This window comes from Chelatococcus asaccharovorans (genome assembly GCF_003201475.1).
GTDB classification, from domain to species: Bacteria; Pseudomonadota; Alphaproteobacteria; order Rhizobiales; family Beijerinckiaceae; genus Chelatococcus; species Chelatococcus asaccharovorans.
Genome location: NZ_QJJK01000007.1, coordinates 393,774 through 449,826, shown reverse-complemented (window position 1 = coordinate 449,826; position 56,053 = coordinate 393,774). Strand labels below are relative to the sequence as shown.

55 protein-coding genes (1 of these 55 running past the window's edge) are annotated in these 56,053 nt (G+C 64.9%); 16 read left to right on the top strand and 39 right to left on the bottom strand.

The window, feature by feature from the left end; translation table 11 throughout:
• Positions 1 to 443: 443 nt before the first annotated feature.
• From C7450_RS18920 to C7450_RS18910, 3 genes are all read left to right on the top strand, one after another.
• On the top strand, positions 444 to 953 hold the full coding sequence (locus C7450_RS18920; protein ID WP_146227394.1) for a hypothetical protein: 510 nt from the start codon (positions 444 to 446) through the stop codon (positions 951 to 953).
• A 33-nt stretch (positions 954 to 986) separates the two neighbouring features.
• A complete protein-coding gene (locus C7450_RS18915; protein ID WP_110375972.1) occupies positions 987 to 1,640 on the top strand; it encodes a L,D-transpeptidase in 654 nt (217 codons plus the stop codon).
• A gap of 91 nt (positions 1,641 to 1,731) precedes the next feature.
• Positions 1,732 to 2,811, top strand: a complete 1,080-nt coding sequence (locus tag C7450_RS18910) for an amino acid ABC transporter substrate-binding protein (protein WP_110375971.1) — start codon at positions 1,732 to 1,734, stop codon at positions 2,809 to 2,811.
• Positions 2,812 to 3,238: 427 nt separating this feature from the next.
• On the opposite strand, the gene C7450_RS18905 is transcribed toward C7450_RS18910, so the two are convergent.
• Entirely contained in the window at positions 3,239 to 4,477 is a 1,239-nt protein-coding gene (locus tag C7450_RS18905) for a benzoate/H(+) symporter BenE family transporter (protein ID WP_110375970.1), read from the bottom strand.
• 99 nt (positions 4,478 to 4,576) lie between these two features.
• Here C7450_RS18905 and C7450_RS18900 point away from each other — a divergent pair, with 99 nt between their 5' ends.
• On the top strand, positions 4,577 to 5,311 hold the full coding sequence (locus C7450_RS18900; protein WP_110375969.1) for a GntR family transcriptional regulator: 735 nt from the start codon (positions 4,577 to 4,579) through the stop codon (positions 5,309 to 5,311).
• An 11-nt stretch (positions 5,312 to 5,322) separates the two neighbouring features.
• Here C7450_RS18900 and C7450_RS18895 read toward each other — a convergent pair whose 3' ends face one another.
• Genes C7450_RS18895 through C7450_RS18880 form a run of 4 tightly spaced genes read right to left on the bottom strand, consistent with a single transcriptional unit; the run spans position 5,323 to position 9,426 of the window.
• On the bottom strand, positions 5,323 to 6,474 hold the full coding sequence (locus C7450_RS18895) for a threonine synthase (RefSeq protein WP_110375968.1): 1,152 nt from the start codon (positions 6,472 to 6,474) through the stop codon (positions 5,323 to 5,325).
• Between the two features lie 10 nt (positions 6,475 to 6,484).
• Entirely contained in the window at positions 6,485 to 8,038 is a 1,554-nt protein-coding gene (locus C7450_RS18890; protein ID WP_110375967.1) for a tripartite tricarboxylate transporter permease, read from the bottom strand.
• Positions 8,038 to 8,460, bottom strand: a complete 423-nt coding sequence (locus C7450_RS18885; protein ID WP_110375966.1) for a tripartite tricarboxylate transporter TctB family protein — start codon at positions 8,458 to 8,460, stop codon at positions 8,038 to 8,040. Before C7450_RS18885 ends, C7450_RS18890 begins: the two co-directional genes overlap by 1 nt.
• 3 nt (positions 8,461 to 8,463) lie before the next feature.
• Positions 8,464 to 9,426 carry a Bug family tripartite tricarboxylate transporter substrate binding protein gene (locus C7450_RS18880; protein ID WP_110375965.1) on the bottom strand — a complete coding sequence of 321 codons (963 nt, stop codon included), beginning with the start codon at positions 9,424 to 9,426 and terminating at the stop codon, positions 8,464 to 8,466.
• Positions 9,427 to 9,665: 239 nt separating this feature from the next.
• Here C7450_RS18880 and C7450_RS18875 point away from each other — a divergent pair, with 239 nt between their 5' ends.
• From C7450_RS18875 to C7450_RS18865, 3 genes are all read left to right on the top strand, one after another.
• Positions 9,666 to 10,844 carry a M24 family metallopeptidase gene (locus C7450_RS18875; protein ID WP_170147317.1) on the top strand — a complete coding sequence of 393 codons (1,179 nt, stop codon included), beginning with the start codon at positions 9,666 to 9,668 and terminating at the stop codon, positions 10,842 to 10,844.
• A 74-nt stretch (positions 10,845 to 10,918) separates the two neighbouring features.
• Positions 10,919 to 11,701 carry an IclR family transcriptional regulator gene (locus tag C7450_RS18870; RefSeq protein ID WP_245449913.1) on the top strand — a complete coding sequence of 261 codons (783 nt, stop codon included), beginning with the start codon at positions 10,919 to 10,921 and terminating at the stop codon, positions 11,699 to 11,701.
• A 320-nt stretch (positions 11,702 to 12,021) separates the two neighbouring features.
• Complete coding sequence (locus C7450_RS18865; RefSeq protein ID WP_110375963.1) at positions 12,022 to 12,690, top strand: NHL repeat-containing protein; 669 nt, start codon at positions 12,022 to 12,024, stop codon at positions 12,688 to 12,690.
• Here C7450_RS18865 and C7450_RS18860 read toward each other — a convergent pair.
• The 5 genes from C7450_RS18860 to ybaK all read right to left on the bottom strand — a co-directional run bounded on the left by C7450_RS18860 (position 12,682) and on the right by ybaK (position 15,511).
• Positions 12,682 to 13,308 (bottom strand): ATP-dependent Clp protease proteolytic subunit, encoded by a 627-nt coding sequence (locus tag C7450_RS18860; RefSeq protein WP_110375962.1) that lies wholly within the window; start codon positions 13,306 to 13,308, stop codon positions 12,682 to 12,684. The genes C7450_RS18865 and C7450_RS18860 overlap by 9 nt on opposite strands.
• A gap of 46 nt (positions 13,309 to 13,354) precedes the next feature.
• A complete protein-coding gene (locus C7450_RS18855; protein ID WP_110375961.1) occupies positions 13,355 to 13,714 on the bottom strand; it encodes an SRPBCC family protein in 360 nt (119 codons plus the stop codon).
• Positions 13,711 to 14,025 carry an ArsR/SmtB family transcription factor gene (locus C7450_RS18850; protein WP_110375960.1) on the bottom strand — a complete coding sequence of 105 codons (315 nt, stop codon included), beginning with the start codon at positions 14,023 to 14,025 and terminating at the stop codon, positions 13,711 to 13,713. Before C7450_RS18850 ends, C7450_RS18855 begins: the two co-directional genes overlap by 4 nt.
• Positions 14,026 to 14,214: 189 nt before the next feature.
• Positions 14,215 to 14,823, bottom strand: coding sequence for a superoxide dismutase (locus tag C7450_RS18845; protein ID WP_110376029.1), 609 nt, complete (start codon positions 14,821 to 14,823; stop codon positions 14,215 to 14,217).
• A gap of 214 nt (positions 14,824 to 15,037) precedes the next feature.
• A complete protein-coding gene (gene ybaK, locus C7450_RS18840; RefSeq protein WP_110375959.1) occupies positions 15,038 to 15,511 on the bottom strand; it encodes a Cys-tRNA(Pro) deacylase in 474 nt (157 codons plus the stop codon).
• 107 nt (positions 15,512 to 15,618) lie between these two features.
• Between ybaK and C7450_RS18835 the strand changes: the two genes are divergently transcribed.
• Positions 15,619 to 16,281, top strand: a complete 663-nt coding sequence (locus C7450_RS18835) for a helix-turn-helix transcriptional regulator (RefSeq protein WP_110376028.1) — start codon at positions 15,619 to 15,621, stop codon at positions 16,279 to 16,281.
• A 293-nt stretch (positions 16,282 to 16,574) separates the two neighbouring features.
• On the opposite strand, the gene C7450_RS18830 is transcribed toward C7450_RS18835, so the two are convergent.
• The 7 genes from C7450_RS18830 to C7450_RS18800 form a co-directional block, all read right to left on the bottom strand.
• A complete protein-coding gene (locus C7450_RS18830) occupies positions 16,575 to 17,054 on the bottom strand; it encodes a MaoC family dehydratase (protein WP_425351230.1) in 480 nt (159 codons plus the stop codon).
• Entirely contained in the window at positions 17,051 to 18,223 is a 1,173-nt protein-coding gene (locus tag C7450_RS18825) for an acetyl-CoA C-acyltransferase (protein ID WP_110376027.1), read from the bottom strand. Before C7450_RS18825 ends, C7450_RS18830 begins: the two co-directional genes overlap by 4 nt.
• 1 nt (position 18,224) lies before the next feature.
• Positions 18,225 to 19,118, bottom strand: coding sequence for an SDR family NAD(P)-dependent oxidoreductase (locus C7450_RS18820; RefSeq protein WP_110375957.1), 894 nt, complete (start codon positions 19,116 to 19,118; stop codon positions 18,225 to 18,227).
• 152 nt (positions 19,119 to 19,270) lie between these two features.
• Positions 19,271 to 20,410, bottom strand: a complete 1,140-nt coding sequence (locus C7450_RS18815; protein ID WP_110375956.1) for a CaiB/BaiF CoA transferase family protein — start codon at positions 20,408 to 20,410, stop codon at positions 19,271 to 19,273.
• Positions 20,411 to 20,419: 9 nt separating this feature from the next.
• Complete coding sequence (locus tag C7450_RS18810) at positions 20,420 to 22,141, bottom strand: ABC transporter permease (RefSeq protein WP_110375955.1); 1,722 nt, start codon at positions 22,139 to 22,141, stop codon at positions 20,420 to 20,422.
• A complete protein-coding gene (locus C7450_RS18805; RefSeq protein WP_146227390.1) occupies positions 22,141 to 23,199 on the bottom strand; it encodes an ABC transporter ATP-binding protein in 1,059 nt (352 codons plus the stop codon). The genes C7450_RS18810 and C7450_RS18805 overlap by 1 nt, the downstream gene beginning before the upstream one ends.
• Before the next feature lie 2 nt (positions 23,200 to 23,201).
• On the bottom strand, positions 23,202 to 24,236 hold the full coding sequence (locus C7450_RS18800) for an ABC transporter substrate-binding protein (RefSeq protein ID WP_170147316.1): 1,035 nt from the start codon (positions 24,234 to 24,236) through the stop codon (positions 23,202 to 23,204).
• 188 nt (positions 24,237 to 24,424) lie between these two features.
• Here C7450_RS18800 and C7450_RS18795 point away from each other — a divergent pair, with 188 nt between their 5' ends.
• Positions 24,425 to 24,946: a MarR family winged helix-turn-helix transcriptional regulator gene (locus C7450_RS18795; RefSeq protein WP_110375952.1), complete on the top strand. Its 522-nt coding sequence runs from the start codon at positions 24,425 to 24,427 to the stop codon at positions 24,944 to 24,946.
• Positions 24,947 to 24,977: 31 nt separating this feature from the next.
• On the opposite strand, the gene C7450_RS18790 is transcribed toward C7450_RS18795, so the two are convergent.
• From C7450_RS18790 to C7450_RS18780, 3 genes are all read right to left on the bottom strand, one after another.
• A complete protein-coding gene (locus tag C7450_RS18790; RefSeq protein ID WP_110375951.1) occupies positions 24,978 to 28,244 on the bottom strand; it encodes an efflux RND transporter permease subunit in 3,267 nt (1,088 codons plus the stop codon).
• Positions 28,241 to 29,278, bottom strand: a complete 1,038-nt coding sequence (locus C7450_RS18785) for an efflux RND transporter periplasmic adaptor subunit (protein WP_245449911.1) — start codon at positions 29,276 to 29,278, stop codon at positions 28,241 to 28,243. The genes C7450_RS18790 and C7450_RS18785 overlap by 4 nt, the downstream gene beginning before the upstream one ends.
• 85 nt (positions 29,279 to 29,363) lie before the next feature.
• Positions 29,364 to 29,567, bottom strand: coding sequence for a YgaP family membrane protein (locus C7450_RS18780; protein ID WP_110375949.1), 204 nt, complete (start codon positions 29,565 to 29,567; stop codon positions 29,364 to 29,366).
• A 224-nt stretch (positions 29,568 to 29,791) separates the two neighbouring features.
• Between C7450_RS18780 and C7450_RS18775 the strand changes: the two genes are divergently transcribed.
• Positions 29,792 to 30,124 carry an ArsR/SmtB family transcription factor gene (locus C7450_RS18775; protein WP_245449909.1) on the top strand — a complete coding sequence of 111 codons (333 nt, stop codon included), beginning with the start codon at positions 29,792 to 29,794 and terminating at the stop codon, positions 30,122 to 30,124.
• A 110-nt stretch (positions 30,125 to 30,234) separates the two neighbouring features.
• On the opposite strand, the gene C7450_RS18770 is transcribed toward C7450_RS18775, so the two are convergent.
• Positions 30,235 to 30,933 (bottom strand): YoaK family protein, encoded by a 699-nt coding sequence (locus C7450_RS18770; protein ID WP_110375947.1) that lies wholly within the window; start codon positions 30,931 to 30,933, stop codon positions 30,235 to 30,237.
• Positions 30,934 to 31,286: 353 nt separating this feature from the next.
• Between C7450_RS18770 and C7450_RS18765 the strand changes: the two genes are divergently transcribed.
• A complete protein-coding gene (locus C7450_RS18765) occupies positions 31,287 to 32,051 on the top strand; it encodes a helix-turn-helix transcriptional regulator (RefSeq protein WP_110375946.1) in 765 nt (254 codons plus the stop codon).
• Between the two features lie 482 nt (positions 32,052 to 32,533).
• On the opposite strand, the gene C7450_RS18760 is transcribed toward C7450_RS18765, so the two are convergent.
• The gene (locus C7450_RS18760; protein WP_110375945.1) at positions 32,534 to 33,103 is read right to left on the bottom strand and encodes an HPF/RaiA family ribosome-associated protein; all 570 of its coding nucleotides are present in this window, start codon (positions 33,101 to 33,103) and stop codon (positions 32,534 to 32,536) included.
• Between the two features lie 162 nt (positions 33,104 to 33,265).
• Between C7450_RS18760 and C7450_RS18755 the strand changes: the two genes are divergently transcribed.
• The 3 genes from C7450_RS18755 to C7450_RS18745 all read left to right on the top strand — a co-directional run bounded on the left by C7450_RS18755 (position 33,266) and on the right by C7450_RS18745 (position 37,361).
• Positions 33,266 to 33,940 (top strand): phosphoribosyltransferase, encoded by a 675-nt coding sequence (locus tag C7450_RS18755; RefSeq protein ID WP_110376026.1) that lies wholly within the window; start codon positions 33,266 to 33,268, stop codon positions 33,938 to 33,940.
• 64 nt (positions 33,941 to 34,004) lie between these two features.
• Entirely contained in the window at positions 34,005 to 36,056 is a 2,052-nt protein-coding gene (locus tag C7450_RS18750; protein ID WP_110375944.1) for an NAD(+) synthase, read from the top strand.
• A gap of 213 nt (positions 36,057 to 36,269) precedes the next feature.
• Positions 36,270 to 37,361, top strand: coding sequence for an alpha/beta fold hydrolase (locus C7450_RS18745; RefSeq protein WP_110376025.1), 1,092 nt, complete (start codon positions 36,270 to 36,272; stop codon positions 37,359 to 37,361).
• 36 nt (positions 37,362 to 37,397) lie between these two features.
• On the opposite strand, the gene C7450_RS18740 is transcribed toward C7450_RS18745, so the two are convergent.
• Positions 37,398 to 37,847 (bottom strand): Rrf2 family transcriptional regulator, encoded by a 450-nt coding sequence (locus C7450_RS18740; protein ID WP_110375943.1) that lies wholly within the window; start codon positions 37,845 to 37,847, stop codon positions 37,398 to 37,400.
• 393 nt (positions 37,848 to 38,240) lie between these two features.
• On the opposite strand from C7450_RS18740, the gene C7450_RS18735 reads away from it, so the two are divergent.
• Entirely contained in the window at positions 38,241 to 38,936 is a 696-nt protein-coding gene (locus C7450_RS18735; RefSeq protein ID WP_323748786.1) for a class I SAM-dependent methyltransferase, read from the top strand.
• 74 nt (positions 38,937 to 39,010) lie between these two features.
• Here C7450_RS18735 and C7450_RS18730 read toward each other — a convergent pair whose 3' ends face one another.
• From C7450_RS18730 to C7450_RS18700, 7 genes are all read right to left on the bottom strand, one after another.
• Positions 39,011 to 40,153, bottom strand: coding sequence for a glycoside hydrolase family 5 protein (locus C7450_RS18730; RefSeq protein WP_210206480.1), 1,143 nt, complete (start codon positions 40,151 to 40,153; stop codon positions 39,011 to 39,013).
• Positions 40,154 to 40,566: 413 nt separating this feature from the next.
• The gene (ugpC, locus tag C7450_RS18725; RefSeq protein WP_110375941.1) at positions 40,567 to 41,742 is read right to left on the bottom strand and encodes a sn-glycerol-3-phosphate ABC transporter ATP-binding protein UgpC; all 1,176 of its coding nucleotides are present in this window, start codon (positions 41,740 to 41,742) and stop codon (positions 40,567 to 40,569) included.
• The gene (locus tag C7450_RS18720) at positions 41,742 to 42,479 is read right to left on the bottom strand and encodes a tyrosine-protein phosphatase (RefSeq protein ID WP_110375940.1); all 738 of its coding nucleotides are present in this window, start codon (positions 42,477 to 42,479) and stop codon (positions 41,742 to 41,744) included. Before C7450_RS18720 ends, ugpC begins: the two co-directional genes overlap by 1 nt.
• Positions 42,479 to 43,387, bottom strand: a complete 909-nt coding sequence (locus tag C7450_RS18715; RefSeq protein ID WP_110375939.1) for a carbohydrate ABC transporter permease — start codon at positions 43,385 to 43,387, stop codon at positions 42,479 to 42,481. The genes C7450_RS18720 and C7450_RS18715 overlap by 1 nt, the downstream gene beginning before the upstream one ends.
• Positions 43,377 to 44,384 (bottom strand): carbohydrate ABC transporter permease, encoded by a 1,008-nt coding sequence (locus C7450_RS18710; protein WP_245449907.1) that lies wholly within the window; start codon positions 44,382 to 44,384, stop codon positions 43,377 to 43,379. The genes C7450_RS18715 and C7450_RS18710 overlap by 11 nt, the downstream gene beginning before the upstream one ends.
• A gap of 87 nt (positions 44,385 to 44,471) precedes the next feature.
• Complete coding sequence (locus C7450_RS18705; protein WP_110375938.1) at positions 44,472 to 45,770, bottom strand: ABC transporter substrate-binding protein; 1,299 nt, start codon at positions 45,768 to 45,770, stop codon at positions 44,472 to 44,474.
• A 17-nt stretch (positions 45,771 to 45,787) separates the two neighbouring features.
• The gene (locus tag C7450_RS18700) at positions 45,788 to 46,657 is read right to left on the bottom strand and encodes a metallophosphoesterase (RefSeq protein WP_110375937.1); all 870 of its coding nucleotides are present in this window, start codon (positions 46,655 to 46,657) and stop codon (positions 45,788 to 45,790) included.
• Between the two features lie 155 nt (positions 46,658 to 46,812).
• On the opposite strand from C7450_RS18700, the gene C7450_RS18695 reads away from it, so the two are divergent.
• The gene (locus C7450_RS18695) at positions 46,813 to 47,388 is read left to right on the top strand and encodes a TetR/AcrR family transcriptional regulator (protein ID WP_110375936.1); all 576 of its coding nucleotides are present in this window, start codon (positions 46,813 to 46,815) and stop codon (positions 47,386 to 47,388) included.
• Here the strand turns inward: C7450_RS18695 and C7450_RS18690 are convergent.
• The 9 genes from C7450_RS18690 to C7450_RS18650 all read right to left on the bottom strand — a co-directional run.
• Positions 47,382 to 48,134 carry a tyrosine-protein phosphatase gene (locus C7450_RS18690; RefSeq protein WP_110375935.1) on the bottom strand — a complete coding sequence of 251 codons (753 nt, stop codon included), beginning with the start codon at positions 48,132 to 48,134 and terminating at the stop codon, positions 47,382 to 47,384. The genes C7450_RS18695 and C7450_RS18690 overlap by 7 nt on opposite strands.
• An 82-nt stretch (positions 48,135 to 48,216) precedes the next feature.
• A complete protein-coding gene (locus C7450_RS18685; RefSeq protein ID WP_170147315.1) occupies positions 48,217 to 49,521 on the bottom strand; it encodes an ABC transporter substrate-binding protein in 1,305 nt (434 codons plus the stop codon).
• 20 nt (positions 49,522 to 49,541) lie between these two features.
• On the bottom strand, positions 49,542 to 50,396 hold the full coding sequence (locus C7450_RS18680; protein WP_110375934.1) for a metallophosphoesterase: 855 nt from the start codon (positions 50,394 to 50,396) through the stop codon (positions 49,542 to 49,544).
• 65 nt (positions 50,397 to 50,461) lie between these two features.
• A complete protein-coding gene (locus C7450_RS18675; RefSeq protein WP_110376021.1) occupies positions 50,462 to 51,118 on the bottom strand; it encodes a TetR/AcrR family transcriptional regulator in 657 nt (218 codons plus the stop codon).
• A 172-nt stretch (positions 51,119 to 51,290) separates the two neighbouring features.
• Positions 51,291 to 52,427 carry an alpha-D-ribose 1-methylphosphonate 5-triphosphate diphosphatase gene (locus C7450_RS18670; RefSeq protein WP_110375933.1) on the bottom strand — a complete coding sequence of 379 codons (1,137 nt, stop codon included), beginning with the start codon at positions 52,425 to 52,427 and terminating at the stop codon, positions 51,291 to 51,293.
• A gap of 27 nt (positions 52,428 to 52,454) precedes the next feature.
• Positions 52,455 to 53,378 carry a DeoR/GlpR family DNA-binding transcription regulator gene (locus C7450_RS18665; RefSeq protein ID WP_110375932.1) on the bottom strand — a complete coding sequence of 308 codons (924 nt, stop codon included), beginning with the start codon at positions 53,376 to 53,378 and terminating at the stop codon, positions 52,455 to 52,457.
• Positions 53,379 to 54,197 (bottom strand): phosphodiesterase, encoded by an 819-nt coding sequence (locus tag C7450_RS18660; RefSeq protein ID WP_170147314.1) that lies wholly within the window; start codon positions 54,195 to 54,197, stop codon positions 53,379 to 53,381.
• The gene (locus C7450_RS18655; protein WP_110375930.1) at positions 54,197 to 55,747 is read right to left on the bottom strand and encodes an ABC transporter substrate-binding protein; all 1,551 of its coding nucleotides are present in this window, start codon (positions 55,745 to 55,747) and stop codon (positions 54,197 to 54,199) included. The genes C7450_RS18660 and C7450_RS18655 overlap by 1 nt, the downstream gene beginning before the upstream one ends.
• 198 nt (positions 55,748 to 55,945) lie before the next feature.
• A protein-coding gene (locus C7450_RS18650; RefSeq protein WP_110375929.1) for an ABC transporter permease crosses the window boundary here: on the bottom strand, positions 55,946 to 56,053 show its end. Its footprint extends 762 nt past the window's final position; only the last 108 of its 870 coding nucleotides appear in the window; the start codon falls outside the window, past its right edge; it ends in the stop codon at positions 55,946 to 55,948.

The window sequence follows — 56,053 nt, the reverse complement described above, 5'->3', positions numbered from 1 at the left end:
CTCGCCCTCATCGCCGTCGCCGACACCGATATCCCCGCAGAACTCAAGGGACGCCTCAGACCCGGCATGCCCGCCGAAATCATCTTCAATACCGGCGAGCGAACCGTCATGAGCTACCTCATGCGACCCCTCACCGACGCCATGTCAGGCGCTTTCAGAGAACACTGACGGAGCCGGCGGGGGGAACGAAGCTCCGCTACCGGATATCGCCCGGAATGGACGTCGGCCCGCCGGCGCCCGCAAGTCACGTCGAGGACAGCAAGTCACGTCGAGGCCGGCAAGTTACGTCCTGGATCGTCTCGCTCTTCCCGTCATAAGCTTCTCATACTATAGCTTATGCTGAACGTTAGAATTGCATAGCGACGAGCAATTCTGCGAACCGGGCAGGGACGACGGGAGGAACAATGCGCGGGCGATATTCGGTAAGCAGTCAGGCCACCGCGGTGGCTGACTTGGAGCATTCATCCCCTGCCGTGCGGCACCCGCGTTCTGGCGCGACCATCATCACAGCGATTCTCCTTGCCGGCCTGACGCTCGCGGGCTGTGCCATGATGCCGGAAGAGCGGCAGAGCTTCAGCCAACCGGCCACGGCGGGCCTTGCCATCACACGTGATCAGCTTGTCGGCCGCTGGGGCATCGCCTCGTTCCATGACGAAAAAGACCGCAAGCGCACCGAGGCCCAGGCGCGTGCCGGCTGCAGCCAGCCCTATGTGATCACCAAAGGCCCGACCAACGGTGTCATGATGCATGTCGCCGACGACCCGAATCTCTACGAGCTGGCGCTCAAGCGTGGCCCGGACGGCAAGACCTACATCGGCTTCGAGGCCCCGGCCGGCCATCCGCAGGACCGCGAGGTTCTTTCATTCAACGGCGACTTGCTCGTCATGCGCTTCGTCGATCCCGACGCCAATCGCCGCTACGGCACCTTCATTTTCGCGCGCTGCAGCGGTTGAAAGCCGCCGCAACAGGTTCATGTGGAGTATTGAATGCGCAAGGCCAAACACGCGACTAGCCTGCGGTCGACGGTTGGGGCGGTTATCGCCGTTCTCGCCGGACTGTCCTTCTCAGCCACGCTGGCAGGGGCTGCCCTCGCCCAAAGCGCGCCGCGCATCCCCGGCAAGGAGACGCTCGACATCGGCGATGAGCCCGGCCGTGTCTCGACCGAAGAGGTCGTCATCACCGACGGACCCTACGCGCGCCAGTTGGTCTTCTTCCGCTCGAACGAAAAGCCCGGAACGCTCGTCGTCCACACCTCGGAGCGCTTCGTCTATCTCGTGCAGGGCAATAACCGCGCCCTGCGCTACGGCATCGGCGTCGGCCGGGAGGGGTTCCAGTGGTCGGGCCTCGTCAATGTCAGCCGCAAGGCGGAATGGCCGGATTGGCGCCCGCCGCCGGAGATGATCGCCCGCCAGCCCTATCTGCCCCGCTTCATGGCGGGCGGCCCCGGTAATCCCATGGGTGCGCGGGCGCTTTATCTCGGCTCGACGGTGTTCCGCATCCACGGCACCAACCAGCCCGAAACGATCGGCCATGCGATCTCCTCGGGATGCTTCCGCCTTGCCAATGGCGACATCATCGACCTCTATGAGAGGGTCCCCGTGGGCACGAAGGTGATCATCCGCCACGGCGCCACGATCTGATTGGCGGCCGATGCGACACGACGTGACCCGGCGCCCTGGTGAGGCCGGGTCGAAGAGAAACAAGAGACGGGTGAGCAGGAGAAAGACGACCATGCTGCGAGCGGCACCATCCCGCGCCGGGTTCCCAACCACCACGCGGACGGCGCACCGTCGCCTGCGCCAAGCCCTTGCGGCGGCAGCCAGCCTTGCCGCCACCTGCCTTCTGGCACCGGCCGCCTGGGCTGCGACGCTCGACACTGTCAAGCAGCGCGGTGAATTGCAATGCGGCGTCAGCGAGGGCCTGTTCGGCTTCTCGGAAAAGGATGCCCAGGGCCAATGGTCCGGTTTCGACGTGGATTTCTGCCGCGCCGTCGCCGGAGCGATCTTCGACGATCGCACCAAGGTCACCTTCGTCCCGCTCTCGGCGAGCGAGCGTTTCAAGGCGCTGAAGGACGGCCGCGTCGACCTCCTGTCGCGCAACTCCACCTGGACGCTCGAACGCGAGGCCGGCCTCGGCCTCACCTTCGCGGGCATCACCTATCACGATGGCCAGGGCTTTCTGGCGGCACGGATGCTGGATGTATCCTCCACGCTCGAATTGGATAAGGCAAAAATCTGCGTGGAAGCCGGAACGACGACGCAACTCAATCTCAGCGACTATTTCCGCGCCAATTCCATGACCTACGAGGAGATGAGCTTCCCCAGCGCCGCCGAGGCGCTGAAAGCCTTCGAGGCCGGCCAGTGCAACGTGCTCACCCGTGATCAGTCGGCCCTCTACGCAGAGCGGCTGAAACTGGCCAAGCCGGCCGAAGCGATCGTTCTGCCGGACGTCATCTCCAAGGAGCCGCTGGGCCCGGTGACGCGCAATGACGATGTCGCCTGGTCGAACATCGTGCAGTGGGTGAATTTCGCCCTCGTCAACGCCGAGGAACTGGGCATTTCCAGCACCAATCTGGCCGAGGCGCAGGGGTCCGCCAAACCGGACGTGCGCCGCTTCATGGGCGCCGAGGGCGGGCTCGGCAAGATGCTCGGCCTCGGCGACGGCTGGGCGCAGCAGGCTGTCAAGGCCTCGGGCAACTATGCCGAAATGTACGAACGCAATCTCGGCGTACAGTCCAAGCTTGGTATCCCCCGCGGTCTCAACCAGCTCTGGAGCATGGGCGGCATTCTCTACGCCCCGCCGATTCGCTGATGCTGCATGTGGCCAGCCGGTCGGGATGATCTGTCAAGACGGGGCCTTTCAGGCCCCGTTTTCGTATCGCGCTTGGCGCGGCGCGGGCTCTGCCTCCTCAAGCCGGGCCCAGCGGCAGGCGCAAGCACGAACAACCCCGGCCGCGTGATCAGCGTCCGGCTAGCGATGGGGCGCGTCTCGGCTCGCGCCCGCCGGATCAAGCGATCCGGCGAAGCATGAAGACCAAGGACCAGCAAGCGGCCGGGGCGGCGGGCCCTCCCTCCCGCATCGACATGATGCCTCGCTCGCCGCGTTCCTCAACTTAAGATTGCGACATCAGGCGGTAATGAAGCGGCAATGCGCGCCGGCCTGTGCACCGACCGCTCCCTTGTCCGTCCGAAACAGATGCATGCGGCGCGGCCAAGCGTCCGGCGATCTGCGGTACACTCTACGGCGTATGCTGCTGCCGGCGTTCGAGCATCAGCATCAGGCCACCGGCAACCAGACCCCAGAAGGCCGCGCCGACGCCGAAGATGCTGATGCCCGAAGCGGTCGTCACGAAGGTCACGAGCGCCGACAGGCGCACGGCTTCCCGGGACAGCGCACTCGCCAAGGCAGCCGCGAGACTGGTCAGTAAGGCAAGACCCGCCACCGCCTGGATCAGAAGCGGCGGCGATGCGGCGATGAAAGCCGCGGCGAAGCCCACGCCAAGCCCAAGTGGGATATAGACGATCCCCGTCGTGACGCTGGCGATATAGCGACGTGCCGGGTCCTGACCAGCCTCCGGCCCCGCGCAGAGCGCCGCGGTGATGGCGGAGAGATTGAGGCCATGTCCGCCAAACAAGGCGACAACCCAGCTCGCCACGCCGGTCGCAACGAAAACCGGCCGGACCGCGATGTCATAGCCGTTGCTGCGCAGCACCGCGAGCCCGGGGACGTTCTGCGAGGCCATCGTGACGATGAACAGCGGAATCGCAAGGCCAAGCGCTGGCAGCAGATCCCAGACGGGCTTCACAAAAACAGCTTGCGGCCACAGATGCGCCCAGGCCTCCGCCGGGATAGGCGTCGCGAGCGCCACGATGATTGCCGTCGTCGCAACCGCGATGGGCACTGCGAAACGACGCGCGAAGGTCCAGCCGAGAGCCCAGGCCGCCACGATGGGCAGGGCAAGCAGCGGAAGCGTCGCGACAGCACGCACCGGCGCCAGACAGAGCTCGAGCAATACGCCGGCGAGCATCGCATTGGCGAGATGCAGCGGAATAGCCGACGCCGCCCGGCCCAATGGACGCCAGATGCCCGCAACGACGATGAGCAGACCGGTCAGAAGGAAAGCCGTGACCGCCACGCCGAAGCCGCCCTGCGGCACGCCGGCGCCCATCAGCAGCGCCGCGCCTGGCGTCGACCAGGCGAAGCTGATCGGCTGGCGACTGATGAGGCCGAAAACGATCGCCAACAGCCCCTGCCCGACACAGAGCACCAACAGGCCCGACGCGGCCTGCTCGGGCGTCGCACCAACGCCCGCGAGACCTTGCAGGACAATGGTGAAGGCGCTGGCGAAACCGACGACCGCCGCAAGGGCACCCGCCGCGAGCGGCTGCACCAACGCGCTTCCCGGCGAAGGCGGTGGCGGCGGCGCCGCGACCGGGGTGCGGGCGTCGTCCGAAGAATAGATTGCCTGCTGATTCATGGCGGGAGCCTGCTGGAGACCTGCGCCGACGCGCGGATCGACGATGACAAAGCCACCGCCTTATGGCATAATTGGATCCAATCAACAATTGGATATTGGATGTCAGCGCTACAGCCCATCGCCGACCTCATCGCGACGAGCGGCCTCAGGCATCGCACCGCCACAGCTTTCGTCGAGGCTACGCTGCGGTCCGCCATCCTGTCGGGGCGGCTGGCGGGTGGGACGCCGCTCCGGCAGGAGGATCTCGCCGCCGCCTTCGGCGTCAGCCGCATGCCGGTGCGTGAGGCTCTGCGACAGCTTGAAGCACAGGCGCTGCTCGACTTCGTGCCGCACAAGGGCGCCGTCGTGACGGAGATTTCAGCGGCGGACGCGGCGGATACCTACGCGATCCGCATGGCGCTCGAGCCGGCCGCGCTGGCGCTGTCTATCCCGCATCTGCGCGATGAGGATTTCACCCTGGCGGAAGACCTGATCGTCGACATGGACACGGTTGACGAGCCGGGGCGCATGGGCGAGCTCAATCGCCGCTTTCACATGACGCTCTATGGCGCGGCGGGCCATCCCAAGCTGATCGCGCTCACGGAGAGCCAGCTTGCCTCCTTCGACCGCTATCTGCGCTTCCATCTGGCGGCCAAAGGTCGCGCCCATATGTCCCAGGATGACCATCGCGCGATGGTGGCCGCCGCGCGAGAACGGGATGTCGCGACGGCTGTCGACGTGCTGCGCGGACATCTGACGACGGCCGCGCGCGCGATTGCCGCGTTCTTCGCCGCGCGTGACGACCAGTCCTCAGGGCCGCATGGAGAGAGCGCCATCCCGCCTGCAAAGGCGTGACCGCGTCGCGCTCAGGACGCCGGCTCCTTATAGCCGTGCGATGTCGCAATCAGGACGGCCCGGCGAATAGTGCTGCCCGGCTGGTCCATCAACCTCCGCAACGCGGTCAGCGGCGCGACCGATGACAATTCGAGATAGAGACCCGCGCGCGCCAGCGCCAGCTGGTCCGCCTCCGCGGCGCCCTGCGTTACGGCAACGGCCGTGCCGCCGCTGCGCCGCACCGCCTCGAAGGCCTGATAGGTGACGGTCGCCCCGGCGATCGACACCAGCGACGTTTGGCCGGGGAAGTGCCCGCGAAGATCCGCCCCCTGCATCACATCCTGCAAACGCGGAAAAGGCTCCGCAGCGACGAGACGCGGCATTGTGGCGACGCGCTGTGCCGCGATCGCTTCCGACCACCCGTGATAGATGCCCCAGATGAGATCGCCTCGTGCGGTGGGCACGACGACGACATCGGCGGCAGCCGCCTCCTCATCCTCGGCCAGTTCGTAGCCAAGGGTCTTATAGCCCTCGACACCGAAGGCATCGCTGCCGACGGGCGGATCGAGATAGTTCGTCGCGGATGCGTAGCCCTCCTCCCTCACCTTCCGGCGGACGATGACCCAACGCTCCAGGCTGTCCTCGGCGTAGATGATCTCCGCCCCGGACATGACGAGGGCCCGCCGCCAGGGCGGGCTGATGGCGCGCGTCGTCACGATCGTGCAGGGCATGCCTGCAAGCCCCGCATAGGCCGCGAGCGACGTGCCCGCGTTGCCGCTCGATGCCGCGATCACGGCCGGGGCGCCCCTGTCCTTCGCACGGGCGACGAACTGGGCGCTCATCCGATCCTTGTGGGAGCCGGTGGGATTGGCGCTTTCGAGCTTGAGATGCAGGCTCTCGAGACCCAGTTCACCGGCGAGCCGCGGCAGCGCGACAAGCGGCGTATCCCCCTCGCCCAGCGAGTCGTAGTCGCCATAGGGAAGGCGATCGGCGAAACGGCGCATGCCGTTCCGAGGCCCGTCGAGGCGCAGAGGCGGCAGGCTCTCATCATAGACGGGCACGACGCTTGCCGGGAAGGCCTCGGCGAGGCAGCGCGGGCAGCCTTCCGGGTAGTCGGCGACGGGATATCGCGCGTCGCAGCGGATGCATCGGAAGCCCACAAGGTGGCGGTTCATGATCGGCATGTCTGTCTCGTCACGGTTGGGGCAGGTCTTTGGGAAGGTCTTTGGATAGGTCTTGCGGGAGCGCGTCCCGGCTCTTCCTGCGCAAGAGGCGCGAGAGGATCGGCGGCATGACGCTGACCAGCACCGCAGCGGCCAGAAAGACGGCGCTCAACGGGCTGACCAGGAAGGCACTCAGCTCGCCATGGCCGATGATGAGCGCCTGCATCAGGCTCTCCTCGATCAAGCCGCCGAGCACGAAGGCCAGCAGAAGCGGCGCCACATCGAATCGCGCCTTGCGCAGCGCGTAGCCGACGAGCCCGAAGGCGAGCATCGTGCCGACGTCGAACATGCTGTTGTTGAAGCTATAGGCCCCGATGACGCAGAAGAAGGTGATCAGGATCGCCATGATGGCGCGCGGCACGCGCAACAGCGATACGAAGAGCCCGACCAGCGGAACGTTCAGGACGACGAGGATGAGATTGCCGACGAACATGCTGGCAATCACGCCCCAGAACAGCTCCGGATGCTCCACGATCAGCCGCGGTCCCGGCGTGATGCCGGCGAGCAGCAGCGCGCCCATGATGACGCCGATGGTCGCGTTGGCCGGAATCCCGAGGCACAGCAAGGGAATGAAGCTCGCCTGGGCGCCGGCATTGTTGGCGGCTTCAGGCCCCGCGACGCCGGCGACCGCGCCTTGTCCGAAAGCCTCCGGGGTGCGTGAGAGCTTGCGCTCCAACATATAGCTGGCAAAGCTCGAGATCAGCGCGCCGCCGCCCGGCAGAAGCCCCAGGAAGAAGCCGAGCAGGCTGCCCCGCATCACCGGCCCGGCGGATTCGCGGATCTCGCGGCGGTTCGGCATCAGGTCCCTGAGACGCCCGGCGTGGGGTATGGGAGCACCGGTGGTCTCGTCTCCTTCAGCCATCAGGAGCACCTCGCTGATGCCGAACAGCCCCATGGCGAGGATGGCGATACCGAAGCCGTCCCGCAGCGCGGGAATGTCGAAGACGAAGCGCTCGTCGCCCGAGACGAGATCGACGCCGACGGTCGCCAGCAGCAGGCCGAGCCCGATCATCGCGAGCGCCCTGATCTTGGAACTCTCCCCGACGCCCAGGACGAGCATGAAGCCCAGGATGAAGAGCGATGTCTTTTCGATAGGGCCGAAGGCCAGCGCATAATCCGCGACGCCCGGCCCGACGACGGCGATGCCGATGGTGGCGACGACGCCCGCGAAGAAACTGCCGAAGGCCGCAATGGCCAGCGCCGCGCCGCCACGCCCCTTGCGCGCCATCTGGTAGCCGTCGATACAGGTGATGACGCTCGCGGCCTCGCCGGGAATCTTGACCAGGATCGAGGTGATCGACCCGCCATACATGGCGCCGTAATAGATCCCGGACAGGAGGATGACGGCGCTCGTCTTGTCGAGATACACCGAGATCGGCAGCAAGAGGCTGATCGTTGCCGTCGGCCCGAGACCAGGCAGCACGCCGACAGCCGTGCCGACGATGCAGCCGGCAAGGGCGATCAAGAGGTTTTCGGGAGAAACGGCCTGGCCGAAACCCAGCGCGAGGTTGCTCAGGACATCCATCAGAAACCCCAGATCCAGCCCAGCGGAAGCGGCACGAGCAAGAGCCGCTGGAACAAAAGCCAGCTTCCCAGAACTGCCACGGCCGCCACGGCGACGGAGCGGCCGAGCGACAGATGCTCGACCCAGCGCAGGATCGCGACCGCCATCAATCCCAGCGCCGGCAACAGGCCGATGAGCGCCGTCAGCGGCAAAAGCAGGACGAAGCCGACCCCATAGGCAAGGGGCGCCGGATGCACGGTGAAGCCGGACGGCAGCCCGCGTTCGCGGATCGCCACGCCGAGACAGGCGACGATGACCAGGCTTGCCCCGACCAGCGGCATCAGGCCGGAGCCCGGCATGCCGGACATCCAGATGTCATAGTGGAGGACGCTGTAGACCAGCGCGGTGGCTGCCACAGCCATCAAGACGAGAGCGCCGCGCATGGATCAGAGCCCGAGTTCCTTGATCGTCCGGCCAAGCCGGACATAGGCTTCCTTCGCCCTCTCGGTGAATTCGGCACTGTCCCAATACATCCGCCCGCCTTTGACGACGTCGAGATAGGCCTTGAAATCGGGCGTCGCCTGGAGATCGCGGATCACCGCGTTCCAGTAGGCGACAGCCTCCGGCGGCAGGCCCGCCGGCCCGACCAGGCCGTAGGTGGCCTCGATGGCGAGCGGCTGTCCGAGTTCGGCGAAGGTGGGCACGTCGGGCTGCCCGGGCACCTTCTCGCTGCCGGTGGAGGCCAGAAGCCTGACCTGCCCGGCCGCAAGCTGGGGGCCGAAATCGGATGAGACGGAGGCCTCGATATGGCCCCCGAGCAGGGCGGTCATGGCCTCGGCACCGCCCTTGAAGGGAACGAAGGTGGTCTTTGCCCCCGCCTTGCGGAAAGCGGCCTCGGTCGCCACATGGGCTGCGCCGCGCACGGCAGCGGTACCCCAGCGCAACTTGCCGGGATTGTCCACAGCATAGCGGACAACCTCCTCCCAGCGCCTGAACTGGCTGTCCGCCTTCACATAGAAGGCAATCGGCACAAAGACATAGGCGGAGATGTAGGTAAAATCCTTTAAGGGATCATAGGCCACCTTCTGCAGATGCGGCGTGGTCCCGAAGGGGCTGACCGAGTAGAGGCCGATGGTCGCCCCATCCGGCTTCGCCTCGGCGATCTGCGTCGTCCCCAGCGTCGCGCCCGCGCCGGGACGAAAATCCACCGCGGTCGCATGGCCGCGACGGTTGCTGGCGTAGTCCGCCACCACACGGGCGCTCAGATCGCCCGCCCCGCCAGCCGCGAACGGTACGATGATCGTGACCGGACGCGTTGGATAGCCTTGCGCACGCGCCGAAACGGCTGCCCCGAAAAGACCCGTGCCCGCAAGGGCGGCGGTCGACAGCATGAAATTGCGACGGTCCATTCGTCCATCCCCTCATATTGTTCCGATAATAGGAATACTGTTTCTTTTATTGAGGCTAGGGCAGTTTGTTTCCCGTTGTCAACCTCGGCTCTCCGACCGCGAAGCCGATCGCCAGGACGCGGATCGCCAGGACGCGAATCGCCAGGACGCGGATCGCAATGACCGGCTTGACAGAGCGGATCCGCGAGATTGATAATCGAAACAATGATCCTATTATCGGAACAATTGGAGACGTGACGTTGGATAGATCCGCCCTGGCCGCCGGGCTTGCGGCCCTCGCCGCGGAGCGACTGGCTCGCATAAGAACCCGCATGGCCGAAGACGGCCTCGACGTTGTCGTCGTCGCAAGCCCCGAGAATGTTCTCTACGCCACGGGCTACGAGAGCATGGGCGCGACGATCAACCGCCGCTACAGCTATGCCGCCATCGTCACCGCCGGCGACCTTCTCATGGTGGCGCCGGCTGCGGATTTCGCGCCCGCCATCGATGCCGGCCTCGCGCCGGATGCCATCTACCCGTTCGGCACCTTCTTCTTCAGCGGCGATACGCCGGCAGCCCTCACGTCCGTTCGCCACGCGACCTTCGAAGAGGCCTTTGCCGCAGCGCTCGCCCGCATGGGCGGGCGGAGGATCGCAGCCGAGAACGCCTTTCTCCCGAAGGGCATCCTTGATGCGCTGGCGACGAGGACCGAGCACCTCTGCGACGCGTCCGGATGGATGCTTGCGCTGCGCAGCAGGAAGCTCAATTTCGAGGTGGAGCTGCTGCGCTACACGACCGTCATCACCGAACGGGCGATCGAGGCTGGCATCGCGGCGGCCGCCGTCGGCGTGACCGACAAGGAGGTCGCTTCCGTTGTCGCATCGCAGATGGCGCTCGGCGGCGGATTGCCGCGCAATCTGACCGTGGTCGGGGGCTTGCGAAGCGCGCTCGCCGACGCGATGAGCACCGATCGTCCGCTCGAACGCGGCGACCTTCTGCGTTTCGATGTCGGCTGCAGCTTCAACGGCTACAAATCCGACATGGCGCGTACCGCCGTCATCGGCGAGCCGACGCCGTTGCAGGCCAGGCGCTATGCCGCCCTTCTCGCCGGGCTCGAAGCGGAGATCGCCTTCATCAGACCCGGCGTTCGCGCACGCGAGGTCTTCGCGACGGCTGTCCGGACGGTGGAAGAGAACGGCCTTGCCCCCTTCCGGCGCCAGCATGTCGGCCATGCCATCGGCTTGGCGGTCTATGAACATCCCGTCATCACGCCCGACAGCGACGAAGCGTTGCAGGCCGGATCGACCTTCTGTCTCGAGACCCCCTACTACGAACCGGGCTGGGGCGGCATGATGGTGGAAGATACGGGGCTCTTGACGGAGAGCGGCTTCGACCTGTTTTCCACCATCGACCGCTCCCTTAGGATCGTTCCAATATAATATCAAACCGCGAAGATGCTGACGCATCGGCGCTTTGGCGACGTGCGCCATGACAGGAGGGCGTGGAAACCAGCATGGTGGAGCAAGGAAAGCCGGTGGCGGGAAGTCAGTCCCTCGAGCGCGGTCTCGAAATCCTGGAACTGCTGGACAAATCCCCGACGGCCATGGGCGTCAAGGAGATTTCCAGGCGGCTCGATCTCAGCGCCGCCATTACCCAGCGGCTGATCAACACGCTGTCGCAGTATAACTTCGTGACCCAGGATCCGGAGACGCGCCGCTATGCCATCGGCTATCGCGCCTTTGGTCTCGGCTGGAGCCTGACGAAAAAGGACCGGCTGATCTCGGTTGCGTTGCCCGAGCTGGACATGCTGGCATCGAAGCATCTCCTGAACAGCTATCTCGGCGTCGTGCGGGGTCTTCGCGCGATCTACATTCTCTCCGTCCAGAGCGACGGACCGATCGCGATCCGCAGCGCGCCGGGCTCGCTCACCTATCTGCACAGCACGGCGCTCGGCAAGGCGCTGCTCGCGGGCCTTTCCCCCGACGAAGCCTATCGCCTGCTGACGGCGGAGCCGCTGGCGCAGGTCACCCCGCACACCATCACCGACCCGCAGATCCTCATGCGCGAACTCGCGGATATCCGGCAAAAGGGCTATGCCACCGTCAAAAGCGAGAACATCCCGGGCATCATCTCCGTGGGAGCCCCGATCCGCGATACATCCGGCAAGGTCATCGCAGCCTTGAGCACCGCCTTCGCGGAATGGTCGACGCCGGAATTCACCGTCGCCGCCGTCGCCGATCTCGTCACCGCGAGCGCCGCCCGCATCTCCCAGTCGCTCGGCCATCAGCACAGCTAGTGGTTTGACTCCGACATTTGCATCCGCCCGATACCACCCTCGGGGCCAATGTTGGAGACAAGAGAACCACTAGCAAGTTATTGCTTCGAGTGGAGCTTTTGAATTTGACATTTGATCTGGAGCTTGATGTCCGGCGGGACTCAAATGTCAAATTCGCTCCACTGGCAGGCTGATGAGGAGAGGTTTTTCGAGCCGGGAATGACGCCGCCCAAGCCAGGGTTCACGACAATCTTGTTACTCCTGCCCGCGCTGCCGAGCGACTAAAACTGTGGGGACGAAGGGCGGCGGCATCGCCGGCCGCATACCTAAAGGATCGACCCATGAGACAATCGAGAGCCGAAATCCTCCACGAATACGGGCCTTTTCCGAGCACCGATCAGGTGAATGGCGTGACGTTCGATGGCCGGGACATCTGGTTTGCATCGGGCGACAAGCTCAATGCCATAGACCCCACCAGCGGGGTGACAACACGTACGCTCGATGTCGCCGCGCATGCGGGCACGGCTTTCGATGGTCAGCATCTGTTTCAGCTCGCGGCGGATCGCATCCAGAAGATCGACCCTGCGACGGGGCGCATCCTCGCCACGATCCCCGCGCCCTATGGCGACGGCTCGGGGCTCGCATGGGCGGAGGGAACGCTCTGGATGGGCCATTACCGGGACCGGAAGATCCACCAGATCGATCCAGAGACAGGCGCCGTTCTCCGCACGATCTTGTCCAACCGCTTCGTGACCGGCGTGACCTGGGTTGACCAGGAACTCTGGCACGGGACCTGGGAGGGCGATGAGAGCGAATTGCGGCGCGTCGATCCTTTGACCGGGGATGTCCTGGAGACAATCGAGATGCCACCCGGCGTCTGTGTATCCGGGCTCGAATCCGACGGAGCCGACCGCTTCTTCTGCGGCGGCGGGCCAAGCGGGAAGGTGCGAGCTGTCCGTCGGCCAAGGCGCGCGGCCACGGCGGACGTAAAGCCGGATGCCTCAAGCTGATCCGACCGCGCTATCGCCTTCGTCTCCCCGCAAACGAAGGACCTGGTCGATCAGCCCCCAGTCCCGGCCCTCTTCCGCCGTCATGAAGGTATCACGGTCGAGTGCGCGTTCGACCTCCGCGTAGGTTCGCCCGCAATGCTCCGCATAGAGCCGCGTCATGCGTTCCTTGGTGCGCCGGGTTTCCTCGGCATGGATGAGAATGTCCGATGCCTGGCCCTGGAAGCCACCCAATGGCTGATGCACATGCAGGCTCGCGTTGGGCAGCGCCGCGCGGTGGCCGGGCTCGCCCGCCATCAGCAGGAAGGATCCCATCGAACGGGCCGTGCCCATGCAAAGGGTGTGCACGGGCGCGCGGATATAGCACATGGTGTCATACATCGCGAGGCCGCTCGTCACGACGCCGCCGGGCGAGTTGATATAGAAGTGGATCGGCTTTTTCGGGTTTTCCGCTTCCAGAAACAGCAATTGCGCGCAAACGAGCGCGGATATGCCATCATTCACCTCGCCATTGAGGAAGACGATCCGTTCGCGCAGAAGACGGGAAAAGATATCGAAAGACCGCTCCCCGCGGCTCGATTGTTCGATGACCATGGGGACGAGTTGCATCGCTTCGCGCATCGGCGAACTCCAATCTCGCTGAAGATCCGGTGAGGATTGCCGCCTGTCAGGCCGCCCGCATGACGGGCCGGATGTCGTCGTTCGCGGCCACGGCCTTCGTTGGGCGCACCCCGACATCCGCGCATTCGTGGACGATCCGCAGGCTGGTTCCACCGGCGGCATTCGGGGCAATGTGAAAGGTCACGATACTGACGAGAAATGGCGGAGCGCTTTCACGGATGAGGTAGCTGACCTCTTCTCCCGGCGTCAGCGACGCGGCCTCCGTCTCGGCCAGAACGTCGCCCGGAAGCCAGACGTCGCGGAGCTCTGGAACCGTAATGGCGCGCCAGACCTTGCCCGGCGGCTCGTCGATGTCGTATTCGAGATCGATCGTCTTGTCCGGCTCTTCCGTCTTTACCGTGCTCATTGGTCCATATCCTTCAGCAAGACCTTCAAGGCCTCGACACGCGCCGGCCAGTAAGCGCGATACTTCGCCAGCCATTGCGCAATGAGCGCGAGACCTTCCGGGTCCACCTCATAGTTCACGAACCGACCCCGCCGCTCGACCCGGACGAGTTTCGCGCTCCGGAGGACGGCGAGATGCTGCGACATGGCGGGCTGGCTGATCCGCAGTCCCGCACGCAGCGAGGTCGCATTCATCGCGCCAGCCGCCAGCTTCTCGAAGATCGCGCGGCGGGTTGGATCCGAAAGGGCCCGGAATATCTCGTTCTCGACCATGCCAACAGATAAGCGATGACTTATATGATTCGCAACTGTTTTTTCAGCGCGCTTGCGTGCAGGCGGCCAAAAAAAAGAGCCATGGGGACCATGGCTCCATACATGGAGGAATCGGCAGCCTGGGCTTTGCGCGCGCATCGCCGAGGGGCACACGGCGGACAGGACTTTCCCCCGCCCGCGAGAGATTCGTCAGGCCTTGTTCAGCTCCGCTTCGGCGAATTCATAATTGGCGAGCTTCTCGAGGAAGTTGGTGACATAGTCCGGACGGCGATTGCGGAAATCCACATAATAGCTGTGCTCCCAGACATCGAGCCCGATGAGGGACTTGCCCTGGCCCGAGGCGAGGGGATTGTCCGCGTTGGCGCTCTTTGTAACCTTGAGCTTGCCGTCGTCGCCGAGAACGAGCCAGGCCCAGCCAGAGCCAAACTGCGTCGTGGCCGCCGTCTTGAACGCCTCTTTGAAAGCGTCGACGCTGCCGAAATCGGCGACGAGCTTTTTCTCAAGCGCCCCCGGGATCCCGCCGCCCTGGGGCGACAGCGCCTGCCAGAACAGGATGTGATTCCAGTGCTGGCCCGCATTGTTGAACACGGGCGCCAGTTCCGCCTTGCCGGTGGTGAAGCGGATGATCTCCTCCAGCGACTTGCCCTTGAGATCGTCATTCTTCTCCACGAAGCCATTCAGCGCCGTCACATAGGCCTGATGGTGCTTGCCGTGGTGGAGTTCGAGCGTCTCCTGGCTCATGCCTGCGGCAGCCAGGGCGTTGGTCGAATACGGAAGGGCGGGAAGTTCGAAGGCCATGAAAAGCTCCATTCAAAAGGTCGAGGCATGGCTCCAATCGATCCGCCGCAGGCAGACAAGGCCGGCGGGCGGGACCGCCAGGAGCTGATTGACTGAGCCAGCGATTTGTTAATAGCGAGACACAATTTGTCAAGCTGCCACTTGTTTAATTCAGCCGAATTCACGTGAAGATCCATGGCCTCACACATTTCAACCAGATGAATGGGGCCTGACCCTAGGCAATGACCGGTGCCACCAGGGCGTCCAGCACCACCTGCGCATCGCCGGGGGCCAGGCGAACCTGCAGGCCCCGCTGCCCGCCATTCATGTACACGCGCTCATGCGCCAGCGATTGCTGCTCGATGGCCGTCGGGACCTTGCGCATCTGTCCGAAGGGGCTGATGCCCCCGACCTTGTATCCGGTCAGCCGCTCCGCATCGCTCGGCTTCATCATCTCCGCGGACTTGCCGCCGAAGGCCGCGGCGAGCTTCTTCATCGAAACCTCGCGATCCGACGGCACAATCACGCAGACCGGCTTCCCATCGACGCGCACCATCAGCGTCTTCAACACGCGCTCAGGCGCCTCGCCGATCGCCTCGGCGGCCTGCAGCCCCACGCGTTCGGCATTGGGATCATATGCATAGCTGTGGAGCGTAAAGGCTATGCCGGCCTTCTCGAGGGCCTGCGTCGCTCGGGTCGCCTTTGACATCGATGGTTTCTCTCCTTGTCCCGCCACGCGACCCCCATGGGTTGCACCGTTTCGTCGGCGGGGATATAAATCAAGCCATTGCTTTGAATATCATCGATAGCGAGGATATGTCGATTTCGCGCGCGGACAGGTCGCAAGGGCGCTCCAACCCGGATCGCTTCCTGTTGCTGTTGAAGACCCGCGGACCGCAGACTGCGGCGGACCTCGGGCGCGCGCTCGGCACGACCGGCGAGAATGCGCGCCAGCAGCTGGCCAAGCTCGCTGCGGAAGGCCTGGTTGAAACCGAATCCGTCGTTCGCGGCGTTGGCCGGCCGAGGCAGTTCTGGCGCCTGACCGGCAGGGGTAACGCGTGCTTTCCAGATGCCCATGCGGAGCTCACCGTCAGCCTTTTGAGCGCTATCCGCAACCGGCTCGGAGCGGATGTGCTGGATCAGCTCGTCGGCGCGCGTGAAGATGAAATGCGGGCTCACTATCGCGCCAAACTGCGTTCGATCAAGGGCCTGGAAGCGCGGGTGGCCGCTTTGGCGGACATCCGCTCGCGGGAAGGCTACATGGCCGAGTACCATCAGGCGGATGATGGTGACGGCTGGTTGTTGATCGAGAACCATTGCCCCATCTGTGCCGCCGCGGCCGCATGCCAAGGCTTCTGCCGGGCAGAGCTTGCCATTTTCCGTGAGATGCTTGGACCGGATTGTTCGATCGAGCGGACGGAGCATATCGTCCTCGGCGCGCGCCGCTGCGCCTACCGCATAAGGGCGGACGCGATCTAGGTCTTTGTTTCTACGCATTGTCTTCACGCGAACCGGTGTCCACTTCGCTCGAAAAAAGACCCGGGGGCCGAGGCGCCGATGACGGCGCCGGCACTGCAATCGATGAGCGTCAGCTTGAGGCCGGCGTATCACGCGCAATGATCACGCACACGTCACGACGCCCGGCAGACGGCAATCGACGTCTTATTGTGCGCAAGCAGAATGTTCAGCTTCCGCCGCGGCTGCGATCGCACCCACCCTCGCCATGGGTGCCTTGATCTGCTTCTGCCCCAACATGGTGCGGTCGACGCCTGTCAATCGCGTTGTCCTTGCGTCAGCAAGATCAGCCATTCCGCCACGAGGGCCGGCCTTGGGCCGTGTTCTATCTCGACCGTCACCTCGTGGGTCAAAAGAACCTGGCCGGCACTCCTTGTCTCCACGTCCGTGAGGACGAAACGCCCCCGTATGCGGCTGCCGCATTTCACAGGCGAGAGAAACCGGAGACGGTTCATACCGTAATTGACGTTCAAATCGACATCCCTGAACTTCGGAAGGACGTCGAACAACATGCGGCTGAGCAGCGATACGGACAGAAAGCCATGGGCGATGGTGCCGCCAAACGGCGAATCCTTCGCCCGAGCGGGATCGACATGGATATACTGCCGGTCGAGCGTCGCGTCGGCGAAGCTGTCGATCCGCGGCTGGTCGATCGCGATCCATCCGGACGTTCCGACCTCCTGTCCGACCAGCCGTGCATAGGCATCGATGGTGAGCGCGTCCTTGTCCATGGTCATAGAACCTCGAAGAGCCCCGCCGCGCCCATGCCGCCGCCGACGCACATGGTCACCACAACATGGCGGACGCCACGGCGCTTCCCTTCGATCAGCGCATGCCCGACCATGCGCGCTCCGGACATCCCATAGGGGTGCCCGATGGCAATCGCGCCGCCGTCAACATTGAGCAAGGCGTCGGGAATGCCGAGTCGATCGCGACAATAGAGAACCTGCACGGCGAAGGCCTCATTCAATTCCCACAGACCGATGTCGTCGATGCCGAGGCCAAAGCGCTGCAAGAGCCTGGGCACCGCGAAAACCGGGCTGATGCCCATCTCGTCGGGCTTCGTTCCGGCAACGGCCATCCCGACATAGCGGCCAAGCGGCGTCAGCCCCCGTCTTTCCGCCAGTTTCGCCTCCATGAGGACCGCGACCGACGCGCCGTCCGACAATTGGCTGGCGTTGCCGGCTGTTATGGCCCCCTCCTCCCGCACGGCCTTCAGGGATGCAAGGCCCGCGAGATCGCTGTTCGGGCGGTTGCCCTCGTCCCGCGTCAGGGTCACGAGCTCCATGATGTCCGCCCCGGTCTCCTTGTCGATAACCCTCTTGCTTGCGGTAACCGGGATTATCTCGGCGTCGAAGCGGCCGGCCACCTGCGCCGCCGCCGTGCGCTGCTGCGATTGCAGCGCATAGGCATCCTGCTCCGCGCGCGCAATGCCGTAGCGCCGGGCGACGACCTCGGCCGTATCGATCATCGCCATATAGGCGTCATCGTGCATGGCGACGAGTTCGGGATCCGGATCGATCCGCAATTCGGGCGTCTGGACGAGCGAGATCGACTCGACGCCGCCGGCGAGGATGATGTCCATGCGGTCGACGATGATCTGTTTGGCCGCGGTGGCGATGGTCATCAGCCCGGACGCACACTGCCGCTCGATCGTCATGCCCGGCACGTCAACCGGCAGCCCGGCCCGCAATGCCGCCATGCGTCCAATCGTGTGTTGATAGCCTTGCGGGAGCGAGCAGCCGAGAATGCAATCCTCGCATTCGCCCGGCGCGATCCCCGCCCGTTCCACGGCTGCGCGCAAGGCATGGGCGGCCAGCGTGGGCGCAGGCGTCGCATTGAACGCGCCGCGATAGGCCTTGCCGATCGGCGTCCTGGCTGTGGCAACGATCACCGCGTCACGCATGTCATTGCTCCCGGCCGGCGGCGCGGACGTAACCCGCATTCTCAAGTTCGAGGCGCCCCTGCCGCTCTCCGGCCTCGGGCACATAATCACCGCTGCGGTCGATGATCTCCGGCCAGCGCGCGACGAGCGCGTCGGCCACGTCGGGACCGCGTCCAAGGAACGCACCGCGCGTGAGCGTGATATGGGCGGTCTCGAACGAGCCCGCGCCTGCACACAGGATCGTCCTGGTCGGCGCATCCTCCCGCACCAGGGCCAGGATGCCGGGGCTGACGCAACCGGGCCGCAGCAGATCGAGTTCCGCCTGGGGGAGAATGCCGTCGAGCATCTGCGTGGCGGCGGTGGGCGCGATGCAATTGACCCGGATGTCATGGCGTGCGCCTTCCAGCGCCAGCGTCTGCATCAATCCGACGAGCGCCATCTTGGCCGCGCCGTAGTTGGACTGGCCGAAATTGCCGTAGAGGCCCGAGGACGACGTGGTCATGACGATGCGGCCGTAGCTGCGCTCGCGCATGTGGTTCCACACCGCCTTGGTGCAATGAACCGCCCCCATCAGATGGACGTCGACGACCAGCCTGAAATCGTCCAGGTCCATCTTTGCAAAGGTCTTGTCGCGCAGGATGCCGGCATTGTTGACGAGAATGTCGACCTTGGCCCACCGTTCAATCGTCTCCCGGACCATCGCCGATACGGCCTCGGCGTCGGCGACAGAGGCCGCGACGGGAAGCGCCTCGCCACCGGCGGAGACGATCTCCTCGGCGACCGCCTGCGCGGCCGCATGCGACAGATCGTTCACGACAACCTTGGCACCCCGGCCGGCCAGAAGCAGCGCATGGTCTCGCCCAAGGCCGCTGCCCGCACCCGTGACGATCGCCACTCTTCCCGTCAGATCGATCATTTAATTATGTCCTTATCCCTTGAGCGTGGCGCGAGCGCGCTGAATGCTTCATCTCGCGACGCGATGACATGTGTGCCTGGACTGGTTGGCGCCCAGGACTGAGGAGTGCCCTGAGCTGCCGGTGGAATACGCAGGCAGGACGTTTCGGCTGTTCAATCCACGACCATGGCCGTATCGGCGCCGAGGCGCGGGGCGGGCGGCACATCGAGCGGCGCGTCCTGCTCCCAGCGGAACGGCGGCGCCAACGCAACCGGTTCGCCGACAAGGCCGATGCCCGGCGTCGCCGGATAGAGCTCGGCGAGATATTCGCCGAGATCGCGGACGCGCGCGGCCGGCACACCCGCCGCGTTCAGCGCCACCTCGAGCTCGCTCGCCCGGGCCTGTGCGAAGGCGGCGCCGAGCGCCTCGCGCAGTTCGTCCGTTGCCAGGTTGGCCAGGAAGGCCTCGCCCGCCAGATTGCCCGGCAGATAGGGCGGCTCGGCCAGTTCCGGCCTGCCGAGCAGGCGGCAGAGCGTCGCGAACTGGCCTTTGGTATTCGCCGCCACGGAGAGATGCCCGTCGGATGTCGCGAAGGTTTCAGCCCCCGGGCTGCCGACGAAGCCGCGGTTGCCGACCTTCTCCGGCGCCCTCCCCGTGGCGAGCGTCGCGGATGCCGGGCCGGACATGAGCGACAGGGCGGAATCGACCATCGAAACATCGATCGTGATGGGCCCCTTGTCGCCACGCAGGCGCCGGATGACCGCAGCCAGGATCGCCTCGGCGGCGGCCATTCCCGTGGCGATGTCGACCACGGGAAAGCCGACCTTCACCGGCGCCCGATCGCTGCTGTTGCCCTGCAGCGCCATCATTCCGGTCGCCGCCTGGATGACGTGGTCGTAGGCCCCCCTCGCGCTGTAGGCGCCGGACTGCCCCCACCCGGAGATCGAACAGTAGATGACGTCGGGCCGCACCGAACGCATGTCGTCGGCGCCGAGGCCGAGCCGCTTCGCGACGCCCGGACGAAAGTTCTCGACGAAGATGTCGGCGCTTTCGGCGAGGCGCAGAATGGCCGCGCGGCCCTCGGCGGTCGCCAGGTCGATCACGACGGATTTCTTGCCGGCGTTGAGCGTCCGAAAGCCCGGCGGCAAGCCCCCGAGCTCCGGCTGGAGCGCCAACGCGCGCATGGGATCCCCGCTTCCCGGCCTCTCGACCTTGATCACCTCGGCGCCGAGGCAGCGCAAATGATGCGTCGCGCAAGGCCCCGCCAGCACATGCGTCAGATCGAGCACCCGGAAGCCTTCGAGCGGCTGCATCGCTTGTCCTCAATAACCGCGGGAGAAGGTCCGCGAGAGCGGCAGGAAGATGGCGAGCGTGACCGACAGGAGGATGATGGTCAGGGCAGCCGCCTCGCCGATCCGCGTCTCCGACCAGAACTGGAAGATGAGCACCGACAGTGTCATCGATTTCGTCGAACCGCCGCCCAGGAAAAGCGGCGTATTGAGGTCGCGCAGCGCCGACAGGAAAACCACCGTGAAGGCCGCCAGCAGAACCGGCCGCAGCAGCGGCAGCGTCACCGTCGCCAGCGTGCGAAGCCTGCCGGCCCCGCATATGCGCGCCGCCTCTTCCAGGGAGCGGTCGATCTGCCCGAAACCGTCGCCGATATTGCGGGTGGCGATGGGCAGGGATCGCGCCGCCTGGGTCATCGCGATGAGGGTCAGCCCGCCGTAGAGGGCGATCGGCGCGCCGATCCAGGCCCACATGACCGCCGTGAGGAAGGCCACGGACGGGACCAGCAGCGTGTACATCGCCGCCCCCTGCAGGAGGAAGCGCCCGCGCAGCTTCGTCCGGCGCGTGAAATAGCTCACGGCCGTGGCGACGAGGAGAACGATGACCACCTCCATCGCGGCGATCCGGAGTGTGTTGCCGCTGATCTGCCAGAACGCGAAATACTGCCGGACCACATAGTCGAAGTTGGCGAGGGACAGCCCCGCCAGGCTCGCATTGCCGAACCAGCGCGTGTTGAGCGACATCCACAGCACGACGAGATAGGGGCCGATCACCGAGAGCAGCGACAAGAGCACGATGAAAAGCGCCGCGACCGGACGCCAGCGCCGCAGGGGAACGGCGGCCGCACGCGCGCCCTTGCCGATCACCACGGCGAAGCTGTTGGACTGCCGGCGACGCTGCACGACCCACACCAGCATGCCCACCACCAGGGCGGTGGCGACGAAGGTCACCCCCATCGCGGCGGCGAGTTCCAGCCGCGGCGGAAAGGAGCTGAGGAAAAGGTAGAGCTGCGTGGAAAAGACATAGATCCGCGCCGGCATGCCGAGGATGGCGGGAACCGCGAAGAGCCCCCAGGCAATGATGATCGAGAAGGCCGTCGCCGAGACGATCGCCGGCGTGACCAGCGGCAACGTCACCGTGCGGATGACCCGGAGCGGGCGCGCGCCCGCGACCCGCGCGGCCTCCTCGAAGCTGCCGTCCACGGAGGACAGGGCGGCCTCGACGGTGAGAAACACGAAGGAATAGAGGAAGAGCGCGGTCACGAAGATCATGCCCGACATCGACTGGATATCGAACGGCTTGATACCCACGATCTGGTCGAAGAGCTGATTGACCAGCCCCGCGTTGGGGCTGGCGATATAGACATAGGCCATCGCGGTGAGCCACGGCGGCGAGACGAAGGCGAGAATGGCCGAAAAGCGCGCGAGCTTCTTGAGCGGCACATCGGTGCGCGCGACCAGCACGGCGAGCAGAACGCCGGTTATCGTGGCGGCGGCGGCGGCACCGAAGGCGAACACCCACGAGTTGATGAGGACGCCGCCCGCCCCGAATTTGTCGTGAAGCTCGATGTAGTTCGCGACGCTGTAGCCGCCGTCCCTGTCGCTCAGGCTGCCGATCAGCAGCCAGACCATCGGATAGACCGTCAGCAGGAGAAGGGCCGCGGCGGTCAAGGCGTAAACGATGATGAGACCGACGCTGCGTTGCGGCTTGAGCCGCACGGGGGGCGCGACCGTCAAAGCCGGCTGTGCCACGGACATCAGGCGGCCTCCGGATAGACAAGCAAGGCCCCCGGCGCGACAGTGACCGACACGGTCGCCCCTTCCTCGAGGACGCCACCACGGCCGGACACCTCGGCCGTGAGCTCCGTGTCGCCGCAACGGATGAGATATTGCACCTCGCGGCCGAGGAACTGAGCGAAGACGATCCGCCCCGGCCAGCCGCCCTCCGCGTCCCCCGGCCGCAGGACAATGTCGGACGGCCGAAAGAGAATCGCGGCACGGTCGGCCGCCGTGCCCTGCGCCTCGTCGGGCACCGCCCCGACACCCGCGACAACAAGACAGCCATCGACGCGATGCGCCGAGAGCACGTTGGTCGCACCCAGGAAGCGCGCGACCTCGGCCGTCCGCGGATGGCGGAAGATCTCCTCCGGCCGGCCTCTCTGCAGGATGCGCCCGGACGACATGACCATGATCTGGTCGGACAGCGCCAAGGCTTCCGACTGGTCGTGCGTGACCGCCACCATCGTCATGCCGGTCTCGCGCTGAATGCGCTTGAGCTCCTGTCGCATCTCCTCGCGCAAATGGGCGTCGAGATTGGCGAGCGGCTCGTCGAGCAGCAGAAGCTCCGGATCGTAGGCGATGGCGCGTGCCAGGACCACGCGTTGCATCTGCCCGCCCGACAACTGGCCGGGAAAGCGCTCCGCATAGCCCGGCAGTCGGACCAGATCGAGGGCGGCACGCACGCGCCGCGCGATGTCCTCACGCGGGTAACCGCGAACCTTGAGCCCATAGGCCACGTTCTGGGCGATCGTCATATGGGGCCAGATCGCATAGGACTGGAACACCATGCCGAGATTGCGCGCCTCGACCGGGACGACGTCCTGTCCGCCGCTGAAGACGGCACGGGAGCCGATGACGATGTCGCCCGACGTTGCCGTCTCCAGCCCGGCGATACAGCGCAGGATGGTGGTCTTGCCGCAGCCGGACGGTCCGAGCATCGTGGTGATGCCGCCCTCGGGCACGTCGAACGACACGTCGTCGACGGCCCGCATGGCGCCGAAGCGCTTCACAAGATTGATGACTTCCACTCGCGACACGGTCAGCCCATGATCTTGCGCCAGGTGTCGATGATCTCACCGCGTTGCGCCGTGAGTTCGACAAGGTTAGGCGAGTAAATTTTCAGGGCCGAGACCGCGGGCATGCCCGGAGGCGGCGGCGCATCGCTGTTCGATCCGTAGAAGCCGTTCTCCTCGGCGAGCGCCTTCTGATAGTCGGCCGAAAGCAGGTGGTTTGCGAGAACCGCGCCGGCCGCGGGATGCGCCGCCTTCTTGGAGATGAAGAAGCAGTAGCGGGCAAGCACCGTCCCGTCCTCCGGGAAGATCATGCGCGTCGGCGCGCCCTGCAGCTGGTAGAGAAAGCCCCAGGCCTGGGCGACCACGCAGATCGGCTTCTCACCGCGGGCGACCGCCTGCATCGCCTCGGCCTGCAGCCGCATTTCGCTGACTTCGTTGGCGCGCAGCGCCTTGATGAAGTCCCAGCCATGTTGTTCCACCAGGCCCTTGATGAGCAGCGTCGACGTTCCGGCGTTCTCCGGCGCGCCGAACAGGATCTTCCCCTTATATTTAGGGTCGATCAGGTCGGTATATTTGGTCGGACCTTGACCGTCTGGAATCATCGTCTTGTTGACGATGATCGGCATGGTCAGGCCACCGGTCGGATAGATGCCCGGATCCGTCATCGCGAAGGCGCTGCTGAGCTTGGCCAGATTGGGAAGGTCGGGCGTTGCTGCATAGCCCTTGTCGCGGGCATAGATCCCCAGCGCGTAGTCGCTCAATCCGCAGACATCCGCGGATTCCGCACCGCCCTTGATCTCCTGCTCGTATTTGCGCAGCACGATCTCGCCGCCGCCAGGCCGGGCATATTCGACGGCGAAGCCGGCCGTCTTGCCGAACTGCGCCATGAGCGGCTCCTCCGTCTTGGCGATCCCGCTTGAGTAGTAGATGGCCCGCCCCTCCGCCTTGGCCTTGGCGACCACGCCCTCCCAACCGGGTTCGGCAAAAGCCGATCGCCCGAGCGCAGTCGAGGCCGCTCCCGCAGCCAATCCGCGCCACAGCACCATGCGCCGGTTCAGCATTATGTCCCCTCCCTGATGGCGCCTGGTCTTGCCCGCGGGCATCCTGCCGACCGGCAGAACCCTTACCCGCAACTGCCAGGCGACGATTGATCCGGTGGGCTCGAAGACGGCCACGGCCGGATTAAATTGGTTGTGATCACTACCATATGGCTTGATCGATGGGACCGTCAACTGGTAAATAACGGATCATGAAAAAGCCGGACTCAGTCACCGACTTCCTGTCGTCACGCCTTCTCAGGCTGTCGAATACGTTGGGTCTCTACGCCAGCCGCCGCTATCGCGACGCGTTCGGGATATCGCTGCCGGAGTGGCGGGTGCTGTCGATCATCGCCTCCTGCGAACCGACGACGGCGCGGGAGGTGAGCCGCAACCTGGCAACCGACAAGGGGTGGGTCAGCCTCTCGGCAGACAGCCTGCGCCGCCGGGGATTGATCAAAGGCAGTCCTGACAGCCGGGACGGGCGCCGGATTCTCCTGACACTCACCGCGGAAGGCCGCAAGATGCATGCCGCCGTTCTTGCCGTAGCGCAGTGGCGTCATGAAAGACTGCTGGCCTGCCTCCCCGAGGGGTCCGCCGCGTTCCTGATCGAATGTCTCGACCGGCTCCAGGCGGAAGCCGATGCCATGCTCGAGGAATCGATCGCGGAGAACGGGGAGGCCGAGGCGATCTCCCCTGATCCCAAAGCGTCCGAGCGTTCCGATCGACCTTGAAACCCCGCCATGGGCCTGACGGCGGGCTCCGTCAGATCGCCCTGGGTTCCGAAGGCGTTATCGCGCGGTGGGCGCCTGGATTCTTCTCCGGGTTCGTGCCGCCGCGCAACGCAATATAGATCGCCGGGATGACGAGCACGGTCAGCGCCGTCGAGGAGGCGAGCCCGAACAGGAGCGAGATGGCGAGCCCCTGGAAGATCGGGTCGGTCAGGATCACCGCCGCGCCGATCATGGCGGCGAGCGCCGTCAGCAGGATCGGTTTGAAGCGGATGGCGCCGGCCTCCAGCAGCACGTCGATCAGCGGCCGATCGGGCGAGCGCGCATGGCGGATGAAGTCGACCAGCAGAATCGAATTGCGCACGATGATGCCGGCGAGCGCGATGAAGCCGATCATCGAGGTCGCCGAGAAGGGCGCGCCGAACAGCCAGTGGCCGAACATGATGCCGATGAGGGTCAGCGGGATCGGCGTCAGGATGACCAGCGGCAGCTTGAACGAACCGAACTGGGCGACCACCAGGATGTAGATGCCGAGGATCGCCACGGCGAAGGCTGCGCCCATGTCACGGAAGGTGACCCATGTCACCTCCCATTCCCCATCCCAGAGGAGGGTCGGGCGGGCCTCGTCGTCGGGCTGGCCATGGAGCGCGATGGCAGGCTTCGGCACATTGCCCCAGTCCGCCTTGTCGATGGCCTCCGACACCGCGATCATGCCGTAGACGGGCGCCTCGAACGCACCGGCGAGTTCGCCGGTGATCATCTCCGCGGCACGACCGTTGTGACGGAAAATGGGATATGAGGCCGGCTCGCGGGTCACCGTGACGACATCGCCGAGTTCAACGATGCTCTTGTCGCCCGGCAGCGCGTTCGCCGGCACCGGCACGGTGAGGCCGCGCTCGCCCACCACGCCGTCGCCCTTGGCCAGCGCGACGACGATCGGGATCGGCTGGCGACCGCTGCCGCGATGCGAATAGCCGACGGTGGTCCCGCGGTACAAAGCGCGCAGGGTGTCATAGACGTCGCTCTGCTCGACCTTGTAAAATTCGAGATTGTCCTGGTCGATCGCAATGCGCACCCGCTCGGCCGGCCGGCCATAGCTGTCGTCGACGTCGACGATGAAGGGCACGCTCTCGAAAGCCTGGCGCACCTTCGCCGCGACCGCCCGGCGGGTTTCGGGATCCGGCCCGTAGATCTCGGCGAGCAACGTGCCGAGCACGGGCGGCCCCGGCGGCGGCTCCACGACCTTCACCGCCGTGCCTGATGGCAGGTCGAGCCCCTGCAGGCGTTCGCGGATGTCGAGGGCGATGGCGTGGCTCGGGCGGCTGCGTTCACCCTTCGGCGTCAGATTGACGGCCACGTCACCCTGCTGCGGCTGGGAGCGCAGGTAATAGTGCCGCACCAGGCCGTTGAAGTTGAAGGGCGCCGAGGTCCCCGCATAAGTCTCAAAGGAGACGACCTCCGGGATCGGCGCCAGACGCGCGACGATCGCCTGCAGCGAACGGTTGGTGTCCTCGACCGAGGACCCTTTCGGCAGGTCGACCACCACCTCAAGCTCGGTCTTGTTGTCGAACGGCAGGAGCTTCACCGTGACATGCCGGGTGTAGATGAAGCCGAGCGAGGCGAGCGTGGCGATGCCGACGACGCCAAGGAAGGTCCAGGCCCGTGCGCGGCTTCTGAGGATGGGCCTGGCGACCGCGACATAGGCGCGTCCAAGCCAGCCACCCTGGCCGGCGCCGTGCCCATGCTGCGGCGCATCCGCCTTGCCGCCGAGCTTGACCATGAGCCAGGGGGTGACCACGACGGCGACGAAGAAGGAGAACAGCATCGCAGCCGAGGCATTGGCCGGAATGGGGCTCATATAGGGGCCCATCATGCCCGAGACGAAGAGCATGGGAAGGAGCGCGGCAATGACGGTCAAGGTCGCCACGATCGTCGGGTTCCCGACCTCCGCCACCGCGTCGATCGCGGCTTCAATCCTTGGCCGGCCGTCCTTCATGGCCCAGTGGCGGGCGATGTTCTCGATGACGACGATGGCGTCGTCGACCAGGATGCCGATGGAGAAGATGAGCGCGAACAGGCTGACGCGGTTGAGCGTGTAGCCCATGACGCGCGCGGCGAAGAGCGTGAGCAGGATCGTCGTCGGAATGACGATGGCGACGACAACAGCCTCCCGCCAGCCGATCGCCACGGCGACGAGCACGATGATCGAAATCGTCGCGAGCGCGAGGTGGAACAGCAGCTCGTTCGCCTTCTCGTTGGCGCTCTCGCCGTAATTGCGCGTGACCGTCATGGCGACGTCGGCGGGGAAGATCTGTCCGCGCACCTGGTCCAGACGATCGATAATGGTGTCCGCGATGGCGACCGCATTGGTCCCCGGCCGTTTGGCGATGGCGAGCGACACCGCCGGCATGCGCTGGAGCGAGATCTCCGCACCCTCGCCTGCCTTGCGCACCGCGGTGACGATAGCCTCATTCGGCTGGGTGGCGAGAACCACCTTGGCGACATCGCGCACATAGACCGGCCGGCCGTCGCGGGCCGTGATGAAGAGATTGCCGATCTCGGAGGCCGTCTGCAGGGTCTGGCCGGCGACGAGCGTGCGCTGTTGCCCCGCTTCGCGAACCCGGCCGATCTGGAAGGAGCGGTTGGCCCCTTCGATCTTGGAACTGAGCTGCTGCAGCGTGACACCGTAGAGCGAGAGCTTCTCCGGGTCCGGTTCGACGCGAATGGTCTCGGGCTGTTCGCCGACAATATAGGTGAGGCCGATATCCGGCAGCTTGGCCACCTCCACCTGCAGCTCGCGCGCCAGGCGGGTGAGACCATTTTCCGTCCAACGCGCGGCGGCTTCCGGCGTCGGCGTGAGCGTCACGACGACGATCGCCACATCGTCGATGCCGCGGCCGACGATCAGCGGTTCGGGAATGCCGACCGGGATGCGGTCCATATTGGCGCGCACCTTCTCATGCACCCGCAGGATCGCCGCATCGGAGTTCGTGCCGACAAGGAAGCGCACCGTGATGACGGCGGCGTCGTCCTCCGTCTGGGAATAGACATGTTCGACACCGTCGATGCTCTTGACGATCGTCTCGAGCGGCTCCGTGACGAGCTTGACCGCATCCTCCGCCTTCAGCCCGTTGGCCTCGACACGGATGTCGACCAGGGGCACCGAAATCTGCGGCTCCTCCTCACGCGGCAGCGTGACGAGCGCGACAAGGCCCAGCGCAAAGGCGGCGAGAAGGAAAAGCGGCGTGAGCGGCGAATTGATGAAGGCGCGCGTCAGGCCTCCGGCTATTCCGAGCTTCATGGCGCCACGTCCGGCATGACAATGCGATCGCCGGGTCTGAGGCCCGTCAGGATTTCGAGGCGTGGCCCGCCGCCGTCCTGAAAGGTCTCGCCGAGAACGACCGCGACATCGAGCGGGCCATCCGGCGTCGCGACGCGGACGTAGTCGACACCATGCCGGGTCGTAACCGCGGCGGGCGGGATCGCGATGACCTTGCGCTCGCCGACCGGGATCCAGACCAGCGTGCGCTCGTTGACGAAATAGTCGCCGATGTCGGCCACTTCGACGTCGGCAATAACGCGACCGTCAGCGATTTCCGGGTAGACCTTGGCGATCCGGGCCTGCCGTGCGGCCGCGCTGCCGCCGCTCGCCACCGGCGAGAGGCCGCGCTGCCCGATGAGCACCGTGCCGCCCTCCTTGATCTCCGTCGCATGGCGCTCCGGCAGGGACAGGCGCAGGTAATACTGACCGCTGGCGATGCGGGCGATCTCCTCGCCGGCAAGGACCACCGAGCCGAGCGTCACCGGCACGGTCAGAACGCGTCCCGTCGCGGGGGCGAGGATGGCACCCTCACGCGTCCTCTGCTCGATCACGGCCTTGTCCGCCTGCGCGGCGGCGACCTGGCTGACGATCACGTCGAACTGCGTCTTGGCCTGGTCGAGCCGGCTCTGCGACGCGATCCCGCGCGCCAGGAGCTGCTGCGCCCGGTCGAATTCCGTACGGGCATTGTCGAGCTGCGACTGAAGAGCGGCGATCTTCGCGTCGGCGGCGTTAAGCTCGAAGGTGAGCTTGTCGTCGACCACGCGGGCGATGACCTCGCCCTCCTTCACCTCCCTGCCCTCGCTGATGCCGATTTCGCGGATGGTCCCGCCGATCCGCGCGCGCGCCGGCACGACGGTGCGGCTTTCTACCTGGCCGAACACGGCCTTCAATTCGGCGATTGTTCGCGCCTCTGCCACGAACTCGCCGGCCGCGGCCAGACGAGCCCCCGTGCCGCACGCCCCCAACAGGGCGAAGACGATGAGGGCTCGCGCAAGCATTTTCTGTCGTGACATGGCTTTCCCGTTCAAAGGGCGCGCGGCGACACGGGATGGCCGCGATCAGTCATCCTGGGTCGCCCCGCAAGGCGTGGGGCGTTGCTCAAGGGAAGGCAACACCGGCCTTCAGTCCGAGCTTCTTGAAGATCATGGCCGCCGGGCAGAAGCCTGTCAGCGATGCCTGCATCAAGTTCAACCCGACGAAGGCCGTAAGCAGATACCAATAAGAGGATATGTAGAATCCGAGCGCCAGGGATACGAGAACCATGCATCCGGCGAAGAACATGACCGCGCGATCGACTGTCATCGTCATTCTCCTCAACGTCATCAGGGGCAACAGCGCCAATTCGACTTCGCGCCGTCGCTGTCATCTACGCCGGCCTGGGCTCAACCACCTTGATCCCGCGCAAAGCGTGCAGGCGAAGCTTGATCCCGGGTCAGTCCAAACGGCCTTCCCGAGCTTTCCTGCTCGGGCTCGCCTTGCATCTAACATTCAAATATTCTAAATTCAATACCATGAATGTAAAAGAGATGATCCCCGCGTCCGAGAGTGCCGCCGAGCTGATGCGCAGCCTGTCGCATCCGCAACGGCTCCTCACGCTCTGTGCGTTAGGACGGGACGAGAAATCCGTCGCCGCGCTCCGGCAGGAACTCGGCATCGAGCAGGTGCCGATGTCGCAACAGCTCATGCGGCTCAGGGCCGATGGCCTCGTGGAGTCCCGCCGCGAGGGGACGACCGTCTATTACAGGATCGCCCGGCCGGAGGTTCTGCTCGTGGTTGAGGCACTTCACGCGGCCTTCTGTCCGCCTGCGCATCCGCCAAAGGATCGCGCGACGGCAGCCTGCGGTGACAGCCCGGCATGACGGCGCAGGCCCGCCTATCGCCGACCGGGCCGATGACGCGCCCATCGCGAATGCGTCGGCCGCACCCGGCCTTTCGCACAGGTGACGCTGCGATCGTTCGGGGAGAATGCCTACCGCAACGTCGCGGCGAACAGACTGGCGAGAACGAGCGCGACAACGGCCAGACTGGCCGGAACCCCCAAATAGGCGAACGCATGTGCGCCAATGACGACGCCCGCGAGGAACGTTGCCCACGACAGCGCGTGTTGTGAGAGGAGAACGCGCTGACTTCGGTCGCGGAACAGGCGGCCCAGCGCCTCGCCGAGGCTGAACAGGTTGCCGGTCATGAAGCTCTTGCCGACATCGGCGCCGGCCACACGCTGATGGAGCGTATTCTGCATACCCATCGTCGCGGCCATCATCCCTAACGCGATCCGGTCGTGGCCGGCGAGATAGATGCCGCTGGCGCCAAGGACCACGGCCAGCTCGACGCCGAGCACAACCGGCAGCACGGCGTTCTGCCACCGATCGGACAGAAGCGTACCCGCCGCCGCTCCCACAACGAAGGCTGCGATGATGGAAGCCGCCAGCAGCGCGTCACTCCAGTCCAGCCCTGCCAGGGACACACCGAGACGCGTGCTGTTGCCGCTCATGAACGACAGGTACAAGTGGCCGAGATGCGAATAGCCGACGGCATCCACATAGCCCGAAACCGCGGTCAGCGCCGTCGCGAGCACGATCTTCCGGGGCCCGCGATCGGGTTCGGACGTCTGCCCCTGCAGAGTTCCAACTGTGCTGCGCGGCGCCATCTTGTTGCCAATCAGGTCCATGTCTTACTCCCGCTTCACCGCGAGCCATCATGACGCGAGACATCCGTGCGGCGGTCTGCGGCCCGGCCGCATGCCGCCTGGATTCCTATGGGACAGGGCCATCCCGCCGGTCGTACTCATACGAAGGTTTGTAGAGTTAGGACCAGCGTATATGTCTGTAAACCACGGTATAGTTTCGCTTATCGACCAAAAAAGACATCTTTTTACGCACGGGTCGAACGAAATCCACGGCAATATCCTCAATAGAGGGTCGACGCTCCATGGACGTCCCCGCTGGTTCACCCGGGCCGGCGGCCTTCGGATCGCATGGGATCCGGCCCAAAATTCATCCTGAACAAGAGGGATATCGAACCATGTCCGTCAGCTCAGTCACTGGCCCTTCAATGGGACCCATGCCATCCGCACCGGCTGGCCTGCTCGCCAGACATGCCGCTGGTCTCAGAGAATGCGACGTCGCGCCCGTCCTCCATGCGAATGGTCCGGCGAGCCCTGCGCGGGGAAGGACGGATGCGACCGTCAGGATCGAGCTGCCGCATATGGGCGTCGTCATCTCCCTTTCCACGGAGACGTCGGCGAGAGGTGGCGACAGCCTGGATTTCTCCACGCCGGCCGTGGCCGATATCCTGTCGGACGACCCGGTCATGCAGCGCCTCGTCGACCGGCTCGGCCGCTCCGGGACAAGCGAAATTGTCGATGACGGCATTTATGCGGATGCGATGCGCCTCGCCTTGGCGGCGCGTTGGCTCAGGCTGCGCGCACCGGAACCCGGCAAGACGGCGCCGTCGCTGCAGAAATGGCGTCTGAACCGCGTGCTTGCCTATATCGACGAGAATATCGGTGAGACCATCTCGCTGACCGACCTCGCGCGCGTATCGGGCCTGAGCCGAATGTATTTCGCCGCAGGTTTCCGTGCAGCGACCGGTCTCCGCCCGCACGACTATGTTCTGCAACGGCGAATTGCGCGCGCCAAGGTTCTGCTGGCGCAGTCCGAGGAGCCCTTGGTCAATGTCGCCCTCGACGTTGGCTTTCAGAACCAATCCCATTTCACGACGGTGTTCAAACGTATTGCCGGGACGACGCCCGGACGCTGGCGCGCATCCACCTGTCAGCCGGCCTGAATGCCCGAACGATCAGGCGCACCGGGCATTGCCGGCGGTGGAGGGGCGGGCTGATCGCTTCCACACCGCGGGGCCCCGACGAACAGGCCCCCTCCCCGGCGTGCTGCAATCCCGCCTTGCATGAAGGCGGTGTGCGATCCAGGGCGGCGAACGATGCTCCCCTCGTGCGGAGACCAGCAGTCGGCGACAGAAGCACCTTTGCTCTAGGGTCAGGACCCATTCATATGATGGAAATGGCGCCTGAAACGGCAAAGAGATGCCAAAAAGAGATTCCTGGAGAGACGCGAAGGTCGATGGGGTTCCATCGGCCGAGTGGCTCGACGCCGCAGGTCGCAGCCGTTTCGGCGTCCTTCGGATGTGGTCCATTTGGCCGGCAACTGCGTCGCGCAGCGCTCGAAAGCCGAAAGGCTTCCTTCACCTCCGCTTCTTGTATCCGGCCAAATGGCCTCACACCATTTCAACCAGATTAATGGGTCCTGACCCTAGACCTTCAGGCCGTGCTTCTTCAGCAACCGCACCGTACTCGCCTGCGGGCCCTTCTCGCCTTCCTCTTCGGCATAGGTCACGCGCGCATTGACGGCGAGACGTGGGAACTCCTCCTTCAGGACGCTGTTGCGGTGAAAATAGATTTCCCGGCCGTCCGCGGTCGCGATGAATCCGCATTCGCCGCGCGGATCAAGCGCAACGACGGTGCCGACGGGGATGCCTTCGTGCTGCTTGACCGCGCCCTGCAACCGGCGCACCCGATCCTGCAACTGGCGACGCGCCCGCTTGAACGTATCATTGATGGCATAATCGAGATCGGCATAGCGCTCGTCGTCCTGGCGCGTGTGCCCGACATTCACCTCGCGCCCTTCCGGCAAGGCAAGGCGGATGTTGATCTCGAACAGCCCTCCCTTGTGGTGATGAGCGCCCGGCGCCTTCAGGACGACGCGCCCGGCGGTGATCCGGCCGTAGCGCTCCTCGAGCTCAAGCATATGGCGATCGATGGCATTCCGGAGCTGCAGGTTTGCAGCCATCCCCTGGAAATCGATCTCGACAGGCGTTTCCATGGCATCGTCTCCCGTGTCAGTTGACCCGTATGCTCGCGGAAAGCGCGGCGGCCATCTTTGACATGCCTCAACCGAGGTCCGGCGACGACCTTTTGTGACGGCGGGCGGCCGGAGAATTGACGCGTATCAATGAATGCGTCCATCGATTGGAGAGAATTCCGCATGACCTTCTCTGACCGCAAGGACGCTGGACGGCAACTGGCTGCCGCGCTGGCAGGATACAAGGGCCGGAACCCCGTGGTGCTGGCCCTGCCGCGGGGCGGCGTACCAGTCGCCGCGGAGGTCGCGGAGGCGCTCGGTGCCCCACTCGATCTGGTCCTCGTGCGGAAGATCGGCCTGCCCTGGCAACCCGAACTCGCCGTCGGGGCCGTCGTTGACGGAACGGATCCTGTTATCGTGCGCAATGAAGACGTGATCCTGAGTTCCGGCCTCAGCGACGCGACCTTCAAGAGTGTGTGCGACGCGGAACTCGCGGAGATCGCGCGCAGAAAGACCCGCTATATCGGCCTGCGGGCTCGCGCGGCGCTTGCCGGCAAGGTGGTGATCGTCATCGATGACGGTATCGCGACCGGGGCGACGATGAAGGCGGCTCTGCGGGCCATCCGCCAGCACGGCCCGAGAGAGCTCGTGCTGGCCGTCCCCGTCGCACCCGCCGACACGCTTTCCGAACTTGCCCCGGAGGTCGACGCGCTCGTTTGCCTCGTCACCCCGGAGCCGTTCGGCGCCATCGGCTATTTCTACCGGGATTTCAGCCAGGTCGACGACGACACAGTCGTCTCTATCCTGGCACGGTTTCCGACCGGGGAGCCGGAGGCGGGGGCGAGAACGGAATCTTAGTGCACATCCGGCGCGCCCGCAGCGTAGTATGGATCAAGCAAATCCCATTCGAGGGCGGGACCGCATGCCGGATTTCGACTGCATGTACAAGCACGGCTTTCTGCGCGTGGCGGCGTGTGTGCCGATCGGCCGGGTCGCCGATCCGGAATTCGCCGCGACCGCGATCCTCGACCTGGCGGCGGAAGGGGACCGCCGCAGCGTGGCGGTCATGCTCTTCCCGGAGCTCGGCCTCTCCTCCTATGCCATCGACGACCTGCTCCTTCAGGATGCGCTGCTCGACGCCGTCGAGCAGGCGCTGGCGCGGATCGTCGCGGCCTCGCGCCACCTCTTCCCGGTCCTCGTCGTCGGGGCGCCGCTCCGCCATGGGGGCCGGCTGTTCAACGCCGCCGTGGTCATTCATCGCGGCACAATCCTCGGCGCGGTGCCGAAAAGCTACCTGCCCAACTACCGCGAGTTCTACGAGCGCCGCCATTTCACCGCCGGAGCCGGCCGGCGCGGGGAGGTAACGACGATCGCCGGGCAGACGGTGCCGTTCGGCGTGGACCTCATCTTCCGCTCCGAGGGCTCCATACCCTTCGTCTTCCATGTGGAAATCTGCGAGGACATCTGGGTGCCGCTGCCGCCCTCCACCCGCGCGGCGATGGCGGGCGCCGAACTTCTGCTCAATCTCTCGGCCAGCAACATCACCATCGGCAAGGCCGGCGACCGGCGGCTGCTGTGCGCCAGCCAATCCGCGCGCTGCGTCGCGGCCTATGCCTATTCCGCGGCAGGGCCTGGCGAATCGACCACCGACCTCGCCTGGGACGGCCAGGCCGCCATCTTCGAAAACGGCGACGCGCTGGCCGAAACCGATCGCTTCGCCCGCGCATCGACCTATACGCTCGCCGATGTCGATCTCGGCCGCCTGCGGCAGGAACGCATGCGCATGAACACTTTCGGCGACTGCGCGCGCGAGGAGCAGGATGATGCCGCGCCGTTCCGCGCCATCACCTTCGTGCTCGACAGGCCGCCGCATGCCGTCGCGCTCGAGCGGATCATTGCGCGCTTTCCCTATGTGCCGGCCGATCCCGCCCGGCTGCGCGAGGACTGTTACGAGGCGTACAACATCCAGGTCCAGGGGCTTGCGCAGCGTCTTGCGGCCGCGCGGATGCAGCGCACGGTCATCGGCGTCTCGGGGGGGCTTGATTCCACCCAGGCCCTGATCGTGGCCGCACGGGCGATGGACCTGCTTGGGCTGCCGCGGTCCAACGTGCTCGCCTACACGCTGCCGGGCTTCGCGACCTCGCAGGCGACGCGGGCCAATGCGCTGGCGCTGATCAAGGCGCTTGGGGTCTCCGGCGCCGAGATCGACATTCGCCCGGCGGCGCAGCAGATGCTGGCCGATCTCGGCCACCCCTTCGCCCGCGGCGAGGCGGTCTATGACGTCACCTTCGAAAACGTCCAGGCCGGGCTGCGCACCGACTACCTGTTCCGCCTCGCCAATCAGAACGGCGCACTCGTCGTCGGAACCGGCGATCTCTCGGAGCTCGCGCTCGGCTGGTGCACCTATGGCGTCGGCGACCACATGTCCCATTACAATGTCAATGCGTCGGTGCCGAAGACCCTGATCCAGCATCTCATCCGCTTCGTCGCCGCCTCCGGCGACGTCTCGGCAACGACGGTCAAGGTCCTCAACGCGATCCTCGCGACCGAGATTTCCCCCGAGCTGGTGCCGGCGGCGCCCGGGGCGGCGATCCAGTCGACCCAGGATGTGGTCGGCCCCTACGCGCTGCAGGACTTTACCCTGTTCTACCTGACGCGCTACGGCTTCCCGCCGTCCAAGATCGCCTTTCTCGCAGAACGGGCATGGGGCGAGGTGGAGCGGGGACGCTGGCCTGTGGACATTCCGGAGGCCGACCGGCGCGCCTATTCGCGCGCCGAGATCCGCCGCTGGCTCGTGGTCTTTCTCAAACGCTTCTTCACGAGCCAGTTCAAGCGCTCGGCGCTGCCCAACGGCCCGAAGATCTCCTCCGGGGGCTCTCTCTCGCCGCGCGGAGACTGGCGCGCGCCCTCGGACGCAGATGCAGCGGTGTGGCTCGCCGAGCTCGACGCGGCGCTGCCGCCGGAGGCGGGTTGAGGACCTGTCGGCGGAGGTGCAAGATGTTGCGGGCGATGACCGATCCGGCCGCGCGTTCGGCAATGGCCTGAAGCACGTCTGAAGCACGTCTGAAGCGCGGACCGGTCGGGCGCATGGCTCGAGAGGGACCGCTTCGCACGCCTGTCCGTTGCAGACTTGCGCTATGACGGCCGCGCCTATGTCCGGCCGTCGCCCCGCGTCCGGGAGGACAAGATGCAGTTCCAGCCGGCATCGCCAACCCGCGCCTTCCTCGATCACCTCAGCCGCACGCAGCTCGCCGCTCTGGATGACCTCCGCCGCACACAGGCCGACATGCTCGACCTCTTCGGCTTCGGTGTCCATGAAGCCGCCTTCCAGACGATCGCCTCCGGCCCGCGTTGGACGCTCCGCCATTACCCCGGCGCCGAGGCGGGCGAGCCGATCCTGCTGGTGCCCGCGCCCATCAGGCGGCCCTACATATGGGATCTGACGCCCAGCCTGAGTGCGATCGGCTTTTGCCGCGACCGCCAGTTCGATGTCCATCTCATCGATTGGACGCCGCCGTCCGAGGGCGACGGCCATGACGGGATCGCGGCCTATGTGGATGGCGGCATCGCAGCCTGCGCGGCACGGGTCGCGGAACGAACCGGCTCGGCCCCCTTCCTGCTGGGTCATTCGCTCGGCGGCACCTTCGCGGCGATCTGCTGCGCGCTGCATCCCTCCCTTGCGCGCGGCCTCGTGCTGCTCGGCGCGCCGCTCGCCTTCGAGCCGGGTTCGAGCCGCTTCCGCGACCTGGTCGTCTCGCAGGCGAAGGAGGAGCTGCCCGATGGGGTGGTGCCGGGCGCGTTGCTGTCGCAGGCCTGCACGCTGCTGTCGCCCGGCCTCTTCGTCTGGTCCCGCTGGATGGACGCCGCGTTCAGCCTTGCGGATCCGGCGGCGATGAACACCCATATGCGCATCGCGCGATGGGCGCTCGACGAGATGTCGTTGCCGGCGCAACTCGTCAATCAGATCGTCGGATGGCTCTATCGGGAAGACCGCTTCCATCGGGGCGTTCTGTCACTGGGCGGCAGGCAAATCGGCCCCTCCGATCTTCGCACACCGGTCCTCGCGGTGGTCAGCGCGGCGGACGAGATCGGACCGCGTGCGTCGATCGCGCCGTTCTTCGCGGCCATGACCGCGAACAGCACGCATATCATCGAGCATCCGGCGGAGATCGGCGTCGGCCTGCAGCATCTGGCGATCCTGGCCGGGCGCCGGGCCCATGCCGAAGTCTGGCCCGAGATCGCCGCCTGGATGAATGCCCACGCCGCGACGGGCTCATAGGCCAAGGGCGCTCAAGCCACAGGCGCCGTTCGTCAGCTATTGCGTCCGCGGTGAATGGCCGTGCGCCGACAACGGCGCGTGTGCGTGCGGTCGAAGCGTGTCCAGCGTGATCGCGCCGAAACGCTCGACGAACAACGCTTCCGCTTGAGCCATCGTGTCCGCCAGGGCACCATTGACGTTGCGTTCAATCAGGCAATCCGGATGGTCCGACCGGCTGCCAATGGCGAACAGACTGGGACGTCCGAGAGCCGTATAGACGTCCAACAGGGTCAGGCTCACGAGCGGACGCGCGAGCATCCAGCCGCCGCCATGCCCCTTTCCGGATTGCACAATGCCCGCATTCCGCAAGCCCGCCATCGTGCGCCGGAACACTGCGGGGTTCGTTCCCGTACTCCGCGCCAGGATGTGCGACGGCAGCGGCTCCTTGGCCTGGTCGAGATGCAAAAGCACGTGCAGGACGTCGGAGAGTCGCGTGTCCTTGTTCACAGGAAGCCCTTCAAGTTCCAGACCCAGTGGTTCGTTTCCAACATTTTGATCCCATTTTGACCGGCCCCGAGGGCAAATGTCGGAAACAGGAGAACCACTGGGATGTTTATGATTCTCGTGGAATTTTCGAATTTGACATTCGGTCTCGAGGCCGACATCGAGCGGGTGCCGAATGCCAAATTCATTCCACGCGGAGCGTGGGAGACCGCACCGCCCTCCGCGTTGACATGCCCGCGGGTCTTTCGTATCTTCAACTGATACATAACCCGTATCTAATTTCGTATCATCATCTGATACAGAAATTAGAGTTCCGCTGTCCACCCCAAGGGGGAATTGCGTCACGACACGCCGCTGCTGGATATCGGGCTCTCGCGCAAAGCCGATCTGGTTCGGATGAAGGCCACCGCTCCGATGCAACCGTTCAACGATCCCGATCTCGTCTCCCACTATGCAGAGGCCACCCCGAGGCGGGTCCCGGGCTTTGCCGATCTTCATCGCATGGCCTTGCTCCTGCTTTCGGAGCACGCGACCGAAGCCGCGCGTATTCTCGTTCTGGGTGCGGGCGGCGGACTGGAACTGAAGACCTTCGCCGAGGCGCGGCCTGACTGGTCGTTCGTGGGTGTCGATCCCTCAGCGCCGATGCTCGATCTGGCGAAGCATGTCCTCGGCCCGCTCGGCTCGCAAGTCGCATGGGTGCACGGCTATGTCGAGCACGCTCCGCCAGGCCCCTTCGACGGCGCGACTTGCCTGCTGACGCTTCATTTTCTGCCCAGGCCGGAGCGGCTGCGCGTGCTGCAGGCGATACGCCGGCGGCTGAGCCCCGGCGCACCCCTCATCATCGCCCATCACAGCATTCCGGAGGGGGCCGCGTCCGACCGCTGGCTGACGCGCTCGGCAGCCTTCGCGGCCGGTCCGACGCCCGACCCGGGTCAGGTGGCGGCGGCCGCTTCGGGCCTGGCACGGCACCTGCCGCTTCTCTCCACACACGACGAGGAGGCACTCCTCAGGGAAGCCGGCTTCTGCGACGTCGCACTTTTCTATGCCGGGTTCTCGTTCAGGGGCTGGGTTGCCGTCGCGCGGGACACGTGAGTCCTGGCCCAGCGGCATCGATCGCGCCTGGGGCGAGACCGACCGCTCCGCTCCTGTCTCGTCGGCTTCTCATCTCAGTGCTGCATGCGCCGTTTCAGAAGCTCCATGAGATCGCCGTTGCGCGGCAGCTTCTCCCCCCTGCCCTGTTCCGCGCGCCAATAGAACCGGCCGGGTGTCAGGCCTGCCGGCAGTTCGTAGTCCATGCCGTCCCACACATCCTCGCGGAAGGCATAGAAGGCCCAATGGCCACCGCGCGCATCAACGGCGTCCATGACGTCGGTGAGATAGGTGCCACAGTCCGCCCACAGGCGCATGCAGCCGAACTCGGCAGCGACCACGCGGTTCGGCGCCACCCCTTGCGTCTTCGCCCAGTCGAACGCCATGCCGATATGGGCGGCCACCGCCGCGCGATTCCAGGCGAGCCTGCCGCCCGCATAGTCCGTCGTCACGCCCGGATAGCGCAGCGGATCCGTCCGCTTCATGTTCGGCGCGCTCGTCGCGGCATAGGGTTCGTACATGTGGAAGGCGTAGAGCACCCGCTCGTCGGACAGACGCTTCGGCCATGCGGCGAGCGCGCGCGGACTGGCGTAGTAGCCGCTGTCGACCATGACGGGCGTTACTGGGTCAACCGCGCGAATCGCGGCGATGATCCTCTCGTAGAGCTCCGTCAGATCGCGCGTGCCACCCGCCTGCTTCGCCTGCCAGGCTTCGACGTCGCCCATCGCGGCGTTCTCCGCAAGACCGGCCTTTCTTTCGGGAGCCGGCTCATTGAGAAGGTTGTAGGCTGCGATGGCCGGATGATCGCGCAGGGCTCTCGCGAGGTCAGCCCAGAAGCGCCCCGCCTGATCGGCAAAGGCGGGATCGGACCATAGCCGGTCATCGAACTTGCCGCCGTTCTGCTGCACCCAGCGCGCCCCGGGCAGGGTCAGCGGCACGACGACGACCTTAAGCCCGGCGGCGGCGGCGGCATCAAGGACCTTCCGCAATTTGGCGAGATCTTTCGGCTGCAAGGCTTCATAGCGGTCGGCATTGCCGATCAGAAAATCGCGCCCCTCGCCCTTCCACTTGCTGAAGGTCAGGCGAACCCATGTCGCGCCGGTTCTCGCGAGCGCCCTGAAATAGGCTTCGTCCGGCGGCGCCTCGTTGAAGCTGTTTCCGCCCTTCTGCCGGCTGTCCCAGAAGGTGATGAGATCGGCCGCCGCAACGCGGGGAACCACCGAGCACGCCAGGAGAAGTCCGAAACACGATATGCGCAAGACTTTCATTACAAAAACCATACCCCGATCGCGCGTGGCTCACGGATGGTCTCTGATCAGATTTTTCCGGTTTTCTTGTGTCACAACCCCAGGTGTCCGAAGGAAACGGGCCGTAGTCCCCCGGCCCGATCGGGATCGGTCGCGCAATCTCGAACGCCAACGACAGGCTCACCTGCGGCCGCGGCCCCCACGGGCGTTTGCACCATTCTCGCCATGGTCCGGTGAGGCCGGCGGATATTGGTCAGGCGTCCCCCTGCGGACGCGATCTGTCGACCGGCCTTGGGAACGTTGCATTCGGCGCCTATCGCGCCATCATCAATGGAAGGCGAAGGCGGACAACTCACCTTGGGCGACCGGTTCAGGACGGTCGTTCCTCAGGCCGGCACCATTTGTCTTAATCCGGCCTGCACCCTCACCTCTTGGGTCGGGGTGTCGAGCCGTTTGCCGGATATGCGATCGAACAGGTGCCAGCCCCGGTCGCCGAAATCGAGGAAGACCTGACGGCCTTCATAGGGCTCCTCGCCGGCGGGCAGGACGACGGCGAGTTCCAGGCCGTTGACGTCGCAATAGGCCACACGCGAGCCGCCCAGTTCCTCGACCAGATCGACCGTCGCCGGCAGGCCGCGTTCGGGGTGGCTGGACAGGGTGATGGCCTCGGGGCGGATGCCAAGGGTTACAGGGGTGCCTGGGGTCAAAGGGGTGCCTGGGGTTACAGGGGTGCCCGGGGTCACAGGGGTGCCTGGCGCGAGGTCCGGCGCCCGCACGAGCGGCAGATGCGGGGCGATGTCGAAGGTCACGACACCCTCGCGGCCGACCGTCGCCGGCAAGAGGTTCATCGCCGGGGCGCCGATGAAGCCGGCGACGAAGGTCGAGGCCGGCTTGCGGTAGACGGCGGCGGGGGTGCCGACCTGCTCCACCACACCCTTGTTCATGACGATGAGCAGATCGGCCAGCGTCATCGCTTCAACCTGGTCATGGGTGACGAAGATGGACGTGGCCTTGAGGCGCTTGTGCAGGCGCTTGATCTCGACGCGCATCTGGACGCGCAAGATGGCATCGAGATTGCTGAGGGGCTCGTCGAACAGAAACACCGACGGCTCGCGTACGATGGCGCGGCCCATGGCGACGCGCTGGCGCTGGCCGCCCGACAGCTGCGCGGGACGGCGATCCAGATAGTCGGCCAGGCCCAGAATGGCAGCGGCCTCATTCACCCTGCGGTCGCGCTCGGCCTGGGGCATCCGGGCGATCTTGAGCGGATAGGCCATGTTCTGCCGCACCGACATATGCGGATAGAGCGCGTAGTTCTGGAACACCATGGCGCAGCCGCGATCGGCCGGGTCGATGTCGTTCATCACCGTGCCGTCGATGGCGATGGTGCCGGCGGTGATATCTTCCAGCCCGGCAATCATGCGCAGCAGCGTGGACTTGCCGCAGCCGGAGGGGCCGACAATGACCACGAACTCTTTGTCGGCGATTTCGACATCGAGGCCGTGCAGCACTTGCTTGCCTTCATAGGTCTTCTTGACGCCGACCAGGGACAGCTGACCCATCATGCTTCTCCCACGAGGCGGTCATGCAGGCGCGCTAGGGTCGCGTCACTGAGACCGATGGTTTTGAGGTAGTGTCGGGCCGAGCCGTAGTGCTCGCTCAGATGCGCGATGGTCGCGACCATCGTCTCCGGCTCGGCGGCCAGCAGCGGCCGAAAAGTCTCGATATCGGCGCCACGCTCGGCCGCATGGGCGATGATCTCCTCGACCATGGGAGCGATCATGGTGCCGGTCTCTGCATAGTCTTCGACGATAAGCGCCGTCTCGACGCCGGCCAAGGCCAGCAACAGCAGGGCGACGATGCCGGTGCGATCCTTGCCGGCGGTGCAGTGGAACAGCACCACGCCGTCAGGTGCCTCGGCGATGGTGGTCAGCACCGTGGCAATGGCTTCCTGCCGCTCTGCCAGCGCCCTCTTGTAGAGCTCCAGCAAAACGTCGCAGCCCGGCTTGCGCGTCGGTGCGAGCTCATCGAACAGCGACACATGGTGGTAGCGCACCGCCGGATTCTGGCCGAAGGGATTGGGCTGCCTGGCGAGTTCGTCGGCATGGCGCAGGTCGATCACGGTGGTGACCCCCTCCCCGACCAGGGTCGCCATGCCCTGTTCGTCGAGGCGATGCAGGCCATCGGCACGCAGGAGGCGGCGCCAGCGGGTCTCGCCCGTGGCGGTGACATAGCCGCCGAGATCGCGGACATTATAGGTGCCGGTCACCTTCAGATGACGCGTGGGCTGGGACTGCATCAGCGAATTCCCGATTTCATGAAGGACTGGATGACCTGCCGCTGCAGAACGACATAGATGAAGAGGATCGGCAGGCTGGCCATGGTGGAGGCCGCCATCAGCGGGCCCCAGGCGGTTCCCTCGGTGGTCATGAACATCTGGATTCCGATCTGGACGACGCTGTTCGCCGGCGTGCGGGACAGCAGCAAGGGCCAGAAATACTCGTTCCAGGTGGAGATGAAGATCAGGATGGCGAGCGAGGCGATGGTGCCGCGCAGATTGGGCATCATCACTTCCCACAGGATGCGCCAGCTGCGCGCGCCGTCCATGCGGGCGGCCTCGATGACTTCCCGGGGGAAGCTGCGCATGGACTGGGCCAGGAGCAGGATGGCGAGCGCCGAGGCAAAATGCGGCAGGATCAGCGCAGTGACGCTGTCGAGCAGGCCCATCTTGGCGATCAACAGGTAATTGGGGATCATCACCACCTGGAACGGCACCAGCCAGGTCAGGGCAACGAGCGAATAGACCAGTTTGTCGCCGCGAAAGCGCCAGCGGGCGAAGGCATAGGCGGCGAGCAGACCGGTGAAGAGCTGGATCACCGTGACCACCGAGGCGATCAGCAGCGTGTTGCCGAGCATGCGCAGGATCGGAATGGCCTGGAGGGCATAGACGTAATTGTCGAGCGACGTGGATGTCGGCCAGATACTGGTCTCGAAGGTCGCATTGGCCGGCCGGAGGGAGGTCACCACCATCCAGTAGACGGGGAACAGGCAGACGATCGACAAGAGCACCATGACGAGATGGCCGGCGGCGCCATCGAGCCGCGAGCGGGTCCGGGCGCGGGGACGCGGTTTGGCAGCGGGCTGCGGCCTGGTGTGGACCTGCGGCTTGGTAAGGACCCGCTCGGCACGGACGACATCAGTTGTCATGGAAGGAATACCTGTCGATCAGGCGGAAGAGGAAGAAGGCGATGGCCCCGAAGCCGAGAAACAGGATGACGGCGGAGGCCGAGCTCCAGCCCACCGACATCGACGAGAAGCCGAAGTCCCACAGCAGATAATAGATATTGGTGGTCGCGCCGAGCGGCCCGCCGCCGGTCAGCACGTTGATATAGGTGAAGCTCCACTGCGCCCCGAGCAGGATGGTCATCATCACGAGGAACAACACCGAGGAACTCAGCAGCGGCAGGCGGATGTCGCGAATGATCTCCCATCTGCTGGCGCCATCCATCCGGGCTGCTTCGACCAGCGAGGGATTGATATTGGCATTGGCGGCCGACAGGATCAGCGTGGAAAAGCCGATCAGTTTCCAGCCGGTGATGCCGATGATGGTCCAGATCGCCACTTTCGGATCGGCGAGGAACTTGACCGGATCAAAGCCGAACCATTTGATGACCAGATTGACCATGCCGTAGCTGGGGTCGAGCAGCCAGCGCCACACGGCGGCAGCCACGACGGGCGCGATGATCATCGGCACGAAGATGATGGCGCGATAGATATTGCGCGCGCGGGCCGGCAGGTCATGCGTGTAAATGGCGATGGCCAGCGGGATCAAGACGGCGATGGGCAGGAGGCCGGCGATGTAGATGCCGGTATTGCGCAGGGCCAGCCAGAATTTGGGCAGCGAGAAGATCTTGGCGTAATTGTCCCAGGCGACGAAGAGCTGCGGTGAGCGCGGCAGCATGTTCCACTGAAAGAAGCTCAGCCGCAGCGCATCGATCAGCGGCCAGTAGATCCAGATGACCAGCGCAACGATGGCCGGCGCCAGATAGAGCCAGGGCGTTATCTGCCGCGCCCCCAGGCGCCGCGCGCCTATATGTCGAGAGCCCATGTGTCGGGAGCCCGTCTGTCGAGAGCCCATCTGTCGCGAGCTCGAGCGCTTGCGGGGGGACATCACGCCGCGAATGGGCAGGCTTGCATCGGTCATGCTGACCTCTCGATCCAGTTCACATGCGCCCCTCAAGTGCCGCCCCGGCCACGACGGGGGCGGCATCCTGGGCGGGACAGTCTTGCGTTACGGCATCAGGTCCTGGGCATGGGCTTCAGCGTCGGCCAGCGCGGCGGCCGGATCGGCATTGCCGAAGATCACCATTTCCACCGCATCCATCATGGTCTTGACGATCTGGCGGTAGTTCGGGCCAGGCATCGGATCCCAGGGCTCGAGCACGGCCAGTTGATCGAGATTGGGCTGCACCAGCGGATGAGCCTTGATCCACCCGCCGAGATAGTTCGGGTCCGCGACGATGGCCGGGCGCAGCGGCAGGTAACCGATCTCCGAGGTGATGACGGTATAGCCGTGCGCGGAGGTGAGGAATTTCATCAGCTCCCAAGCCGCACGCTGCTTCAAGGGATCGGCGGCGTGAATGGTCAGCGCGCTGCCCGAGTTGTTGGGCCGCACGGGCTTGTCGCCGAAGCTCGGCATGGTGGAGGAACGCAACTCGTATTTGTTGGTCGCGCCGGCGATCAGCGCGCCCTGGATCGCACTGGTCTGCAGATACATGCCGATATTGCCCGAGGCCATGCCATCAAGCGCACTGGCGATGTCGGCATTCTGGTAGACGCCTGATTCATGCAGGTCTTTGAGCATGGCGATGGCTTCGACGGCTTCCGGTTCGGCGAATTTCAGCCGCGTGCGGTCGCGCGAGATGACCTCGCCGCCATTGGAACGCACAACGCCCTGCAGCAGCCAGTCGTAGGCTCCCGGACCCGTGATGCCGGCGGCAAAACCCTGCTTGCCGGTCTTTTTCATAACGGTCAGGCCGGCTTCCTTGACGGCCTGCCAGGTCTTGGGCGGCTTGTCCGGGTCGAGGTCTGCTGCCCTGAACAGGTCAGCATTGTAGAACAGCACCGGGGTGGAGAAGGTATAGGCGAGGCCATAGGTCTTGCCGTTGAGCACGCCGAGCTTGAGGCCGTTCGGGAACATGCCCTTGAAATGCGCCGCCATTTCATCGGCGGGAATGATCTCTTCCAGCGCCTGCGCACCGAAGTTGGTGACGGCGAAATCGAGATCGCTGAACACGGTCTGCACCAGATCGACCGGCCGGCCGGCGGCGAGATCAGCCTGGATGCGGCTGGAATCGGCACTTGAATAGGGCACGCCCTCGACGGTGATCTTGGGATTGGCCGCCATGAATTCGGCGATCAGCTTCCTGGTCGCTTCGGCACCAATACCGGCCGAGGCGAGATTGTAGTTGTAGAAGGTGATGGTGACCGGTTTGTCGATGGTCGCCGGAATGGCCTCGGCCATGGCGGGCAGCGACAGGCCGCTGGCCAGCAGGGCGAGCGTACCGATGAGGAACGTCTTGCGGGTCATAGGGGGGAGCTTCCGGTTCATTCTGCCGCCACCGTGGTGTCGCCTTCGTATTTCTTCAGCACCTCGGCCATGCCGCCCCAGGTGAAGCTATGCAGCTCTTTGCGTTCGGCCGGCTGCGGGGCGAAGGTGATGGACAGGCCCGAGGGACGCAGCGTGCCGATGGCGTAGGAGGCGCCGGAGAGCATGCGCAGGCCTTCATGCAGCCAGGTCACGTCGGTGGCGGCGTGCTGGCCGATGCCGACCACGACCGGGATGCCGTACCAGCTGGAGACGCGGTCGAAATGGATGTGGCCGGAGAGGATGCCGATGACAGGCTTGCCTGCAACCGCCTGGCGCAAGGCCTCGGTGTCGGCAATCGAGAGCGATTCCCATTCCATGGACGGGTCGGCGTCGAGCGAGGGCGCGTGGTGCATCACCAGCAGCTTGGGCAACTCGGCATGCGTGTCGAGTTCGGCCTTGAGCCAATCGAGCTGCCCGGGCTCGAAGCCGCCGCCGACCTTGTTGGGAACGCTGGAGTCGAGCACGATGACGTGGATGCCGTCGATCACCTGCGCATGATCATAGGGCGCGTTAGCATGGTCGGTGCGGCCGAGCATGGCGGGATAGAAGCCATCGCGACGGTCGTGATTGCCCAGCGCGAACAGGACCGGCATCTCGAGTTCGGCCGCCGCGATCAGGCGCTTGAGCTGCTCGTAGCTGTCGATGTCGCCACGGTTGGTCAGATCGCCGCTGGCAACGATGAACCGGGGCTGCGGCACCAGCGCCTTCACTTCGGCCAGGATCGCCGCCAGCGTCGCGGAGGTATCGGAATAGAGGTGATCGTCCTGGACGGCAGGATCGCCGACATGCAGGTCGGTCAGGTGCACGAAAGTCAAAAGCCCGGACATGTTGCGCCTTCCTGGTTTCGCTGCCGACCTCGATCCGGCGAGCTTGAATGGGCTCATCACTGAGCCGTTCGGAATATGTGTGGCCCCCCCTTGCGGGAAACCGAAGCTATGGGTAGCTTCGCATCATGACAGGTGAATGAAGGTTCATTCAGCATATGGATCTGGCTCCCGACAAGCGTGAACGCATCCTTGCCGCCGCGGCGAAACTCATCGTTCAGAATGGTTTGCACTGCTCCATGTCCGCCATCGCCGACGAAGCGGGCGTGGCGACGGGGTCGCTCTACAACTATTTCTCGTCGAAAGAGGACTTAGTGCGCGGGGTCTACAGCCGCATTGCCGAGACCATGACGGAGCGGCTGTCGGTGCCCGCGGAACCTGGCATGTCGCACGCCGCACGCATCCAGCACTACATCGCGGACTATATCGACTTCGTCTGGGAAGATGCGTTGCGGGCACGACTGTTCGACTATCTCGACAACACGCCACTGATCACCGAGGACGAGGCCAAGGCGATCTTCGGGCCCTTTGTCGACCATGCCTCGGTCATGCTCGAAGAGGCGCGCCGCGCCGGCGCCGTCATCGACATGCCGGTGCGGCTGATGGCCAGTTTCGTGCGCGGAGCGATCCGCAACACGCTCAAGCGCCGCCGCACCGATCCCCGTCCGCTGACCGAGCACGAGCGCAGCCAGATCGCGTCCATGTGCTGGCAATCGATCGCCGCGCCTCAGTGACATAGCCGCGCGACCAGCCCATCGATCTCGGCACTGCCGAGGCCGATGGCGCGGCAATAATTGGTGATGCCGCCGTGCTGAACGCGCAGATGGGCCAGCATTGCCTGCATCGTGCTCGCGTCACTGGCCAGCATCAGCTCGAGATGGGCGCGATCGACGTTCCTCTCCCGCGCCGCCCGCCGCAGCCGATCCAGCATCGGCGTGGCCAGTGTCGCGGTCAGCGCGTAGTCAGCGGCGATCTCGTCCTCGCCCACATCGGCCAGCCGCAGCAAGAGGGCCGCGACGATGCCAGTGCGATCCTTGCCCGCGCTGCAATGAAAAAGCACCATGCCCGCAGGCGCCTGGGCGATGGTGCGAAGCACCTGGGCGAGCCGCGGGCCGCAGCGATCGAGCGCGTCGCGATAGCGGGCGGCCATGTCGAAAGGTGTGTCAGCCATGGTGATCGGTGTCATGGTGATCGGTGCCATGGCGTCGAACAGGGCGATATTGCGATAGGTGACGCGGTCCTCCTGGGCAAAGGGGTTCGGCTCGATCAGCAGCTCGTGCGGTCCGCGCAGATCGATGACCAGCGTCAGGCGCTCGGACAGCAGGCGGTCGCGCCCTGCCGGAGTGAGATGGGCCAGCGAATCCCCGCGCAGCACGCGGCGCCACTGGGTCATGCCGCCGCTGGTCCGGGCATAGCCGCCCAGATCGCGAATATTATGCGTGTCGGGCAGCCGCAGGTGGCGGGCATAGTCGTTCAGCATCAACCGTCTCTGTGCAAGGGAGAACGCGCGAGCACGCTGCAGCGCCCCGATGGATCGGATCAATTCCGAGGCTTGAGCCTCTTCAATTCTGAGGCATCAGTCCTTGGGCGGTGTTCTGCGCCGCGGTCAGCACCTCGGCGACATTGCCCTCGCCGAACACGGCTTCAATCACGGCCTCCTTCATCAGGCTCTCGGCCTGACGGTAATTGGGACCGGGGAAGGCGACATTCGGCGTCAGGCGTTCGAGCTGTTCCAGATTCGGGCGGATCAGCGGATGGCTCTGCGTCCACGGCCCGAGGAATGCCGGGTCATCGACGATATCGAGGCGCAGGGGCAGATAGCCGATCTTGCTGGTGATGATGGTGTAGCCATGCTTGGAGGTGAGGAACTTCATCAGCTCATACGAGGCCCGCTGCTTGAGAGGGTCTGTTGAAAAGCTGAACAGCGCGCTGCCCGAATTGGTCGGCGCGGTCGGCTTGTCGCCAAAGGCAGGGAGCGGCGCGACGCGGAGGTCCCATTTGTCCTTGGCGGCCTTCGACAGCATGTTCTGCAGCGCGCTGGTATAGAGGAACATGCCCAGCTTGCCGCTGGCCATGCTGTCGCTCGGATTGGCCGGATCGAGACGCCCGTGGCCGCCGCTCTTGACCATGTCACGCAGCATCTCAACTGCCTCGATGCCTTCCCGGTTGGCGAAGGTCAGCCTATTGCCGTCACGGACCTTGCCGCCATTGGACATCAGGATCGCCTGATAGACGAAGGTGCCGTCGGCCGGACCATAGGCGCCGGGAAAGAAGCCCTCGGCATCGGTCTTTGCGACGATGGCGTCCGCCGCCGCCTTGACGTCGGCCCAGGTGCGCGGCGGCTTGTCGGGATCGAGCCCGGCGGCGCGGAAGAGGTCCGCGTTGTAAAACAGGATGGGGGTGGAGAAGGTATAGGCGAGGCCGTAGGTCTTGTCGCCGACCCTACCCAGATCGACGCCGCGCGGGATCAGCCCGTTCACCAACGCCGCATAGCCCTCCGGCCCGGCCATGTCCTCGAGCGCGTTGCCGCCGAGATCGGTGGCGATATAGATGAGGTCGCGGAACACCAGCTGGGCGACGTCGGGCCGGCGGCCGGCGGCCATGTCGGCCTGCAGCCGCGTCACGATCTCGTTGGAGGGGACGCCCACCGCTTCGATCTTCACTTGGGGATGAGCCGCTTCGAACTCGGCGATCAGCGCGCGCGTCGCATCGGCGCCAGCACTGGCGGAGGCCAGATTGTAATTGTAGAAGGTGATGGTGACCGGCGCATCGATGCGGTCTGCCATGCGGGCCGAAGCCATTCCGGTGAGCGCGGTGAAGCCGAGGCCCGTCAGCGCCAGCAGTTTCAAGAAGTCACGTTTGAACATGGCGAGATCCTCCTGGACAATCATTCGGCCGCCGCGGCGAGCGCCGCATCCTGGCGGTCGCGCAGCATCTGGAGCGGATAGCGGTTGAGTTCGGCGCGGTCGGAGGGCAGCGGCACCAGCGCCATGGTGAGGCCCGAGCGCCGCACGGTGCCGATGCCGAAAGAAGCGCCGTTGACCATGCGCAGGACGTCGGTCTGGAGGATATCGGTGGCTGCGTGCTGGCCCATGCCGACGATGACCGGAATGCCATGCCAGACCGACAGGCGGTCATGGTGGATGTGGCCGCTCAGGATGCCGATCACCTTGCGTCCGGCGAGCAATGCGGCCAGCCGCTGCGACTGGGTGAAATCGATGGTGCGCCAATGCGCCCAATCCGGTGCCTCGCCGAGCGCCGGCGGGTGATGCGCGACGATCAGCTTGGGCAGGTCGGGGTGACTGTCGAGCGTCGCTTCGAGCCAGGCGAATTGTGCCGGCTCGAGGGTGCCGCCGATCTGCTGCGGCGTGCTGGTATCGAGCGTGACGATGTGCACGCCATCGATGACCTGCTCGTGGTCATAGGGAGCATCAAGATCGGTCTCGCGCTCCAGCATGCCGCGATAGAAGCCCTCGCGCGTGTCATGATTGCCCAAAGCATAGATCACCGGCAGCTCCGTCGCCGCCATCAACGTCTTGAGCTGGCGATAGCTGTCCGCGTCGCCGCGATTGGTCAGGTCGCCGCTTGCGACGATGAAGCTCGGGCGTGGGGCAATGGTCGCGACGAGGTCGAGGATCGTCGCGAGGGTCGCCGAGGTGTCGCTGAACAGATGCGCATCGGCGACAGCGGGGTGACCGACATGCAGATCGGTCAGGTGAATGAAGGTCGTATCTTGCGCCATGCTGGTCCGCTCTTCGTCAGGTTGCGACCCAGCAAGTAGCGAGGCGGTGTCTCAGATACGTGACGCTATTGAAACGCTGTTTGGATCGGAGCCCGGCAGGCTGGGCTCGTGAACATCGGCGCGGTGGCTGCGACCACCTGCTCCAGGACGATGTCGGCATTGCCCAGGTCGATCGCGTGGCCGGTCAGCATTTCGGTGCGATGCCGGTTGCGGATGATCTGCGAGCGCACGCCCAGCACACAGCTGATGCGGAAGCCGATATCGACCTCGCTCAGTCCGGGCGCGACGGCGCGGAAATGCGGAATGAACATGCGGTGATGCTCGACGTCCTCGACCATCGGTCGGAAGATCTCGGGATGATGGCTGGCCTGGGCGATGGTCGTCATATGCCGCAGCACGCGATAGCTCGATTGCGGATCGAGGCTCCAGCGGATCGACGGCCCCACCAGGGCTGCGATCAGGGCGCCGGCATCGGGCGGGCTGCCGCGCCCCAGCGCCTGCGCCAGAAGGGCCAGACGCTCGGCATTGAGCCGGAGATAGACCCGCTCGCCAACCTCGAAGATCAGCTTTTCCAGGCTGCCGAAATGATAATTGATCGCCGCCACATTGGCGCCGGCGCGTTGGGCAATGCGCCGCACGGTGACGTCGTCGGGCACCTCTGCCTCACAGAGCAATTGCTCGCATGCATCGCGGAGCTGCTGGGCGGTGATGCTCGCCGACATCGAAGCCTCCATGGGGTGCCTCGCAGCTTTAGCGGCCTTGCACAACGGCCCTGTGACGGCTTTTTGACGGGATCGGTCTTCCCCCGCCGCGGGGATGGGCATGGCGGCCGATCGACCTTGCCCATCGCGCCGGGGATGCCCCAATCCGCCGCGAAGTGCTTTCCCACAGCGGCTAGAGGTACTGCCGGCCGGCGACCCAGACGTTTCGTATCACAGGGACACCGTGGACGAGCCGTACGCGCACGAGGTCCGCCCGGAGCCCGGGGGCGATGCGCCCACGATCCGTAAATCCAAGCAGCGCGGCGGGATTCTGTGTCACGAGGGCAATCGTCTCGGCGAGATCAAATCCCTGGGCGGCAAGAGCGAAGGCGGCATGCAGGAGGCTGCCGGGGACGTAGTCGGACGTCAGACCATCGAGCAAGCCACTGTTTGCAAGGTCCGCGGCCGCCACATTGCCGGAGTGGGAGCCGCCAAGAACGATATTGGGCGCCCCCATGACGACCTTCATGCCGAGCTCATTGGCCCGCCGCGCGGCTTCCAGAGTTGTCGGAAATTCGCTGATGGACACGCCGGCCGCCAAGGACTCATCGACGTCGGACAAGGTTGTGTCGTCATGGCTCGCAAGAGGTATTCGCGCGTCTTTACAGAAGTCTATGATCGTTCTCTTGCTGAGAGGAACTTCGCGGCTTTGCCTCTGCCTCTGCTCGTCCAGGTAAACCGCAAATTCCGCGTCGGTCCAAATGCGCGAATTCTTCTTTCGGCGGAACTCTCGAAAGATCGATAAATCGCGATACTGCCGTTGGCCGGGCGTATGGTCCATCATGCTGACAAGCCGCAGATCAGCATTCCCGAAGTGTCGATCGATAAGAGGCCTGACGATCGGGTCGGACATTTCGCAGCGAAAATGAAGATAGTGGTCGGCGTGGAAGAGGGCCTCGTGCTTTGCAAGCGAGATGGCTTCGATCACGGCGTCCAGTATCGCGACGCGCTCACCGCCGCCATCGTAATCGCCGAATGACAGTGCATCGAGCACCGTCGTTATTCCGCTCGCGACAATCTGCCGATCGTGGGCGAGAACCGCAGCGAGAATCGACGGCCAGCGAACACCAGGACGCGGCCGCACATGGTGCTCCACGTTGTCGGTATGAATATCGATCAGGCCGGGGAGAAGAAAATCGCCCTCACAATCGAGGACGACCTCGTCACGGCCGGTGCTGGACAAACACGCCGATATTGCACCTTCGTGGATCGTAATGGTGCCTTCGCGTATTGTCCCGTCGGTGACTACAAGAGCATTCGTGAGATGCATGCCACCCCTCGTCAACATGAGCAATAATTAGCACGGGAGAAGTATTCGAATACCTGCATCGGTGAATGCTTCCGTAAATGCGTCGGGCGGCGGAAGATCCGTGGCGATGTAGTCGACACGGTCCAGAGGCAGAACGACATATCCGTCGCGACGACCGAACTTGGTGCTGTCTGTGACGAATGCCGTGTGCTGAGACTGCGCGGCCAGCGTATTCACAAGGACTTCGTGGGCCTTTGTCGGGCCCAGGACTCCTTTGACCGAACTCACAGCGCTGCAACCCAGGACGCAGAGATCGAAGAGCCGGCCTTCCAGGCTCTTCAGCGTCTCGTAGCCACCGACAGAATTGGTGTCCGGATTGACGACACCTCCAAGCATGTTGACGGTGCATCGCTTTGCGCCCGCCAGCAGGGCCGCAATGTCCAGCATATTGGTGGTGACGGTCAGGCCGATGCCCGACCGAACGAGAGCCTCCGCGACCAGACGCATCGTCGAACTTGTGCCGAGATAGACGTGCATGTCGTCTTGAAACAGCGCCATCGCCGCCCGCGCGGCATTTTGCTTGGCATTGCGATCGACCTGCAGGCGTTCGACGACCGGACGCCGTGCAGTCAGGTCGAAGGTGGTCATGGGCGCAGCGCCACCGTGAACGCGGCGCAAGTAACCGGCCTCCTCGAGGCTGCGAATATCGCGACGGACGGTCTCCTGCGACACCCCGAAACGATCGGCGAACTCGCCGACCGACACGGTGTCGCCACGGTTGATCGTTCCGAGAATGATCTGCTGGCGTTCGGCGCCGAAGACGGAACCCGATTTTCCTGCTGTCGGCACGCTATCGCTTTTTCCAGGCATCACTTCTCGCTCGCTGCAGGCGATCCCACTCAGTGGTCCGTGTGATCGATGTCGGATGCGGACAGGTGCGGACGACAGGTGCGGACACCTGCCCGCGCTCATTCAGGACGTATGTCGCGGCGGCGGACTCGGGCCATAGTCAACGAGGACAGGGTTCGCGATAACCTGATTGGCATGGACCACAACCTGGTCATCTCCGAGCAGGATCACCGTGTAGAAGGGGTCGACGATCATTGGCCGGCTAATCTCGGACTGGAAGTCGAGCGTTCCGTGATGAACGGCGGCGCTGGCCGAGACCGTGAAGGGATATCCCATCCAGGTTCCGGACACGTTGCGGTGCAGGTGGCCAAAGAACAGATGCCTGATCCGGCTGCGGAAGGGTTCGAGCGCGCGCGCCAGGTCGACGTCGTTCTTCATCGGCAGCCGATCCAGCCATTTGAGGCCGACGTTGAACGGTACATGGTGCATGAACAGAACAACGGGTCGATCGTCCGCGGCCAGCGTGGCGGTCAACCACGACAATCGATCGGCACACAATGCCCCGGCATGGGTCCCGAATTCCCATGTATCGATGAGTATGCCGAGATAGTTGCCCAGCGCAACGGCCTTGTTCGCAAAGCCCGTATCGGAAACGACGTCGCCAGGAAACACCCGGGCGAACGCCCGGCGATCATCGTGGTTTCCCACCGTCAGATGAACCGGGGGCAATCGATAGTCGGCCAGAATGCCGTGGAGCAGGTCGTAGACGTCCGGCTCCGCCTCATCGACGAGGTCACCGGTGATCACCAGGGCCGTGGCGTCCTGGTGAAAGCGTTCGATATCGCGCAAGCAGCTGCGCAGACGCTGCTCCGGATCGACCCCGCGCAGAATCCGCCCCGACGGGACGAGATGCAGGTCCGTGATCTGTACGACCTTTGTCATCATGCACCCGCCATGTTGAAGGGCCCGAAGTCCATGATGAGGGAGGGATAGGGCCTCCAGGAAAAATCACGCCGCTTGCCGTAAAAGGCGCCGTTGTTGTGGAGTTGAATGATCGGCACCTGATCGTGGATGATCTCGAGCATGGCGTGGTGGAGCGCCTTGCGTTCCTCAGCATCGGTGCTGCGTTCGAACTTCGCTCCAGCTGCAAAGAATTCTTCCGATTTCCAGATGCCGAGCCGGGTCCAGGAGCCGTTTTCCCCTGCAACCCGCCAGTAAAGCGCGGTGGGGTCTGGCCAGAACAGAAGGATCGAGCTGTCCCAGAACGCCTGAATCGGTTGCTTCTGCGCCTGGCTGATATTCTCGACCGATTCAATCCGAACATTCAGCCCGACGGCTTGCCACATCGCGAGCATGATCTGGGCCGTCAGAACTTCATTCGGATACCAGTTGTTCATGAGCCGATAGGTTATGGGTTCGCCGCGATAGCCCGCCTCCGCCACCAGCTTGCGCGCCTGTTCCGGATCGTATGCGGGCGCTTTCTGGCCATCGTCGTACAGCGCTCCAAAGGCCGGATACTGCGCGTTGCGGGGCACGTCGATCCGCCCCCTCCACAGTGAATCGATGATGAGTTGCCTGTCGAGGGCAAGCGACATGGCCCGCCGGATCCGCACATCCGATAGCCAGGGAGCCGTCGTGTCGATAACCAGAACACGGAGATTGGGAATGGAGCCACCCACCACTTCAAACGCTCCGGTGCCCGACATGGCGTCGAACTGGTCCGGCAAGACATCGGAAACGAGATCGTAGTCGCCTGCCAACAGTCCGTTCTGTCGCGAAGCCGCTTCGGGGACGACGCGGAATTCGACGCTCTCGTGGGGTGGCCGTCCGCCCCAATAGCCGTCATGGGCGGCCAACAGAACGCCGACGTCTTTGCGGTTCCAGACGACACGATAGGGACCCGTGCCAATGGGCGTCTCGAACCATTTCGCCCAGCTGCCGGCCCTGTCGAAGGCCTTCTTGCTGACGATCTGACATCCCCAGGCTGCGATTTTCTGCTCCAGGGCGGCATCCGCGACGGACGTCGTGATGCGGATCGTCCTGGGGTCAAGGGCCTCAACCGATTTGATCGTACGCTGATACTGTGACGCGACGGTCTGTGCTTTTCCGTCGGGGCCTTTCGTGCGGGTTTCGCTGAAGCTGAAGACGACGTCCTCAGCGGTCACGTCCGATCCGTCGTGAAATTTGACGTTCGGCCGAAGCTTGAATTCAACGGTCAGCGGATCAATGCGGGTCCAGGCCTCGGCCAAGGCCGGCTTCAGTTCGCTGTTGTTGAGGTAGTCAAAGCGCAAGAGCGACTCGAAGACGTTGGACGTAATGCGCAGCGAAGGGGTGTCATTCCAGATCATCGGATCGATCTGGGCGGGTTGCGTCGGCAAAGCGACGACGACCTTGCGACGCGCGTCTTGCGCGGAGGCCGGGTTGGAGAGAAGGGCAGCCGCTGAGGCAGCCGCTGCCCGTCTGACGAAAGTCCTGCGCGTGAGGTTTGGCATGGAATGGTCCTGCTGGTGATGGGGCAAAGCTTCGCCATCGGCGGGTTTCCGCCGTCGCGAAGTGATGGGGCGTCGGCGGGGAGCTAGCGGCGGTTCATCGGATCGGGAGAGCCGAATATCCGCGGCGTCAGCTCGATAGTGAGGCCTCTATTCGACAGCGTGCAGGAATAGCGTGGCCGTTGTCTCTCCAATCCGGGTTCAAGACGCGTGTGATCCGGTTGACCTGTCCAGGTGGTCGCGCAGCCCATCACCGATGATGGAAACCGCCAACGCGGTCAGGGAAATCACCAATGCGGGGGCCATGAG

Coding starts and splice junctions, on each gene's coding strand:
- C7450_RS18835 (WP_110376028.1), top strand. CDS start 15,619: ATGTCGATTTCGCGCGCGGACAGGTCGCAAGGGCGCTCCAACCCGGAT.
- C7450_RS18755 (WP_110376026.1), top strand. CDS start 33,266: ATGACCTTCTCTGACCGCAAGGACGCTGGACGGCAACTGGCTGCCGCG.
- ybaK (WP_110375959.1), bottom strand. CDS start 15,511: ATGTCAAAGGCGACCCGAGCGACGCAGGCCCTCGAGAAGGCCGGCATA.
- C7450_RS18895 (WP_110375968.1), bottom strand. CDS start 6,474: ATGCCGATCATGAACCGCCACCTTGTGGGCTTCCGATGCATCCGCTGC.
- C7450_RS18665 (WP_110375932.1), bottom strand. CDS start 53,378: ATGAGCGCGGGCAGGTGTCCGCACCTGTCGTCCGCACCTGTCCGCATC.
- C7450_RS18735 (WP_323748786.1), top strand. CDS start 38,241: ATGAAGGCCACCGCTCCGATGCAACCGTTCAACGATCCCGATCTCGTC.
- C7450_RS18675 (WP_110376021.1), bottom strand. CDS start 51,118: ATGTCGGCGAGCATCACCGCCCAGCAGCTCCGCGATGCATGCGAGCAA.
- C7450_RS18720 (WP_110375940.1), bottom strand. CDS start 42,479: ATGCAGTCCCAGCCCACGCGTCATCTGAAGGTGACCGGCACCTATAAT.
- C7450_RS18870 (WP_245449913.1), top strand. CDS start 10,919: ATGGTGGAGCAAGGAAAGCCGGTGGCGGGAAGTCAGTCCCTCGAGCGC.
- C7450_RS18815 (WP_110375956.1), bottom strand. CDS start 20,410: ATGCAGCCGCTCGAAGGCTTCCGGGTGCTCGATCTGACGCATGTGCTG.
- C7450_RS18825 (WP_110376027.1), bottom strand. CDS start 18,223: ATGCGTGACGCGGTGATCGTTGCCACAGCCAGGACGCCGATCGGCAAG.
- C7450_RS18710 (WP_245449907.1), bottom strand. CDS start 44,384: ATGACCGATGCAAGCCTGCCCATTCGCGGCGTGATGTCCCCCCGCAAG.
- C7450_RS18830 (WP_425351230.1), bottom strand. CDS start 17,054: ATGACCATGGACAAGGACGCGCTCACCATCGATGCCTATGCACGGCTG.
- C7450_RS18800 (WP_170147316.1), bottom strand. CDS start 24,236: ATGCTGAACCGGCGCATGGTGCTGTGGCGCGGATTGGCTGCGGGAGCG.
- C7450_RS18855 (WP_110375961.1), bottom strand. CDS start 13,714: ATGAGCACGGTAAAGACGGAAGAGCCGGACAAGACGATCGATCTCGAA.
- C7450_RS18775 (WP_245449909.1), top strand. CDS start 29,792: ATGATCCCCGCGTCCGAGAGTGCCGCCGAGCTGATGCGCAGCCTGTCG.
- ugpC (WP_110375941.1), bottom strand. CDS start 41,742: ATGGGTCAGCTGTCCCTGGTCGGCGTCAAGAAGACCTATGAAGGCAAG.
- C7450_RS18885 (WP_110375966.1), bottom strand. CDS start 8,460: ATGCGCGGCGCTCTCGTCTTGATGGCTGTGGCAGCCACCGCGCTGGTC.
- C7450_RS18715 (WP_110375939.1), bottom strand. CDS start 43,387: ATGACAACTGATGTCGTCCGTGCCGAGCGGGTCCTTACCAAGCCGCAG.
- C7450_RS18670 (WP_110375933.1), bottom strand. CDS start 52,427: ATGCATCTCACGAATGCTCTTGTAGTCACCGACGGGACAATACGCGAA.
- C7450_RS18770 (WP_110375947.1), bottom strand. CDS start 30,933: ATGGACCTGATTGGCAACAAGATGGCGCCGCGCAGCACAGTTGGAACT.
- C7450_RS18795 (WP_110375952.1), top strand. CDS start 24,425: ATGAAAAAGCCGGACTCAGTCACCGACTTCCTGTCGTCACGCCTTCTC.
- C7450_RS18865 (WP_110375963.1), top strand. CDS start 12,022: ATGAGACAATCGAGAGCCGAAATCCTCCACGAATACGGGCCTTTTCCG.
- C7450_RS18905 (WP_110375970.1), bottom strand. CDS start 4,477: ATGAATCAGCAGGCAATCTATTCTTCGGACGACGCCCGCACCCCGGTC.
- C7450_RS18810 (WP_110375955.1), bottom strand. CDS start 22,141: ATGTCCGTGGCACAGCCGGCTTTGACGGTCGCGCCCCCCGTGCGGCTC.
- C7450_RS18745 (WP_110376025.1), top strand. CDS start 36,270: ATGCAGTTCCAGCCGGCATCGCCAACCCGCGCCTTCCTCGATCACCTC.
- C7450_RS18655 (WP_110375930.1), bottom strand. CDS start 55,747: ATGCCAAACCTCACGCGCAGGACTTTCGTCAGACGGGCAGCGGCTGCC.
- C7450_RS18890 (WP_110375967.1), bottom strand. CDS start 8,038: ATGGATGTCCTGAGCAACCTCGCGCTGGGTTTCGGCCAGGCCGTTTCT.
- C7450_RS18785 (WP_245449911.1), bottom strand. CDS start 29,278: ATGTCACGACAGAAAATGCTTGCGCGAGCCCTCATCGTCTTCGCCCTG.
- C7450_RS18705 (WP_110375938.1), bottom strand. CDS start 45,770: ATGACCCGCAAGACGTTCCTCATCGGTACGCTCGCCCTGCTGGCCAGC.
- C7450_RS18910 (WP_110375971.1), top strand. CDS start 1,732: ATGCTGCGAGCGGCACCATCCCGCGCCGGGTTCCCAACCACCACGCGG.
- C7450_RS18915 (WP_110375972.1), top strand. CDS start 987: ATGCGCAAGGCCAAACACGCGACTAGCCTGCGGTCGACGGTTGGGGCG.
- C7450_RS18845 (WP_110376029.1), bottom strand. CDS start 14,823: ATGGCCTTCGAACTTCCCGCCCTTCCGTATTCGACCAACGCCCTGGCT.
- C7450_RS18750 (WP_110375944.1), top strand. CDS start 34,005: ATGCCGGATTTCGACTGCATGTACAAGCACGGCTTTCTGCGCGTGGCG.
- C7450_RS18765 (WP_110375946.1), top strand. CDS start 31,287: ATGTCCGTCAGCTCAGTCACTGGCCCTTCAATGGGACCCATGCCATCC.
- C7450_RS18760 (WP_110375945.1), bottom strand. CDS start 33,103: ATGGAAACGCCTGTCGAGATCGATTTCCAGGGGATGGCTGCAAACCTG.
- C7450_RS18685 (WP_170147315.1), bottom strand. CDS start 49,521: ATGTTCAAACGTGACTTCTTGAAACTGCTGGCGCTGACGGGCCTCGGC.
- C7450_RS18700 (WP_110375937.1), bottom strand. CDS start 46,657: ATGTCCGGGCTTTTGACTTTCGTGCACCTGACCGACCTGCATGTCGGC.
- C7450_RS18790 (WP_110375951.1), bottom strand. CDS start 28,244: ATGAAGCTCGGAATAGCCGGAGGCCTGACGCGCGCCTTCATCAATTCG.
- C7450_RS18780 (WP_110375949.1), bottom strand. CDS start 29,567: ATGACAGTCGATCGCGCGGTCATGTTCTTCGCCGGATGCATGGTTCTC.
- C7450_RS18680 (WP_110375934.1), bottom strand. CDS start 50,396: ATGGCGCAAGATACGACCTTCATTCACCTGACCGATCTGCATGTCGGT.
- C7450_RS18880 (WP_110375965.1), bottom strand. CDS start 9,426: ATGGACCGTCGCAATTTCATGCTGTCGACCGCCGCCCTTGCGGGCACG.
- C7450_RS18900 (WP_110375969.1), top strand. CDS start 4,577: ATGTCAGCGCTACAGCCCATCGCCGACCTCATCGCGACGAGCGGCCTC.
- C7450_RS18690 (WP_110375935.1), bottom strand. CDS start 48,134: ATGCTGAACGACTATGCCCGCCACCTGCGGCTGCCCGACACGCATAAT.
- C7450_RS18850 (WP_110375960.1), bottom strand. CDS start 14,025: ATGGTCGAGAACGAGATATTCCGGGCCCTTTCGGATCCAACCCGCCGC.
- C7450_RS18860 (WP_110375962.1), bottom strand. CDS start 13,308: ATGCGCGAAGCGATGCAACTCGTCCCCATGGTCATCGAACAATCGAGC.
- C7450_RS18695 (WP_110375936.1), top strand. CDS start 46,813: ATGGATCTGGCTCCCGACAAGCGTGAACGCATCCTTGCCGCCGCGGCG.
- C7450_RS18660 (WP_170147314.1), bottom strand. CDS start 54,197: ATGACAAAGGTCGTACAGATCACGGACCTGCATCTCGTCCCGTCGGGG.
- C7450_RS18820 (WP_110375957.1), bottom strand. CDS start 19,118: ATGATCGATCTGACGGGAAGAGTGGCGATCGTCACGGGTGCGGGCAGC.